The organism is Pseudomonas sp. PNPG3 (genome assembly GCF_023093815.1).
Taxonomy (GTDB): Bacteria; Pseudomonadota; Gammaproteobacteria; order Pseudomonadales; family Pseudomonadaceae; genus Aquipseudomonas; species Aquipseudomonas asiatica.
Genome location: NZ_JALLKV010000008.1, coordinates 57,286 through 111,662 on the forward strand (window position 1 = coordinate 57,286; position 54,377 = coordinate 111,662).

At 58.7% G+C, this 54,377-nt stretch carries 59 protein-coding genes, 1 tRNA gene and 3 pseudogenes (2 of these 63 only partly in view); 24 read left to right on the forward strand and 39 right to left on the reverse strand.

The window, feature by feature from the left end; all coding sequences use genetic code 11:
* From ruvC to MJ643_RS08100, 13 genes are all read left to right on the forward strand, one after another.
* A protein-coding gene (gene ruvC, locus MJ643_RS08040) for a crossover junction endodeoxyribonuclease RuvC (protein ID WP_004375291.1) crosses the window boundary here: on the forward strand, positions 1-228 show its 3' end. 297 nt of this gene lie to the left of the window's left edge; 228 of the gene's 525 nt are visible here — the last part of the coding sequence; its start codon lies off the left edge, out of view; the stop codon is at positions 226-228.
* A 109-nt stretch (positions 229-337) separates the two neighbouring features.
* The gene (ruvA, locus tag MJ643_RS08045) at positions 338-955 is read left to right on the forward strand and encodes a Holliday junction branch migration protein RuvA (protein WP_015271473.1); all 618 of its coding nucleotides are present in this window, start codon (positions 338-340) and stop codon (positions 953-955) included.
* Positions 952-1,998 (forward strand): Holliday junction branch migration DNA helicase RuvB, encoded by a 1,047-nt coding sequence (gene ruvB, locus MJ643_RS08050; protein ID WP_004375289.1) that lies wholly within the window; start codon positions 952-954, stop codon positions 1,996-1,998. The genes ruvA and ruvB overlap by 4 nt, the downstream gene beginning before the upstream one ends.
* A 125-nt stretch (positions 1,999-2,123) precedes the next feature.
* Positions 2,124-2,576, forward strand: a complete 453-nt coding sequence (ybgC, locus tag MJ643_RS08055; protein WP_023662944.1) for a tol-pal system-associated acyl-CoA thioesterase — start codon at positions 2,124-2,126, stop codon at positions 2,574-2,576.
* Positions 2,577-2,578: 2 nt separating this feature from the next.
* Positions 2,579-3,274, forward strand: coding sequence for a protein TolQ (gene tolQ / locus MJ643_RS08060; RefSeq protein WP_015271471.1), 696 nt, complete (start codon positions 2,579-2,581; stop codon positions 3,272-3,274).
* A gap of 14 nt (positions 3,275-3,288) precedes the next feature.
* Positions 3,289-3,741: a protein TolR gene (gene tolR, locus MJ643_RS08065; protein WP_003254760.1), complete on the forward strand. Its 453-nt coding sequence runs from the start codon at positions 3,289-3,291 to the stop codon at positions 3,739-3,741.
* On the forward strand, positions 3,741-4,847 hold the full coding sequence (tolA, locus tag MJ643_RS08070) for a cell envelope integrity protein TolA (RefSeq protein ID WP_013973804.1): 1,107 nt from the start codon (positions 3,741-3,743) through the stop codon (positions 4,845-4,847). The genes tolR and tolA overlap by 1 nt, the downstream gene beginning before the upstream one ends.
* Positions 4,848-4,873: 26 nt before the next feature.
* Positions 4,874-6,145: a Tol-Pal system beta propeller repeat protein TolB gene (gene tolB / locus MJ643_RS08075; protein ID WP_038408273.1), complete on the forward strand. Its 1,272-nt coding sequence runs from the start codon at positions 4,874-4,876 to the stop codon at positions 6,143-6,145.
* A gap of 53 nt (positions 6,146-6,198) precedes the next feature.
* Complete coding sequence (gene pal / locus MJ643_RS08080; RefSeq protein ID WP_003254755.1) at positions 6,199-6,699, forward strand: peptidoglycan-associated lipoprotein Pal; 501 nt, start codon at positions 6,199-6,201, stop codon at positions 6,697-6,699.
* 6 nt (positions 6,700-6,705) lie between these two features.
* Entirely contained in the window at positions 6,706-7,509 is an 804-nt protein-coding gene (gene ybgF / locus MJ643_RS08085) for a tol-pal system protein YbgF (protein WP_038410104.1), read from the forward strand.
* Between the two features lie 160 nt (positions 7,510-7,669).
* Positions 7,670-8,317: a 7-carboxy-7-deazaguanine synthase QueE gene (gene queE / locus MJ643_RS08090; protein WP_015271468.1), complete on the forward strand. Its 648-nt coding sequence runs from the start codon at positions 7,670-7,672 to the stop codon at positions 8,315-8,317.
* Between the two features lie 17 nt (positions 8,318-8,334).
* Positions 8,335-9,009 (forward strand): 7-cyano-7-deazaguanine synthase QueC, encoded by a 675-nt coding sequence (gene queC, locus MJ643_RS08095; protein WP_013973801.1) that lies wholly within the window; start codon positions 8,335-8,337, stop codon positions 9,007-9,009.
* Positions 9,010-9,069: 60 nt separating this feature from the next.
* Positions 9,070-9,145, forward strand: a tRNA-Lys gene (locus MJ643_RS08100).
* Between the two features lie 338 nt (positions 9,146-9,483).
* Here MJ643_RS08100 and MJ643_RS08105 read toward each other — a convergent pair.
* The 5 genes from MJ643_RS08105 to MJ643_RS08125 form a co-directional block, all read right to left on the reverse strand.
* The gene (locus MJ643_RS08105) at positions 9,484-10,737 is read right to left on the reverse strand and encodes a site-specific integrase (RefSeq protein WP_023628688.1); all 1,254 of its coding nucleotides are present in this window, start codon (positions 10,735-10,737) and stop codon (positions 9,484-9,486) included.
* Positions 10,734-12,629 (reverse strand): MobH family relaxase, encoded by a 1,896-nt coding sequence (gene mobH, locus MJ643_RS08110; protein ID WP_028690576.1) that lies wholly within the window; start codon positions 12,627-12,629, stop codon positions 10,734-10,736. The genes MJ643_RS08105 and mobH overlap by 4 nt, the downstream gene beginning before the upstream one ends.
* 94 nt (positions 12,630-12,723) lie before the next feature.
* Positions 12,724-13,671 (reverse strand): hypothetical protein, encoded by a 948-nt coding sequence (locus MJ643_RS08115; RefSeq protein ID WP_023628686.1) that lies wholly within the window; start codon positions 13,669-13,671, stop codon positions 12,724-12,726.
* Between the two features lie 113 nt (positions 13,672-13,784).
* Positions 13,785-14,216: a type II toxin-antitoxin system RelE/ParE family toxin gene (locus tag MJ643_RS08120; RefSeq protein ID WP_306277862.1), complete on the reverse strand. Its 432-nt coding sequence runs from the start codon at positions 14,214-14,216 to the stop codon at positions 13,785-13,787.
* Positions 14,143-14,424 (reverse strand): type II toxin-antitoxin system ParD family antitoxin, encoded by a 282-nt coding sequence (locus MJ643_RS08125; protein WP_070086529.1) that lies wholly within the window; start codon positions 14,422-14,424, stop codon positions 14,143-14,145. The genes MJ643_RS08120 and MJ643_RS08125 overlap by 74 nt, the downstream gene beginning before the upstream one ends.
* Before the next feature lie 113 nt (positions 14,425-14,537).
* Here MJ643_RS08125 and MJ643_RS08130 point away from each other — a divergent pair, with 113 nt between their 5' ends.
* Positions 14,538-14,888 (forward strand): hypothetical protein, encoded by a 351-nt coding sequence (locus tag MJ643_RS08130; RefSeq protein WP_023628683.1) that lies wholly within the window; start codon positions 14,538-14,540, stop codon positions 14,886-14,888.
* 39 nt (positions 14,889-14,927) lie between these two features.
* Here the strand turns inward: MJ643_RS08130 and MJ643_RS08135 are convergent, their stop codons facing one another.
* From MJ643_RS08135 to MJ643_RS08155, 5 genes are read right to left on the reverse strand one after another with little or no spacing between them, the layout of a single operon-like run.
* Positions 14,928-16,457, reverse strand: a complete 1,530-nt coding sequence (locus tag MJ643_RS08135; RefSeq protein ID WP_023628682.1) for a conjugal transfer protein TraG N-terminal domain-containing protein — start codon at positions 16,455-16,457, stop codon at positions 14,928-14,930.
* Positions 16,454-16,810: a hypothetical protein gene (locus MJ643_RS08140; protein ID WP_023628681.1), complete on the reverse strand. Its 357-nt coding sequence runs from the start codon at positions 16,808-16,810 to the stop codon at positions 16,454-16,456. The genes MJ643_RS08135 and MJ643_RS08140 overlap by 4 nt, the downstream gene beginning before the upstream one ends.
* Positions 16,811-16,812: 2 nt before the next feature.
* Positions 16,813-18,135 carry an integrating conjugative element protein gene (locus MJ643_RS08145; RefSeq protein WP_247726739.1) on the reverse strand — a complete coding sequence of 441 codons (1,323 nt, stop codon included), beginning with the start codon at positions 18,133-18,135 and terminating at the stop codon, positions 16,813-16,815.
* 59 nt (positions 18,136-18,194) lie between these two features.
* Positions 18,195-19,130 (reverse strand): TIGR03756 family integrating conjugative element protein, encoded by a 936-nt coding sequence (locus tag MJ643_RS08150; protein ID WP_038707443.1) that lies wholly within the window; start codon positions 19,128-19,130, stop codon positions 18,195-18,197.
* Positions 19,130-19,549: a TIGR03757 family integrating conjugative element protein gene (locus tag MJ643_RS08155; RefSeq protein WP_023628678.1), complete on the reverse strand. Its 420-nt coding sequence runs from the start codon at positions 19,547-19,549 to the stop codon at positions 19,130-19,132. The genes MJ643_RS08150 and MJ643_RS08155 overlap by 1 nt, the downstream gene beginning before the upstream one ends.
* 192 nt (positions 19,550-19,741) lie before the next feature.
* On the opposite strand from MJ643_RS08155, the gene MJ643_RS08160 reads away from it, so the two are divergent.
* On the forward strand, positions 19,742-20,023 hold the full coding sequence (locus tag MJ643_RS08160) for a hypothetical protein (RefSeq protein ID WP_023628677.1): 282 nt from the start codon (positions 19,742-19,744) through the stop codon (positions 20,021-20,023).
* A gap of 67 nt (positions 20,024-20,090) precedes the next feature.
* Complete coding sequence (locus tag MJ643_RS08165) at positions 20,091-20,315, forward strand: hypothetical protein (RefSeq protein WP_038705586.1); 225 nt, start codon at positions 20,091-20,093, stop codon at positions 20,313-20,315.
* Positions 20,316-20,631: 316 nt separating this feature from the next.
* Here the strand turns inward: MJ643_RS08165 and MJ643_RS08170 are convergent, their stop codons facing one another.
* From MJ643_RS08170 to MJ643_RS08280, 23 genes and pseudogenes are all read right to left on the reverse strand, one after another.
* A complete protein-coding gene (locus tag MJ643_RS08170) occupies positions 20,632-20,955 on the reverse strand; it encodes a hypothetical protein (protein ID WP_023628675.1) in 324 nt (107 codons plus the stop codon).
* An 8-nt stretch (positions 20,956-20,963) separates the two neighbouring features.
* The gene (locus tag MJ643_RS08175) at positions 20,964-21,608 is read right to left on the reverse strand and encodes a thioredoxin domain-containing protein (RefSeq protein ID WP_052062247.1); all 645 of its coding nucleotides are present in this window, start codon (positions 21,606-21,608) and stop codon (positions 20,964-20,966) included.
* Positions 21,601-21,906 (reverse strand): hypothetical protein, encoded by a 306-nt coding sequence (locus tag MJ643_RS08180; RefSeq protein ID WP_023628673.1) that lies wholly within the window; start codon positions 21,904-21,906, stop codon positions 21,601-21,603. The genes MJ643_RS08175 and MJ643_RS08180 overlap by 8 nt, the downstream gene beginning before the upstream one ends.
* The gene (locus MJ643_RS08185) at positions 21,903-24,719 is read right to left on the reverse strand and encodes a conjugative transfer ATPase (protein WP_081011205.1); all 2,817 of its coding nucleotides are present in this window, start codon (positions 24,717-24,719) and stop codon (positions 21,903-21,905) included. The genes MJ643_RS08180 and MJ643_RS08185 overlap by 4 nt, the downstream gene beginning before the upstream one ends.
* A 176-nt stretch (positions 24,720-24,895) precedes the next feature.
* On the reverse strand, positions 24,896-25,345 hold the full coding sequence (locus MJ643_RS08190; RefSeq protein WP_023628672.1) for a TIGR03751 family conjugal transfer lipoprotein: 450 nt from the start codon (positions 25,343-25,345) through the stop codon (positions 24,896-24,898).
* On the reverse strand, positions 25,323-26,822 hold the full coding sequence (locus MJ643_RS08195) for a TIGR03752 family integrating conjugative element protein (protein WP_023628671.1): 1,500 nt from the start codon (positions 26,820-26,822) through the stop codon (positions 25,323-25,325). The genes MJ643_RS08190 and MJ643_RS08195 overlap by 23 nt, the downstream gene beginning before the upstream one ends.
* Entirely contained in the window at positions 26,803-27,699 is an 897-nt protein-coding gene (locus MJ643_RS08200) for a TIGR03749 family integrating conjugative element protein (protein ID WP_247726718.1), read from the reverse strand. Before MJ643_RS08200 ends, MJ643_RS08195 begins: the two co-directional genes overlap by 20 nt.
* The gene (locus MJ643_RS08205) at positions 27,696-28,346 is read right to left on the reverse strand and encodes a PFL_4703 family integrating conjugative element protein (RefSeq protein WP_023628669.1); all 651 of its coding nucleotides are present in this window, start codon (positions 28,344-28,346) and stop codon (positions 27,696-27,698) included. Before MJ643_RS08205 ends, MJ643_RS08200 begins: the two co-directional genes overlap by 4 nt.
* An 8-nt stretch (positions 28,347-28,354) precedes the next feature.
* Entirely contained in the window at positions 28,355-28,738 is a 384-nt protein-coding gene (locus MJ643_RS08210; protein ID WP_023628668.1) for a TIGR03750 family conjugal transfer protein, read from the reverse strand.
* A 13-nt stretch (positions 28,739-28,751) separates the two neighbouring features.
* The gene (locus MJ643_RS08215; RefSeq protein ID WP_230852930.1) at positions 28,752-29,051 is read right to left on the reverse strand and encodes a TIGR03745 family integrating conjugative element membrane protein; all 300 of its coding nucleotides are present in this window, start codon (positions 29,049-29,051) and stop codon (positions 28,752-28,754) included.
* 66 nt (positions 29,052-29,117) lie between these two features.
* Positions 29,118-29,357, reverse strand: coding sequence for a TIGR03758 family integrating conjugative element protein (locus MJ643_RS08220; RefSeq protein WP_023628666.1), 240 nt, complete (start codon positions 29,355-29,357; stop codon positions 29,118-29,120).
* Positions 29,354-29,671, reverse strand: a complete 318-nt coding sequence (locus MJ643_RS08225; RefSeq protein ID WP_028690570.1) for an RAQPRD family integrative conjugative element protein — start codon at positions 29,669-29,671, stop codon at positions 29,354-29,356. Before MJ643_RS08225 ends, MJ643_RS08220 begins: the two co-directional genes overlap by 4 nt.
* A 503-nt stretch (positions 29,672-30,174) precedes the next feature.
* Positions 30,175-30,483 carry a hypothetical protein gene (locus tag MJ643_RS08230; protein ID WP_023628663.1) on the reverse strand — a complete coding sequence of 103 codons (309 nt, stop codon included), beginning with the start codon at positions 30,481-30,483 and terminating at the stop codon, positions 30,175-30,177.
* A gap of 18 nt (positions 30,484-30,501) precedes the next feature.
* The gene (locus MJ643_RS08235) at positions 30,502-31,971 is read right to left on the reverse strand and encodes a UvrD-helicase domain-containing protein (RefSeq protein WP_023628662.1); all 1,470 of its coding nucleotides are present in this window, start codon (positions 31,969-31,971) and stop codon (positions 30,502-30,504) included.
* A gap of 11 nt (positions 31,972-31,982) precedes the next feature.
* Complete coding sequence (locus MJ643_RS08240) at positions 31,983-32,732, reverse strand: TIGR03747 family integrating conjugative element membrane protein (protein ID WP_023628661.1); 750 nt, start codon at positions 32,730-32,732, stop codon at positions 31,983-31,985.
* A gap of 10 nt (positions 32,733-32,742) precedes the next feature.
* Complete coding sequence (traD, locus tag MJ643_RS08245) at positions 32,743-34,959, reverse strand: type IV conjugative transfer system coupling protein TraD (protein WP_028690567.1); 2,217 nt, start codon at positions 34,957-34,959, stop codon at positions 32,743-32,745.
* Position 34,960: 1 nt separating this feature from the next.
* On the reverse strand, positions 34,961-35,131 hold the full coding sequence (locus tag MJ643_RS08250) for a hypothetical protein (RefSeq protein ID WP_152955717.1): 171 nt from the start codon (positions 35,129-35,131) through the stop codon (positions 34,961-34,963).
* Positions 35,132-35,214: 83 nt separating this feature from the next.
* Positions 35,215-35,745, reverse strand: a complete 531-nt coding sequence (locus tag MJ643_RS08255) for an integrating conjugative element protein (protein WP_051555665.1) — start codon at positions 35,743-35,745, stop codon at positions 35,215-35,217.
* Positions 35,742-36,302, reverse strand: a complete 561-nt coding sequence (locus tag MJ643_RS08260) for a hypothetical protein (protein WP_023628658.1) — start codon at positions 36,300-36,302, stop codon at positions 35,742-35,744. Before MJ643_RS08260 ends, MJ643_RS08255 begins: the two co-directional genes overlap by 4 nt.
* Positions 36,287-37,045, reverse strand: a complete 759-nt coding sequence (locus MJ643_RS08265) for a TIGR03759 family integrating conjugative element protein (protein ID WP_023628657.1) — start codon at positions 37,043-37,045, stop codon at positions 36,287-36,289. Before MJ643_RS08265 ends, MJ643_RS08260 begins: the two co-directional genes overlap by 16 nt.
* 10 nt (positions 37,046-37,055) lie before the next feature.
* Positions 37,056-37,751, reverse strand: a complete 696-nt coding sequence (locus MJ643_RS08270; RefSeq protein WP_028690565.1) for a hypothetical protein — start codon at positions 37,749-37,751, stop codon at positions 37,056-37,058.
* Positions 37,752-38,014: 263 nt separating this feature from the next.
* Entirely contained in the window at positions 38,015-39,121 is a 1,107-nt protein-coding gene (locus MJ643_RS08275) for an SEC-C domain-containing protein (protein ID WP_023628656.1), read from the reverse strand.
* Between the two features lie 133 nt (positions 39,122-39,254).
* Positions 39,255-40,350 (reverse strand): annotated as a pseudogene (locus MJ643_RS08280) (DUF4113 domain-containing protein).
* A gap of 449 nt (positions 40,351-40,799) precedes the next feature.
* On the opposite strand from MJ643_RS08280, the gene MJ643_RS08285 reads away from it, so the two are divergent.
* From MJ643_RS08285 to MJ643_RS08300, 4 genes are all read left to right on the forward strand, one after another.
* The gene (locus tag MJ643_RS08285) at positions 40,800-41,162 is read left to right on the forward strand and encodes a cupin domain-containing protein (protein WP_071534424.1); all 363 of its coding nucleotides are present in this window, start codon (positions 40,800-40,802) and stop codon (positions 41,160-41,162) included.
* Positions 41,163-41,245: 83 nt separating this feature from the next.
* Positions 41,246-41,749, forward strand: a complete 504-nt coding sequence (locus tag MJ643_RS08290; protein WP_011914408.1) for a chlorite dismutase family protein — start codon at positions 41,246-41,248, stop codon at positions 41,747-41,749.
* Positions 41,750-41,981: 232 nt separating this feature from the next.
* The gene (locus tag MJ643_RS08295) at positions 41,982-43,493 is read left to right on the forward strand and encodes an MFS transporter (protein WP_003830786.1); all 1,512 of its coding nucleotides are present in this window, start codon (positions 41,982-41,984) and stop codon (positions 43,491-43,493) included.
* A 10-nt stretch (positions 43,494-43,503) separates the two neighbouring features.
* On the forward strand, positions 43,504-44,070 hold the full coding sequence (locus MJ643_RS08300) for a TetR/AcrR family transcriptional regulator (RefSeq protein ID WP_008786762.1): 567 nt from the start codon (positions 43,504-43,506) through the stop codon (positions 44,068-44,070).
* Positions 44,071-44,089: 19 nt separating this feature from the next.
* Here the strand turns inward: MJ643_RS08300 and MJ643_RS08305 are convergent, their stop codons facing one another.
* The 4 genes and pseudogenes from MJ643_RS08305 to MJ643_RS08320 all read right to left on the reverse strand — a co-directional run.
* Complete coding sequence (locus tag MJ643_RS08305) at positions 44,090-44,371, reverse strand: DUF6118 family protein (protein ID WP_271017756.1); 282 nt, start codon at positions 44,369-44,371, stop codon at positions 44,090-44,092.
* Between the two features lie 33 nt (positions 44,372-44,404).
* Positions 44,405-46,570 carry a tyrosine-type recombinase/integrase gene (locus MJ643_RS08310; RefSeq protein WP_011914409.1) on the reverse strand — a complete coding sequence of 722 codons (2,166 nt, stop codon included), beginning with the start codon at positions 46,568-46,570 and terminating at the stop codon, positions 44,405-44,407.
* Entirely contained in the window at positions 46,567-47,586 is a 1,020-nt protein-coding gene (locus MJ643_RS08315) for a site-specific integrase (RefSeq protein WP_011914410.1), read from the reverse strand. The genes MJ643_RS08310 and MJ643_RS08315 overlap by 4 nt, the downstream gene beginning before the upstream one ends.
* Positions 47,587-47,644: 58 nt before the next feature.
* Positions 47,645-47,776, reverse strand: a pseudogene (locus MJ643_RS08320) (DNA polymerase V subunit UmuC); the annotation flags it as partial.
* 448 nt (positions 47,777-48,224) lie between these two features.
* Here MJ643_RS08320 and MJ643_RS08325 point away from each other — a divergent pair.
* The 4 genes from MJ643_RS08325 to MJ643_RS08340 are packed head-to-tail and all read left to right on the forward strand — an operon-like array spanning position 48,225 to position 51,945.
* Positions 48,225-49,712 carry a SulP family inorganic anion transporter gene (locus MJ643_RS08325; protein WP_028692951.1) on the forward strand — a complete coding sequence of 496 codons (1,488 nt, stop codon included), beginning with the start codon at positions 48,225-48,227 and terminating at the stop codon, positions 49,710-49,712.
* A gap of 14 nt (positions 49,713-49,726) precedes the next feature.
* Positions 49,727-50,578 (forward strand): universal stress protein, encoded by an 852-nt coding sequence (locus MJ643_RS08330; RefSeq protein ID WP_028692952.1) that lies wholly within the window; start codon positions 49,727-49,729, stop codon positions 50,576-50,578.
* Between the two features lie 5 nt (positions 50,579-50,583).
* Positions 50,584-50,937, forward strand: coding sequence for a TraR/DksA C4-type zinc finger protein (locus MJ643_RS08335; protein WP_028692953.1), 354 nt, complete (start codon positions 50,584-50,586; stop codon positions 50,935-50,937).
* 45 nt (positions 50,938-50,982) lie between these two features.
* Positions 50,983-51,945 (forward strand): SdiA-regulated domain-containing protein, encoded by a 963-nt coding sequence (locus MJ643_RS08340; RefSeq protein WP_028692954.1) that lies wholly within the window; start codon positions 50,983-50,985, stop codon positions 51,943-51,945.
* Between the two features lie 89 nt (positions 51,946-52,034).
* On the opposite strand, the pseudogene MJ643_RS08345 reads toward MJ643_RS08340, so the two are convergent.
* Together MJ643_RS08345 and MJ643_RS08350 are read right to left on the reverse strand one after the other, a co-directional pair.
* Positions 52,035-52,202 (reverse strand): annotated as a pseudogene (locus MJ643_RS08345) (TetR family transcriptional regulator); the annotation flags it as partial.
* Positions 52,203-52,234: 32 nt separating this feature from the next.
* Positions 52,235-54,377, reverse strand: partial view of a Tn3 family transposase gene (locus MJ643_RS08350; RefSeq protein ID WP_010465834.1) — the 3' portion only. The gene runs 887 nt beyond the window's last position; only the last 2,143 of its 3,030 coding nucleotides appear in the window; the start codon falls outside the window, past its right edge; it ends in the stop codon at positions 52,235-52,237.

A 54,377-nucleotide genomic window follows, 5' to 3' on the forward strand; every position in this document is an offset into this window, starting at 1 on the left:
GCCGAATACAGCGCCACCCAGGTCAAGCAGGCGGTAGCCGGTACCGGTGGGGCGAACAAGGAGCAGGTGATGATGATGGTCATGCACCTGCTGAAACTGACGCAGAAGCCGCAGATCGACGCCTCCGACGCCCTGGCCATCGCCCTGTGCCACGCCCACACCCGTTCCAGCCTGGTGCCGCATGGCCTGGCCACGGCACGGCGGCGCGGTGGGCGCTTGCGTCTGTAGGCGCTTCATGCGCTGATACATATTTTGTTCGGGTGATGCGTTCACCCGCTGCATTTGCTGATAGGGTTGAGCGGTCTTTGACCGGCTCCCCGAGAGGAAGGATCGGAACGTGATTGGACGTTTGCGCGGCACCCTGGCGGAAAAACAGCCGCCGCACCTGATTATCGACGTCAACGGCGTAGGTTACGAACTGGAAGTTCCCATGACCACGCTGTACCGTCTGCCCAAGGTGGGCGAACCCGTAACCGTGCACACCCACCTGGTGGTGCGCGAGGATGCTCACCTGCTCTACGGTTTTGCCGAAAAGCGTGAGCGCGAGCTGTTCCGCGAACTCATCCGTTTGAATGGGGTAGGGCCGAAGCTGGCCCTGGCGCTGATGTCCGGGCTGGAAGTGGACGAGCTGGTGCGCTGCGTGCAGGCTCAGGACACCTCGGCCCTGGTGCGCGTGCCCGGTGTTGGCAAGAAAACCGCCGAACGCCTGCTGGTCGAGCTCAAGGACCGTTTCAAGGCTTGGGAAACGTCCCCGGCCATGTTCACCCTGGTCTCCGACGGGCCGCTGCCGGTCGCCAGCGCATCCACGGCCGAAGCCGATGCCGTCAGCGCCCTGGTTTCCCTGGGCTACAAGCCGCAGGAAGCCAGCAAGGCGATTGCCGCGATCAAGGACAAGGCCGGCCTGAGCAGTGAGGAGCTGATCCGCCGCAGCCTGAAAGGGATGATTACCAAGTGATCGAAGCCGACCGCCTGATCGCCGCCAGTGGCCGCGACCGTGAAGAAGTCCAGGACCGTGCGATCCGCCCGCTGCGGCTGGACGAGTACATCGGCCAGCCGGTGGTGCGCGAGCAGATGGCGCTGTTCATCCAGGCCGCCCGTGGCCGCAGCGAGTCGCTCGACCATACGCTGATCTTCGGTCCGCCCGGCCTGGGCAAGACCACCTTGGCCAACATCATTGCCCAGGAAATGGGCGTGTCGGTCAAGAGTACCTCGGGGCCTATCCTCGAGCGCCCGGGCGACCTCGCGGCCATGCTGACCAACCTCGAACCGCACGACGTGCTGTTCATCGACGAGATCCACCGGTTGTCACCGGTCGTCGAAGAGGTGCTGTACCCGGCGATGGAGGACTTCCAGCTCGACATCATGATCGGCGAAGGGCCTGCGGCCCGTTCGATCAAGCTTGACCTGCCGCCGTTCACCCTGGTCGGTGCCACCACCCGTGCCGGCATGCTCACCAACCCGCTGCGGGACCGTTTCGGTATCGTCCAGCGTCTGGAGTTCTACAGCGACAAGGACCTGGCCACCATCGTCAGCCGTTCCGCCGGCATCCTCGGCCTGGCCATCGAAGACCAGGGTGCCTACGAGATCGCCCGTCGCGCCCGCGGCACGCCACGTATCGCCAACCGCCTGCTGCGCCGCGTGCGCGACTACGCCGAAGTGCGCGGCAAGGGCCAGATCACCAAGGCCGTGGCCGACATGGCGCTGAACCTGCTGGACGTCGACGAGCGCGGTTTTGACCACTCCGACCGCCGCCTGCTGCTGACCATGATCGAGAAGTTCGACGGTGGCCCGGTCGGCGTGGACAACCTGGCGGCAGCCATCAGTGAAGAGCGCCACACCATCGAGGACGTGCTCGAGCCGTACCTGATCCAGCAAGGCTACATCATGCGCACGCCGCGCGGCCGCGTGGTCACCCGACATGCCTACCTGCACTTCGGCCTGAACGTGCCCGGGCGCCTGGGGGAGGGTGGGGATTTTTCCGAAACGGGCGATGAGTGACAGATCGAAAACGGCTTTTCGTGGTCCTACCGCTGGCATGCCGAGGGTGCGCTGGCAATAAGACATTAATGAAGAAAAAACAGTTGCCACAGCGGATTGGCAAGCTGAGGAGTAAGCACTAGAGTATGCGCGCGCAAAATGGCCTGGAACCGTTCGCACACCGTTGTCGAGTCTATTACGAAGATACCGATGCCGGTGGCGTGGTGTATTACGTCAATTACCTGAAATTCATGGAGCGCGCGCGTACCGAGCGGCTGCGGCACCTGGGCTTTTCCCAGGCGCAGTTGGCCAAAGACAACCTGCTGTTCGTGGTCCACTCCAGCGAAGCGCGCTATCACGCGCCGGCGCGCCTGGACGACGAGCTGCGGGTGACCGCGCAAGTACTTGAACTCAATCGCGCCAGCCTGCGCTTCGTGCAGCAGGTCTGGCGGGAAAAGGATGAAACGCTGCTCTGCGAAGGGCAGTTCCTGGTGGCCGCCGTGCGCGCCGACACTTTCAAACCCCGAGCCATACCCCCGGAGCTGCGTGACGCCTTTGTGGCGGACGGCTCGGGTACTCAATCGAATGCAGGAGAATAAGCGTGGAAGCTAACGTCGTCGACCATACCTCCATGTGGAGTCTGGTCAGCAATGCCAGTGTGCTGGTACAGCTGGTAATGCTGACCCTGGTGGCCGCCTCGGTCACCTCATGGGTCATGATCTTCCAGCGCAGCACCATGCTGCGCGCCGGTCGTCGTGCGCTGGATGCCTTCGAGGAGCGCTTCTGGTCGGGCATCGACCTGTCCAAGCTGTACCGTCAGGCAGGCAGCAACCCAGACCCGGATTCCGGTGTCGAGCAGGTCTTCCGTGCCGGCTTCAAGGAATTCTCGCGCCTGCGCCAGCAGCCGGGCGTTGACCCGGACGCGGTCATGGAGGGCGTTGCCCGTGCCATGCGCGTAGCCATCTCGCGCGAGGAAGAAAAACTCGAGCAGAGCCTGCCGTTCCTGGCCACCGTCGGTTCTACCAGCCCGTACATCGGCCTGTTCGGTACCGTATGGGGCATCATGAACTCCTTCCGCGGCCTGGCCAGTGCCCAGCAGGCCACCCTGGCCACGGTTGCCCCGGGTATCGCCGAAGCGCTGATCGCCACCGCCATCGGCCTGTTCGCGGCAATTCCGGCGGTCATCGCCTATAACCGCTTCTCGGCGCGCAGCGAAGTGCTGATCGGCCGTTACTACACCTTCGCCGACGAGTTCCAGGCGATCCTGCACCGCAAAGTGCACACCAGCGAAGAGTAATCAGGTAGAAGCCCATGGCCCGAGTTCGCCACAAACGCAAGCCCGTCGCCGAGATGAACGTGGTGCCCTACATCGACGTGATGCTGGTACTGCTGGTCATCTTCATGGTGACGGCGCCCATGCTCAACCAGGGCGTCAAGGTAGACCTGCCCAAGGTTTCCAGTGAAGCCTTGCCGCAGGACAACAACGTCCAGATCCTCACCATCTCCATCAAGGCCGACAAGACCTACTACTGGAACCTCGGCAGCGAAGTCGATACCGACAAGCAGATGGACAAGGCCATGACCTTGCCAGCCATGACCGACGCGGTGACCAAGATCATTGCCGCCGGCCGTGACCAGGGCAAGCAGACCCAGGTGTTCATTCGTGGCGACAAGGCTGTCGACTATGGCGCGGTCATGGGTGCCATGGGCGGGTTGCAGAAGGCCGGTGTCGGTAACGTTGGCCTGATTACCGAGGCGCCCTGATGCAACAGCGAGAGCCATCCGCCTCGGAAAGCTACTTCTGGCCCAGTATCTGGGCCATCGGCCTGCATGTGCTGGTGTTCGCCCTGCTGTTCGTCAGTTTTGCCATGACGCCTGAGCTGCCGCCATCCAAGCCGATCGTCCAGGCTACCCTGTACCAGCTCAAGTCCAAGAGCCAGGCGACCACCCAGACCAATCAGAAGATTGCCGGGGAAGCGAAGAAAACCGCTTCGCGCCAGACCGAAGTCGAGCAGCTGGAACAGAAGAAGGTCGAGCAGGAGGCCGTGAAGGCCGCGGAACAAAAGAAAGCCGACGCTGCTCAAAAGGCCGAGGAGGCCCGCGAGGCCGCCGAAGCCAAGAAAGCCGAGGCAGCTGCCGAGGCCGCCAAGGCCGCCGAGGCCAAGAAAGCCGCCGAAGCCAAGAAGGCCGAAGAGGCGAAGAAGGCTGCCGAGAAGCAGCAGGCCGACATCGCCAAGAAGAAGGCCGAGGAAGAAAAGAAAAAAGCCGAAGAAGAGGCCAAGAAAGAGGCCGCTGAAGAGGCGAAGAAACAAGCCGCCGAGGACGCCAAGAAAAAGGCGGCCGAAGAGGCCAAGAAGAAAGCAGCCGAGGACGCCAAGAAGAAAGCGGTAGCCGAGGAAGCGAAGAAGAAGGCAGCTGAAGAGGCCAAGAAAAAGGCCGCTGCAGATGCCCAGAAGAAAAAGGCACAGGAAGCGGCCCGCAAGGCGGCGGAAGACAAGAAAGCCCAGGCCCTGGCCGAGCTGTTGTCCGACACCACCGAACGGCAGCAGGCGCTGGCCGACGAGCAGGGTGACCAGGTGGCCGGCGACTTCGACGACCTGATCCGCATGCGCGCGGCCGAGGGCTGGGCTCGTCCGCCTTCCGCGCGCAAGGGCATGACGGTGGTCCTGCAGATCAACATGTTGCCGGACGGTACCATCACCAGCGTCAGCGTGGCCCGGTCCAGTGGTGACGGCCCGTACGACAGCTCGGCGGTGGCAGCAGTGAAGAACATCGGTCGTCTGACCGAGATGCAGGGTATGAAGCCGAGCGATTTCAACCAATATCGTTCGTTCAAGATGACATTTACACCTGAGGATCTAGCGTTGTGATTAAACGTCTGAGAGGACTGCTGGTCATGCTGTGCTGCGTGGCAGGCATGGCCGTGGCAGAGGAAAAGAACATCCTGGTCACCAGCGGCAGCGACCGGGCCACGCCCATCGCGGTAGTGCCGTTCGGTCTGCAGGGCGGCAGCGTGCTGCCGGAAGACATGGCCGACATCATCGGCAACGACCTGCGCAACTCCGGCTACTACTCGCCGATTCCGCGGCAGAACATGATCAGCCAGCCGTCGCAGGCCAGCGAAGTGATCTTCCGTGACTGGAAAGCGCTGGGTGCGCAGTACGTGATGGTTGGCAGCATCGTGCCGTCGGGCGGTCGCCTGCAGGTGCAGTACGCGCTGTTCAACGTCGCCACCGAGCAGCAAGTGCTGACCGGTAGCGTGGCGGGCAGCGTCGACCAGCTGCGCGACATGGCCCACTACATTGCCGACCAGTCGTTCGAGAAGCTCACCGGCATCAAGGGTGCTTTCTCCACCCGCATGCTGTACGTGACGGCCGAGCGCTTCTCCACCAACAACACCCGCTATACCCTGCAGCGTTCGGACTACGACGGTGCACGCGCGGTCACCCTGCTGCAATCGCGCGAGCCGATCCTGTCGCCACGCTTTGCACCGGATGGCAAGCGCATCGCCTATGTCTCGTTCGAGCAGAAGCGTCCGCGCATCTTCGTCCAGCACATCGATACCGGTCGCCGCGAGCAGGTCACCAACTTCGAAGGCCTGAACGGTGCGCCAGCCTGGTCGCCGGATGGCACGCGCCTGGCGTTCGTGCTGTCGAAGGACGGCAACCCGGACATCTACGTGATGAACGTGGCTTCGCGCCAGATCAGCCGTGTCACCGCTGGCCCGGGCATCAACACCGAGCCGTTCTGGGGCAAGGATGGCAACACCCTGTACTTCACCTCCGACCGTGGCGGCAAGCCGCAGATCTACAAGCAGTCGGTCGGTGGCGGTGGTGCCGAGCGTGTAACTTTCGTGGGTAACTACAACGCCAACCCGAAACTGTCGGCGGACGAAAAGACCCTGGTGATGATCCATCGCCAGCAGGGCTTCACCAACTTCAAAGTTGCGGCCCAGGATTTGCAACGCGGAAGTGTAAAGATTCTCTCTGAAACGAGTCTTGATGAGTCTCCCACTGTTGCGCCAAACGGCACCATGCTAATCTACGCCACCCGCCAGCAGGGCCGGGGAGTCTTGATGCTCGTGTCGCTTAATGGCCGCGTGAGGCTCCCACTTCCTACCGCTCAAGGCGAAGTCAGAGAACCGTCCTGGTCCCCTTACCTGAACTGATTGCGGCGTAATACTTTTGCTTAACACACTGGGGTTTCATTAGGAGTTTCACGATGGAAATGCTGAAGTTTGGTAAATTTGCTGCGCTGGCTCTGGCCATGGCCGTAGCTGTAGGTTGCTCCTCGAAGGGCGGTGACAACGCAGGCGAAGGCGCTGCTGTAGATCCGAACGCTGGCTACGGTGCCAACACTGGCGCTGTTGACGGCTCCCTGAGCGAAGAAGCTGCCCTGCGCGCAATCACCACCTTCTACTTCGAATACGACAGCTCGGACCTGAAGCCAGAAGCCATGCGCGCCCTGGACGTTCACGCCAAGGACCTGAAAGCCAACGGCAACCGCGTTGTCCTGGAAGGCAACACCGACGAGCGCGGCACCCGCGAGTACAACATGGCTCTGGGTGAGCGTCGTGCCAAGGCCGTTCAGCGTTACCTGGTTCTGCAGGGCGTTTCCCCTGCTCAGCTGGAACTGGTCTCCTACGGTGAAGAGCGTCCGGTTGCCACTGGCAACGACGAGCAGTCCTGGGCTCAGAACCGTCGCGTAGAACTGCGTAAGTAAGTTCTTATGCGTATGGGCCGCCGTGTAGTAACCGTCCTCGCACTCAGCCTGCCGCTTGCGGCCTGGGCTGAGGTCCCTGTAGTTGATGACAACGCAGGCAGCTATCCGCCTGCGGGTTATGGCACGAGCGGCGCCTATGCCGGGTCAGGGGCTTCGGCCCCTGCCTCTGCACAGGGCCAGCTGTTCATGCAGCTGCAACAGATGCAGGATCAGCTTTCCCGCCAGCAAGGCATCATCGAAGAGCTGCAGAACGATGTGTCGCGCATGAAGCAGGAAAACCTGGAGCGTTACCAGGACCTGGACCGTCGCATCAACAGTGGCGCCGCGCCTGCCGCGACCCCTGACAATTCCTCCGGTGGTGGTGCATCCAATGCCGCCCCCGATGCAGCAGGTGCTGCTGCGCAACAACCGGCCGCCAGTAGCGAGCCCGGTGATCCGGCGAAAGAAAAGCTCTACTACGATGCCGCTTTCGACCTGATCAAGCAGAAAGACTTCAACAAGGCCAGCCAGGCGTTCAACGCCTTCCTGCGCAAGTACCCCAACAGCCAGTACGCCGGCAATGCCCAGTACTGGCTGGGTGAAGTGAACCTGGCCAAGGGCGACCTGCCGGCTGCCAGCCAGGCCTTCGCCCAGGTCAGCCAGAAGTATCCGAAGCACAGCAAGGTGCCGGATTCGCTGTACAAGCTGGCCGACGTCGAGCGCCGCATGGGCCACACCGACAAGGTCAAGGGTATCCTGCAGCAGGTCATCACCCAGTACCCCGGCACCTCGGCCGCGCAACTGGCCCAGCGTGACCTGCAGAAGCTCTAAACAGTACCGCTTGAAAGAAACCCGCGCTTGTCGCGGGTTTTTTCGTTAGAATCAATGCCCTTTTTTCGTAAACACGCTGCTGCGGATAACGCTATGTCGAGTCCGCGACAGTGCCTGACGGAGGCGGGCAGCCTGTTTAGCTGTCACGCCCGTGGCGAGCATGCAAGACACATTACGCATCACCGAAGTCTTTTACTCTTTGCAGGGTGAAACGCGAACGGCTGGGTTGCCCACGGTATTCGTGCGCCTCACCGGTTGCCCCCTGCGCTGCCAGTACTGTGACAGTGCCTATGCCTTCAGTGGCGGCACCGTTCGCACCCTCGATTCGATCCTTGAGCAGGTCGCCGGCTTCAAGCCGCGCTACGTTTGCGTCACCGGCGGCGAGCCATTGGCCCAGCCCAACGCCTTGCCGCTGTTGCAGCGCCTGTGTGACGCCGGTTACGAGGTGTCGCTGGAAACCAGCGGCGCGCTGGATATTGCCGGCACCGACACCCGCGTCAGCCGCGTGGTCGACCTGAAGACCCCAGGCTCCGAAGAGTCGCACCGTAACCGCTACGAGAACATCGAGCAGCTGACCCGCAACGACCAGGTCAAGTTCGTCATCTGTTCCCGTGAGGACTATGACTGGGCGGTCTCCAAGCTGATCCAGTACAACCTGGCCGAGCGTGCCGGCGAGGTGTTGTTCTCGCCCAGCCACCACCAGGTGAACGCCAGCGAGCTGGCGGACTGGATCGTCGCCGACAACCTGCCCGTACGCTTCCAGCTGCAGCTGCACAAGCTGCTGTGGAACGACGAACCCGGACGTTGATTGAGGAGCAAGCACACATGACCGACAAACGCGCAGTAATCCTGTTGTCCGGCGGCCTGGACTCGGCCACCGTGGTCGCCATGGCCAAGGCCGAAGGCTACAGCTGCTACACCATGAGTTTCGACTACGGCCAGCGCCACCGCGCCGAACTGAACGCCGCCGCCCGCGTTGCCCGCGACCTGGGCGTGGTCGAGCACAAGGTTATTGGCCTGAACCTGGATGGCATCGGTGGCTCGGCATTGACCGACAGCAGCATCGACGTGCCGGAAACCCCGGGTGAAGGCATCCCGGTCACCTACGTGCCAGCGCGCAACACCGTGTTCCTGTCCCTGGCCCTGGGCTGGGCAGAGGTGCTGGAAGCCCGTGACATCTTCATTGGTGTGAATGCCGTGGATTACTCCGGCTACCCCGATTGCCGCCCCGAGTTCGTCGAAGCCTTCGAGCGCATGGCCAACCTGGCGACCAAGGCTGGCGTCGAAGGGCAGGGCTTCCGCATTCAGGCGCCGCTGCAGAACATGAGCAAGGCGCAGATCGTGCAGGCCGGTATGGCCCGCGGCGTGGACTACAGCCTGACCGTTTCCTGCTACCAGGCCGACGATGACGGCCGTGCCTGCGGCAAATGCGACAGCTGCCGCCTGCGTGCCGACGGCTTCAAGGCAGCTGGTGTCGAAGACCCGACGCGGTACTTTTGAAAAAAGTTTGATGGGGTGTTGATTTCCCGTTAGAAATCAGTATTATACGCGCCATCCAACGGGTCGTTAGCTCAGTTGGTAGAGCAGTTGGCTTTTAACCAATTGGTCGTAGGTTCGAATCCTACACGACCCACCATTATTCACAGCGGTTCGTGAGTGCTAGAGAGGGGGGCTTGCCACAGCCATGTCTAGTCTTGCAGCCGTCTGGAGCGAACCTTAGGCTCGCTTCGGCGTGATGTCAATATGGAATAGCCCGCCACTTATGGCGGGCTTTTTCGTTCCTGGGCCAAAAAACTCAATGACTTAGGGGATTTGCGGGCTGCTCACCTCCGCGAAACCTCGCTTCGCGACGTCTCCAAAACACGCGCAGCCAAAGGCATGGCGCCAGTTTCCTAGCACCAGTGACCTGGAACAGTTATGTGCTAGCTGCCCTGCTTCAGCTAACCATGTAGTGGCTCATTGCCATTCGTCGGTTCAGAACTTCGGGGAGGCACGGGCGTTGTACACAGTGCCTGCGACAGCAGAATGAGATCGAGCAAAAGGTGTAGACCCTGTTGTCGATGCCATCAGGCTGAACAGAAGGCTTGGTTGAAAGAGATCTTCGGGCGGTAGCAAAGCACTGGCACAGCTCTGCCTGAACTCAATCAGCAGACGTTCTGGTGCCGAGCAGCCACCTCCTTGATCATCTTCTTCGATCGTTATTCGTCGACCAGGCTCTGTGCGGGTACCGCTTTCACCAGGACGCGAATTTGGTGCACTACATTCATCCACCCGACGTACAAGCCTCAATGCCCCCTGCTGCATGCTGCGCTCGTGCAGTACGTCTCGCATGTGGTCATAGTCGGCTTCGATGTAGCTCATAGTGGTTGCGATGTTCGAATGGTTCAGCAGGTTCTTGGTCAGGTGGATGTTTCTTTCCGGCTGCTTCATCAGATCGGTTGCAAGCGTGTGCCTGAACCGGTGCGGAGTCATCCGCACCCCGAGCCTGATGATCAGCTTCTTGTACATCGCCTCGACCTGGTCCGAGTTCATTTCATGCCGCTTGTAATGGCGGGAGAAACGATTGACGTTGAACAGCTGGTCATCGGCGGCAAAGCCCGCTCGACGAGCTTCATCGACGAGGCGCTGAATGTGCGGCGCTAGCCCATCCATGATGGGAATGCGAAACTCGCGGTGTGTTTTTTCGGTTTCGCCGCGGACGAGAACCAGCCGTCGATCCCAGTCCACATCCTTGAGCCGGATGCATAGCAGTGCATTCAGCCGTATGCCGGTGTAGTAGAACATCTCGAAAGTTGCCAGCCAGAACCACGCTGGTGTGATTCTGGCCCGGTCCCCAGTCGACTCCTCCTGGTCAGCAAGACTTCTGAGCCACCGCCTTGCACGGACGATCGCTTCGCCGGCAATGATTTTGCTCTGTCGCTTCGGTGCAATTACCGTCGTCTTCTTGAATGGGTTCACATCGGTGTTGGGAAGAATCCCGTACTCGATGCCGTACCCCCATATTGTTCGGAGGTGATTGGAGTAAGTGTTCCAGCTGCGCTTCGACAGACCTCCTTCAATCAGCTTGTTCCTTAAGGCAAGGACGTCCCGTCGATCGATGGTCTCCACATCAACAGCGTTACCGAAGTTCTTTTCCAGCTTCTTCATTGCCGCGCCGTAGATTTTCGCGCTGGCAGGCCGGAGGTCGTGATCGACGAGGTATTCCCGGAGCAATTTCTGGGGCGTCATTCAGCGGCCCCTTCCGTCACTCGTCGCAAGCTTGGGTTGTTCAGGGGCTGCTCAGCAAAGATCAGCTTCGGATCAAGAAGCAAGTAGCCCCTCAGCTGCGTGGTCTTCCGTGGGCCTACTACATCGTAGGTCCAGATGTTCAGCTGCTTGCTGGTTTTCTGGTGGCTCTTCTCTTTCTCAAATGCGCGTTGTACATGCTGCCAGGCCGCTGTCCCCGGTTTACCGACGATCCTCTCAAGCTCCGGGTGCTCAAGCACATATCGCTTGAAGATCCCAGGGGTAACGAGCATTGCTGTGTCGTCGACGGTGTGAATCAGGGCCTTGGTATCGTTGATGATCAATTTGTGGGAGGCGACCCCGGCTTTGAGCCAGGCGATGAAAGCTCCTCCCAGCGAACTACTCGTAGGCATGGTGGTGACATCTTTTATTGCAGCATTCCTTGCTGTGGCTGCTAGAGAATCGTCAGCCGGCTCTACCTCTTCGAGTCCTTGCTGAGGAGGGGAGGCGGCTGCTGAGCCTGGGCTAGCACTTAGCTCTTCTGATGGCGCAGTGATATTACTATACAGTGACAGTAATTCTTCGCGCTCAGATGATCGGATCCCTTCGGTTGGAGTTGGCTGGACTAGGGCTCGAGGTCGTGCCGGCGGTTGAGTTGCATCGCCCGAGGGGGCGACTGGCTCATCCGGTACCGCACAGACGGTTTCCGCACTGGTGCCCGCCTGCGCGACTGTCTCCGGTTCCTGGTCCAGGGTGAGGCTGCCACCGTATAGAGGGGGGCGTTCGTCCGGATTCGGCCAGACGAGTACCGGCGAGACCTTTAAGAAGGTGAAGCTGTTCTTCCAACCGCGGCCGTTATCGATGGTGGCTTTCCAGATCGCCTTATCCTGGGCATTGGTCTGGATGATTGCCTGGTCCTGCAGCATGTTGAAGAACGGAGCATTGGAGGTTGGCACTCCCTCAATACCCTGGGTCAGCAAGTATGCCCGGAGCTGGTCTGCTGCTGGCTTACTCACCAGCCAAAGCGCATCTTGCGTCAGCCAACCATCTGCCGGTCCATCTGGCTGATTGAGCTTGAGTTTTTCTCGCACCAGGAATCGCAGACCGTCGGCCAGTTGTCGCTGCAGCGATTGCTTTGGGGCCGCCAGCGCGCGTTCAGGATTGCCTCCCAGTTGCTGGGCAACGGAAGCTTTATCCGCCTGGATCACCATTTCGCCGAGGATGCCGGCGTGCTCGTACTGGCCGGCGAGAAGGTAGATCAGTTGCTTCCATAATTCAGGGAAACCGCTGAGCCAGTCCAGGATTCCGGTGTCCAGGACTTGCATGTACACAAGAGCTGAAGCAGCCCCGTGCAGTTGGTACTCCCTACCTTTCACATACTTGAACCGGTAGGGGCGGTTGATCGGGCCGTGCCATGGGTGCCATGCGCGGCCATCTTCGAGCTCGACGCGGAGGTCAACAGCGATCTTCCCCAAGTCGTGTAGCAACGCGCCGTAGGCGGCCGCTGCAGTCCAGGCTTCTGCTTGAGCGGATTGGGACTCCGGTGGAGCGCCTATTGGCAGAAGGTGCGTCTGCCGGATCTTTAGGGCATAGGCCACGATCTCCAGGCCGTGGTCCAGGAGTCCGCCAAGGTGGGCATGGTGATGGTTTTCAGAGGCAGGGAGCAGCTGCACCAGCTCAGCGTAGCGCTCGAGCGGTTTAAGGTAGAGGGTATTGAACTGAGCTCGTGAGAGCGAAGCCCGGCGCCAGATGTTCTCCAGGAGCTGCTGACGGAGTGGGCTCTGCAGGAGAGCAGTAGCCTTCGCCGGCAGATGGAAGCCCTGTGGTGAGGCTTCTGGTGTTGGTTTAGCCGGTTTGCGGCTCAACCAGGAGAGGAGTTGCATAGGGTGCTCCATGGGGTGTGCATGGAGCGGGCTTTTCTCTTAATGCCAAGATGGCATCAACGGTAAAGCGAATTCCGAGGGGAACGGATTTCTTGGCAGATGGCCATCATTCGGGAGGGTAGAGGGTCACGTTGTCCCCCTCTACGACGATGGTGTGCCCGGAGCTACCCAGCCCAAATTCGTTTCTTGAGCCATTAAACGTTCCAGATGGTGTGTTAAAAGTGAAATTTTCAAATATTACGTATTGATAGACGTTGAAGCCCGAACCGTAAAGGCCATCCTTTCCTCTTGGATACTCTTTGAATTGAACATTGTTGTACTCGGGTTTCAGTAGGCTAACAAATGCTTTTTCGGCATCTGCTATAGTGCGCGAGCTATTAATATCCAAAACCATGTCATCCATTTCATCCTCAGGCGCCCATGTCTGAATAATAAGTGGATCAATGTCGAAGAAGAATAATACGATTTCGTCTGAAACTCGATTCGATGGGGTTGGGTAGCGAATCTGTTCTTCTGTAAGGATCTCAACACGACCTTGATGAGCTTTATTTAGCAGTCGCTCGAAACTATCCTGCTTGTTTGCTATCCCAACATAAAGTAGGTCGTAGTTGCAAACAATGGCGTGATTGTTGAATCCTTGTAAGTTTGGGTTCCCCCTAGATTTTTCCCAGTATACTGAATCGGGGGTATACCAGGTGTGTGAGTGCATCTTCTCACCAGGACCTGGACGGTTGTGTCCGATCTGAATTATTTGGTCGTCCCAGGCCGCATGTACCGCTCCCCCAAGGGGTACATTTGCTTGCAGATTAATATAGCCCCAGTCAACTGTCTCTCCTGCTAACTTAATTTCTATCCGGGCAATGTCATTTACTGTGTCGACGATTCGTACATCGCCAAACTCTGTCCGTGGCCTAGCCCCGATCATGTATAACTTGCTACGTTTAAGCTTTGCGGCGAAAGCTGCATTTGCTTCGTCTCTAAAGTCCTTGCTCATGCTGTTTATGAACGGGGGGTGTACCGTCGCAAGGCGGACCATTTTCCCTAAGAAACTCATCGACTAACTCCTTGACGCCCTTTCAGTTTTTGGGCCCTTTCAGGTAAGGCTTTTACCCTTGTGATCCATTCCATTATCCATTCAAGCCCATTTTCTGTTGAGCCATTTACCCTTTACTGCTGATGCAGGTGTTTCAAATTCTGTGCGACCTCCATAGCATCGTGGAGGACTCGTAGTATCTCAACGATTTGATCTGTCCCAGCTCGGTAGAACACGATATGTCGAGGTCTAATCACGCGGCCGTCAGTCATCTGCAGCACGTTGAATGACAGATGCAGGCTACGAAGGCCCGGGGAAAGCTCATCACGCATTTTGCTGTCTACCGGCGTCGGCTGTTCAGCTAGGGCGAGGAACGTCTGCTGTAGCAGGTCTTGATACCGACTCCTGACGGACTGACCGAGCCTCACCTCAGTGAAGCGAAGCGTATCGGCGATGTCGATGCATGCCTGGGGGGACATGCGAACCATGGCCCTACTCATGCTTTTCGCCCGCCAGTCTTCCAAGATTATTGAGGTAGGCTGCCAGATTGGCCGGATCGATTTCATCGTATTGGCCTGCTTCGACCTGCATGATGCCCACTGATGTTGCGTTGCGCAGCGCTTCGAGTCTGGCTGCCTCAGCTGCTTCATGCTCAAGCAGCATCCGGATGCCTGCACGCACGACCTCGCTGAAGTTCTGGTAACGACCCGTGCTGACTAGGTCATCAATGGACTGCTCCATTGGCTGTGGAACGACGACATTGTGGGTGGCCATGGATGTGAACCTGATGAGTGGTGATGGCGTTTTATGCCATACCCCTTGCGAAAATGCCAAAGCTGTCGTATATCTGATGGCAAGATGCTCTCATAGGGCAAGGAGATTGAATCATGACTGCAGCCGCCAAACACTCGATTGCCTTCCGCTTAGGCCGGGCCCTGGGAGGTGTGGCGCGCTTCTGCATGCATGACTTGAATCCGACAGTCCGTTGGGTTAAGCGGGTAGTCCTCGCCATGGTAATTGCGCTCATTTTAGCCAACTCGATAAGCTGGCTTATGTCGGTGCTGCTGACGGTCATTTCACTTGCTCTCGGCCTGTACGCACTTTCCAAAGCTGACCTGGATAAGGTTGATATGTTCTCCGAGGATAAAGAAGCCCCCTATGGTCGGGACGGAGTTATGGGCTGCCCTCTCAATATGTGGGGCGAGCGTACTGACGGTCTTGATCGGGATCTTCCTTGAAAAGCTTGGTCTCAGTAAAGGACCAAGCTTTTATCAACGCTACTGCCCACCGATTGACTTCACTGCCTTCTGAGCCATTTGTCCCCCTTCGCTGCCAGCTTTTCCTACAGCGTCGGTTCCTTTGGTTAGACCGTTAAGGATCGTCCCTGTTTGCACTCCAGCCCAGCCGAGAGCAACTATCCAGAAGGTCGGGAGGATGATGAACATCGAACCCATGACGAAGTTCAGAATCGCGTCTTGAGTGGTGGTGTTCAAGCCCATCACTGGATCAAAGGATAGGTGTGGTGAGCCCGAACCATACAAAACGTCGATGATTGTGCTGTCGACCCATCTTGCCAGTTGGAACCAAAAGTCTACAAATATTAACGCGAACATTGTTACTGACATGGTCATGGCAACTTTCAGTTGATACGCACCGATTATCAGCACCAGTGGAATGCTGATGACCATGGCCATCTTGAGGAAGGCCACTACCATCGGTAAGGCTTGGCGCACCATGTCCATCGCCGGGAAGAAGGCCAGCGACCCGACGGCGACCCCCAATGTTCCGCCTGCACGTGCAAGGCCGTTCCAGACGGTTCCATCGACCTGTCCACCATAATCGGTGTAGACGTCGCCGTTGACCTGGCTAGAAGGCGACACGAGCTGGCGAATCATCGAGTCGGTGACTTCCTCCTGGGACAGCCACTTTGCCCACCCGAGGAACTGGTTCAGCAAACTAGGATCGACTTGGGCTTTCAGTCGGTCCCGCAGGCCGATGTTCCCGTCAGACCACCACTGTTTGCAAGTGGGATACCCACCACCACCGGTAACCTGGGGCATGCCATCATCTCGTTTCGTGTCATACGGCCAGGATGTACGGGGTGTTCTGGAGTAATCCGTGTCGTAGTAACCAGCCGTGTTCAGCAGGTAGTGGGACCCGATCCAGTTCAGGTCCTGTAGGGCCTTCTGGTCTTTGGCGATCGACCCAATGTCGGGCTGACGCATGAACAGGCGCGCGCGGGAAGGGCCGAAGCAATCATGGGTGAAGTCTGCCACCTCCTGCGCGAGCAGAGGATTGCCGATCCTCATCGCGTCGACCTCCATGCGCATTTGCCTGAGATCTGTACCGCAGGGGATTGCTGCAACAGCGCCGCTATTCAACCCCTTGGACAGCGCGTGTACGAGCGCCCACCACACCGGCACCTTCGCGCTCTTGCCGGCCAACGAGCTGAAGGTGGTGTTCCAGCCTGTCTCCGAGGGCGCCGGCGTCAGTACCTGGCACTGCTTCCCTCGCGCCTGGTCGAACTGCAGAGTGTCAAATCCCACGGAGATGGCTGGCACAGCACACAGTGAAACAACCACATACCCAACGTACAGCTGGGTTTCAATGCGAGCCAGGGACAGCACCCCCTTGTTGCCCTCGTCAGCGCCTTCTCCTCGGACTTTGATCCACTCACGGGCCACGATGATGATAAAGGGCAGGGCGAAAAGGCCCGTGTCCGAAATCATGTCCCAGATCCCGTTGTTGATGATCCACCCTACCAGGGTGAGGTAATACTCGAGGTAGTCGTTCGTATAGAGCGTCATAGGACCTCCGACCAGGTGATTGGCGCCTTCGAGATCTCGATGATCACGAACAACAGGAGTACCAGGAACTCGATCCGCTGAACCCCCTTGGACGACTGATCTTCGTCGCTCCCAGGCAGACGCGCCTTGAGCTTCACCCACGCGAAGACGATGCTGCCATAGAGGGCGAGTCGCCATAGCAACAGTGGCAGGTAATTGCCCTCACGCCACTTCAACCAGGTGTCGAACACGCCCAGATGATTGACCGCGATGACGCCGAGCAACACGCTCAGCAACAGCATCACCACGCTCAATAACACGCCTCCCAGGAGGACTTTGAGGGGGTGGGCTTTTTTCTCGACATCTTCCGCCATGGTCACTCCTTGCCGGCAGGCTTCTGCAGCTGAATCAGGCGATCCTGTTCAGGCGCCGCTTCGTAGATCGAGCGGGAACTTTCGGCGCGCGACTTGCTGCGCTCGATGATCTTCATCGGAGAGTTGTTGGCGAGCTGCTGCCGCATGTCGAGCTCGGTCTTGAGGTTGGTGATGAGTTGCTGAAGCGTGTCGACCTGGCCGAGTGTGGCCTCAACGGCGAGCTTGTTCGCATTCACGTTGGGTTCCTTGCTGCCTGTAATCAGCATGCGCTGCAGCAGCAGACCTTTCTCCAGGACATCAGCCAAGGCGACCTCGGATGCCAGGCGGGAGGCCAACACCGCCTGATCCCGCTCGTCACGAAGGGCAGTAACTACGCCGCGGGTAATGGGGAGGGAGTCACTGCTTGCTTCACGCAGCTTCTCGGAGGTGATCTGGGTCCCGGGCTTCAAGAGCTCCTGCAGGGCCGCGAGCTTCTTGTCGTATGTTTCCTGGATCAGCGGGGTCAAGCCCACACCCGGAGTCGATGTAGTCGTGCATCCTTCACAGGTCTGTAGCTGCTGTTCACCCAGGACCCGGTTTGCGAACTGGGCGGCTTCGGCCGGAGACTCCCAACTGCCGCACACCAACCCGTTGGAGCAGTTGGCTGCTGGGATGCTCGAGGTTGCCTCGGGCGCACGATTATTGAGCAGGTTGTATCCCGCCTTCGCCACATCACCCACGACTTTTATGGGTTGCTGGCCACTGCCGCCCGCCTGTTTACCACCAACCCAGGCGACACCGTTGGCTCCTGGGGCAGTCTCGACCTGGTCGACCACGGCCACGGCATCGTTGCTCGATGCCAGGGCTTGCCCCATCTTCTGACCTTCGGCAACCTTGCCCCACCCCATCTGGCCGCCGGCAATGTCGGCCATCCGTTCGGCCATCGCCCTGCAGGTTCCCTTCGATCGGTCGTAGTCGAGGCGCGCCTGCAGGATCCCGTTGGTCAGCAGGTTGTAGAGGGCGGGATTTGCCCGCTGCAGGATCAGTGCCGGCAACGACGTGACAGCGCCGGTCGCGTTCTGGATGACGCTGCCCATGATCTGTTGGAAGCCCTGTGTTGCGCCGTTCAGCTGGTTCTGCAGGGTGTTGCTGAGGTCCATGTTTCCGCAGACCAGGTTGTTCTGCCAGCCGGCGCCGACGGTGATGCTTTCCATCTGGCCAGCGCTGCCCATCTGGACAGCGCTGCCGCCGCCGATACTGTAGAGCACGTCGTCCCCGATCACGCTGCCCTGGGACTCCACCTTGATTGGGTCGGCGGCCTCAGCCATACACCAGGTACTGCCCATGCCAGTAGCGAGAATGATGGCGATGGTAAATTTGTTCATATAGCTCTCCAGGTCTTATCTCATTGGAAGTCAGTGCTTCCCAGGAAGGTCTGGCCTTTGCGCTGGCAGCATGAATAGGGCCGCCACAGGGCCCAGGCATAGGCTTCGTCGACTGCATCGGCATTCGGGCCAGGGGAGGGGAACACGGCGCAGGTAGGGCTGATGGTTGGCGTCAGCTCCTGCCACTTGCCTGTGCTGGCATCACCTTCTTTCAGTTCCCCGGCAGGCCAGTAGCCAGGCTCCGGCAGGGAGCGCATAGGCAGGTATACGTGGGGTTGTCCTACCCGCGTCGTGATGTCACCGGCACGCTGGGCGATGACTGCACCGGCCTTGAAGTCGTCGACCTGGTGGATGAACCCGCTCCGTGGGTAGACGCTCCCCCACATGTCGGCCGAGAGAAGTCCACCGACCTCCCGCATGCCGGGGATCAGGGCCTCTGGATAGACGGATTCGGGAACCCCGTACCGCCATGCGAGGGTGTCCAGGGTGCTGAGCATGTAGGGCACGTAGGGGGTCGTCGCGCCGTGGCAGGAATAGCCAAAAGAGCTTACAAATCGGCTGAATACCGCAGCTCCAGGGTGGCCGATGACGTCAGCCTCCTTGAACTTGGTGATGTTGTTCTCGGCGTTGTGGTTGGTAGTCCCATCATTACCGGCTTGCGCCGTCGCATTCGGCGCCCCCATGGGGCTTACCTCTGTCCACGGATTCCCCCCTGTGTTGGCATAGGCGGATACCACTGCGTCCGGAATGTAGTGCCGGACTTTGGTTGAGGTTTTGACCGTGCAGCCAACGGGTGTGCAGAGCAGCCAGTAGCAGATGCCGACTACTTTGTATTCCAAGCAGGTAGGCGAGGTGGTGGAGGCGAGAATCGCCGCTGAGCTGATGGCCGCGTAGGCTGAGAAAGGTAGCGCCGAGGTTAGAAGCCCAGCCAAGGTGAGTCGCGAGATTCGTCTCATCATCGTCCCCTTGCCTGGTTGATTGCCTGAATGGCAGCAGCCACGTCGGGTTGGCCGTAGATCACAAACCGGCGATCGACAACGACTGCCGGCACCTTCGAGACCCCAACACTCCAGGCATCGGCATTGCCCTGCTGAGCGGCAGCTAGCTGTTGCATAAGGGCAGCTCCGGCCGGCGTGCCCATTAGTTGCCTAGCGGCGAGCGCGGCTTGGTGCGGGTTGGGTGGTAGCTTCCTGGACAACTGCTCCTCGATGCGCTGTTGATCATCGAGCTTGATGACACGCACATCTGCCGGTACGGAGGTGAGTGGGTGCGCCGCGTCTGTGATGGCCCAGGTCTCGGCATGCGCGGTACCGGTGGCCAGCGCGGCGACGAACAACGGGATCACTCGCGATGAAGGCGGGGGGATATTGAACATGAGGCTGCACCTGAAGTGGGGACGGGTACAGGAAAACGGATCGGCCCGCCAGGCGCAGTAGGAAATAGATATCTGACGGTACTTGGATTTCTCGGTGAATCCCCACACGGGCGTAAGCGAGGCGTTTTCGGTCTGGCAGACTCGTTGAGGTGACTCCATACTGCCCGGATCAGCACTTACACTGGAACGGACATGCGCAAAAGAGGACAAGTATTCTGGGAGTGGGCGGATCCCGATCTGCACTTCAGGAACTTCGATGAGCGGATGGCCGACGGCTCCCTCATTAACATTCAGGTGCGGGTCTCTCGCGAGCACCTGACTCAGCTATTTCTCGGTATCTATGCTCTGGATGGAAAGCTTTTGCTCGAAGAGGGCCATATGGACTGCAAAGGGCAGACTATGACGGCTGCGATGACCTGGGCCCTTAAACGCGCTCATTCTTGGATTGAGAGCGATAAACTCGCCAACCGATAAGCGGTTGATGGCGCTCAGGTGGCACTGGAGTATTTTCTATACCGGTTTGACGCAAGGAGGCAGGCTGGTGAAGGACGCCATACCCACCAACCAAGAAGTGGCGGCCATTCTTGGGATTGATGAGGCATCGGTTGAGAAGTTTCGGCAGGAGACCCATCGCCTGCAGGATGGCGCGTGGCTGGTGCAGTTTGCCTATTGGATGCCTCAGGAACTGCGTCAGGGTCTCACCGGTAGTTTCACGCTGACCATCACACTTCCTCCAGATCCTCATGATCGTCGAGAGCGTGAGTGAGTTGTGGGTATCCGGTCGCTGATGCCCAAGTCACTGCGGCGGATGATCGGTTTCGAAGTATTACTGCCTCCATGACATCCCGCTGCAGTTCACAAATATCGTTGTTGAGTTGCGTCACGGAGGCCGACAAGCCGACGGCATCGTGTGAGTCGGATAGCTGCTGATAGAGCTTTTCAAGTTGAACACTCAAAAAGCTGTGTCTACTGGCGAAACCTTGTAGTTCCATCATCCCGTTCACCTCCACAATCACACCGACAGAGACTGGGCGAAGGGAAGTCCGTTCCCCTCGGATCTCAGGTCGTTACAAGAATGTGAACTAGTCGAACCATTCCTCGTCACCTGGATCAAGTTCTTCCAGGTTCATATCGAGCTGCAGCTCGATCACGGTCCCGGGCGCTGGGGCATACCAGTCGACTATTACGAACCGACCTTTGCCTGTGGTCGCGTCATAGTCCATGAGCACGCAGTCGTCGTTCCACTCCTGGAGAGCCCAGCTCAGCTCATCGTGTGAGGGGAATTCTTCCCCGGTCGACTCAAGCTGAAACCATCCATGGCCAGAGCCTGCGCTTGGGAAGAACCTGCTTGGTAGATTGCTTTCTTCGTCATTATTGTCGATGCGGGAGACCGTGATCTTGATCATTACCCTGGCTACTCCTTGCTCGCAGTGGCCTGGGCTGCGAGGTCATCCACGACCGACAGCAGTGTGGCGCTATCCACGGGACCTTCCAGGCGCATGCTGTGCCCCGTCAAACTGTCGGTGACCTCGATCGTAGGGGTAGCGGCAATGCCCCGGCCCTTGGCCACAGCCAATTGCTGTTCAATGGCTGCTCGGATATCCAGTCTTGTCCTCGCGCAAGTGGAAAGACCTTCTGCAGAGATGCCAGGTACCTCCAACTCATCAGCGAGCCCCTGGCCATTGCCACGTGTGCGCAGCAGGACCTGGTCGATCGCTTCCCAGAACGCCGAAGCCCCGCCCAATGAACCCGCGCATTGAACGAGCCTTGCCTCTGATACTGCTGCAGGGCCATGACTATCGAGAGGGAAGTGATGCCAAGCGAGCTTCACGTTCTCTTGCTCGCTCACCCATCGCTTCAGTTGTGGCGTGTATGCCCTGCAGTATGGGCATTCCAGATCGGCGTACTCCGTGATCACCCAGCGGGCACTGGACGGACCGAAATACCAGGTCTCATCGGCGGGGCGTGCGCTGTTGTTCTTTGCCAGCAGCCAGCCAGCGCCGAGGCCAGTGATCGCGATGATGCCGACCACGATGAGTTTGAGCCTGTTCTTACGCATGCTCATCCCCCCGAGCATGAGGGGGGACCTCAGGCTGGCCGAGCTTCTGCAGGGCGGCCTGTAGATCGTGAATGGCTCCGTCAGGCTGAGGGTGCTCCTTCAGCCACTCATCCAACACGGACTGAACCAGCGGAATGATGTCGCGACGATCGAGGGCGTTATTTTTGATCTGTTGCAGCTCGTCAATGAGCACTGGTGCGCAAACCGACAATGACTGGAGTGTGTCGTGCCCGGGCTCTTTGAGCAGCTGGGTCAGGCTATCAATGATGTTCTGGGTCAGGGTATTCATGACTCTCATGCCACGCGCTCCACGGCCTTCTTTGATTCGGGTAAGGTGATGGGATAGGGAGTGATACCGCGTTTGTGGTCCAGGTCCGCGGCCACCTGCAGTGCTGCGTGTAGCTCATCGCAGCCGAGCGCCTGCATGGTTTCGTAACGCTGCCGCTTTTCTTCTGGCTCGGTCATGGCCAGAGCAAGGCACAGGCTGGGTGGCACCACACGGAACAGCATCTCGATCCGCTTGGCCAGGACGATGCCCTCGGTGAACTTGCCGTTTTCCTTTCGTGCCGAGAGCATCATCGTCTTCTGCGCCGGCGTGAGCTCACGAAAACGCGCGATTTTCTCCACCTCGTCAGGCGGCATGTTCAAGCAGATCCACCACTCGATCATGTTCAGCAGGGCGGATGCTTCTGGAGGGATGTCGTCAACGTTCTGGGTTGCCATCCAGTACCAGGCACCTAGTTTTCGCCACATCTTGGTGATCTTCACCGAATACGGGGAGAGCAGTGGCACCTTCAATGGGATGTGGCCTTCGTCGGTGAAGGCAATGAGTGGTCGGCCTTTGAACTGGTCCCGCTCTGCGATGTTGTTGATGGTGTTCAGCAGGGAGATGTAGGCGATGGCCATCTGGGCTTGATAGCCCTCACGAGCGTAGGTGGCCAAGTCGACGATTGTGATGTCAGCTTCCGGCCAGGCGGTACCAGGACGGTTGAACATCTCAGCCTCGGTGCCCATGGTGAACATCCCCATGGCCTCGGCCATCTCCATGAACCGGTTGCGCCGGCTTTCAGGGAGCTTGTCGTCGCTGGCCATCGCCTGCAGCGCTGCGCTGATGTCTTCAGTCAACACCGGACGGTTTTTACTTACGCACAGCTCGGCGGCGTTGATGATGCACTGCCGGATGGCACTGCGGTCGGCCCGAGTGAGTCGCGCATCCTCCTTCGATTCGCCGCCAGTGATCATCAGGCGGGCTGTGATCTCCAGCTCGCCCAGGATGTCCCTCTGTTCGTCCTCCATCCCCGCCAGTGCGTCGGTCAGGTGCTGGTCCGATGCATCCACGTCCGAGGCATCCAAGACCTTGACCTGGTCCTTGTTTTTTACGAGCTGCACGGCGTCGACGAACGGGGCGAGGCTCACGCCGCTACCCGGAGCGAGCCGTACCCGGTTGACGGTCAGGCCAAGCCGCTTGGCGAAATCGCCCAGCAGGCCGAAGCTGTTGCCGGCCTCGATGATGAAGAGTCGAGGGCGGTAGAGCGCAATGGCCTGCATGATCAGGTAGTTGGCTGTGGCAGATTTACCCGCGCCGGTGGGGCCGAACAAGAACAAGTGCGCGTTCATTTGTCGGTCGAGCTTGTTCAGCGGATCGAAGGTCAGCGCTGCCCCCCCTCGATTGGAAAGGGTGAAGCCCGGGTTACCTGTGCCAGTGGAGCGCCCCCAGACTGGAGCCAGATTGGCGATGTGCTGGGTGAACATAAGCTGGGTGTACCAATCCAAGGCGCGGTTTTCATTCGGGTCGAAGTTGCATGGCAACCAGCGCAGGTAGCTGTTTAGAGGAGCTACCTCGTCCTGTGACTGGACTGGTTGCATGCCGGCGCCGAGGAGCACGTTGCACAAGCTAGTCGTGCGCTCCTCGAGCACGGCTTTATTCTGACCACGGAGGAAAAACGCGACACTTCCCCGGTAGAGCTTGTGCTTTCGTCCGAGAAGGGACCGCGCCGTTTCAACGTCATCCCGGGTGTGACTGGACGCCTGGGTATCCCCGATAGCCTTCCTGGATAGCTGTTCGAGATGCCCTTCCAGCAGATCCTGCGGGGTCGGCACCATGGTGATGCACAACACGGTATCCTCCGGCAGCCGGTCGAACAGCGAGTTCAATGAGTCGGCCTGCTTGGTCTCACCGGTCAGATGCCCAGTGAGGGGGGCATTTTTCAGGCGATCCAGCATCACAACCCGGTGCGGCATGCCGTCGAACGACCAGAGACCGCTGTCGATATCCGAGCGCGGTTCTCTGTAGAACAAGTTCTCCGAGAAGTCGGTGCCGCTCGCCACCGGCAGCTCACCCTCTTGCAACTCGCGGGCTGGCTGGCACACCTCTTCGTAGAAACGTCGGATATCGCGCTCAGTCGACCCCAGGTGATCTGGGTGTGGATTGAACCAGCCTACGAGCCAACGCTTGATCGCATGGCCATCCATGCGTTTGGTTGTCACGCCGGCGTTGGCCAGGGATCCTTTAAGACGGTCGCAGATCGCTTTGAGGTAGGCGGCAGGCTCCTGGCCGCGCACCACGACGTCCTGTTTCTTTACTCGGCGATACACCACCAGGCGGACTTTCCGTGTCTGACCACGCCACGGGAGGTTGCTGACTGCCGTGTCGACGAACAATCCACCTGGCTTGGAGATAGACTCGAGGTGGTGGCGGAACAGCGCGAGGTAGAGCTTGGTGAAATCCGTGTTCTCAGCCCGGGGCTGGACGTAGGCCTGGAGTTTTTGCAGGTAGTCGGTCCAGTCCGTTTCGTCCTGGGCATAAAGCTGCACTACCCAGTGAGAGCTCTCGAGTTCGTCGAAACTGTCCTGCAGGACACCTTGCAACGCATCGCGAGCTTGTTGAAGCCAGTCGTCGGAGCGTCCCTCGGTCCCGATCGGGATCAACTCGAAAAACGCCGCCCTGGAAATGCCATCCTCGAGGAGCATGGCCTCTTCCTCGGGCAGGTATTCTGCCCATGGCAGCATGTCCACGAACGACGGGTTGACCTCGTATATCCTCGCCACGTCAGTTTTTGTCGCCGGCCGACGTTTAGGGTTTTGCCAGTCGATGGGTGAAGGGATGCCCATGGACTCCAGGCGAGCTATGTACCGGTCATTCGCAGCCTGGCGGTCTTCTTCGTTGATGACAGTACTGGCTGTTGCGGGATAGTCGTCGACAAGGTCGGTATCGGTTGTCGGCTGGCCGAGCACGGGCTCGATAGGCGTTGCAGGGCCTTTGCCCAGCAATTTGCTTATGAACTGCATCAGTACTCCTCCGTCCGCTCGCCTGGCATGGCGTACTGCACGCGTTGATACATCGGGAACACCGTGGTGTACCCCGGGACTGGGACTGGATCCGTACCAGCCAGGTGTGGGAACACGTACATCACCAGATCAGGGTTCGGGAGGCGCTTGAACTGGCTGTAAATTTCGTTCTGGGGCGTGCGGTTGAAGGCGTCAGCACTTGCCTGTTGGCGGGCCACCTGAGCCTCATCGAGCGGTCGGCGCAGCTCTTGGCGCGCATCCAGCAACATTCTGCTGTTGGAACTGCCAGAGCTCCCGCCAGACGTGCCGTGTTGCCACACGTCCATCATGTTGGCTTCCCCGTGGGGGAGCAGCTCGTCTTTGTCAGTCGTGCATCCGCCTAGAATGAGGGCGAGCACGAGCCAGGCGCCGGCCTGCAGGCGGGGCTTAGTCAAGGTTTGCGGATACATGGTTGGCTCCGGCGTTGTAATCGACCTTGCGGCCTTTGATCTCGTAGTCGATGGCGAGCTGCTGGTCCAAGTGGACGGCGACCTTCGCCCCGGGCTGTACGTACACGGCGGCGAAAGCTTCGCCGTAGAGCTTGTTCATCCAGGAGCGGATGTCGCTGACCCCACCGGTCAGAATCGCGCCCATGGCGGAGTTCCCCGAGGAGCCCGTGGTCCCGAATGAAGTTCCTCCGCTGCTGAAGGTAGTGGAGCTATTTTGCTCATCAGCCTTCAACAGTTTGGCGATGCCGGCGCCCGCGGCCGTCACCAGGGACTGGTTGGTCAAGTACTCCTTGGCGTTGGATCGGCGCTCGCCGGAGATGCAAGGAATGCCGTAGGAGTCGCTGATCCAGCCGAGTCCGCCCTGGATCGCTGGCTGCCCGTTACCGTTGCTGCTGTTCTGGTTGTTGTTCTGGCTGCCGTTGGCCTCTTCTGCCGGGGCAGGGAACGATCGGACCGTGCCATCTGCGAAGACGAACGTCAGGCTCCGGACTTGCCCGCGCACGCAGGACAATGTCCAGTCGCCTGATGCGGTACCGCTGGCAACAGCACCGACGACGTCAGGTATCTCGATGCCGTTTGCGGTGAGGTTGTCCGGACCGATCAGGACCTTGAAAGGGAAGGGATCATTGACTGTTCCATCGATCGGTACGCGGCCAATGAGCGCCGACATGGCCACCGACCCCATCAAGGTCGAGTTCTGGGGCAAGGTATAGGCTTTGCGTACTTGCTTGCGGGCATCCTGGGGAGACAAATCAGCGCCGACGTTCTGGGCCGTCGCGCTGAGAACTGTTTGGCCTTTGTCCAGGGTGCTCCCAAAGCTGGTGGGAAAATTGAAGCTACTGGCCGTCTGGGCGGAGCCGGGCTGAAGGGGTTTACCGCTAGCGTCCAAGGCAGTGGCATCGGTGGGTTCAACCCATACGAGTCCATTGGACTTCGTCCCTTTGTCGAAACCCGCGCCGTCACCTGGCATCACTCCGAGCCCAATGGGGAGGTCCTGCCCAGCGGCATTTGGGTTCTGCGATAGGTTATCCAACTGACGCTGGAACTGGTCCAACAGGCCCACGCTTTGGTTCTTCACCTGCTCCTGCAGCTCGCCCTTCGCATCATTCAGCTTGTTGTCGACATTCTGATCTATGCGCGAAAGCCGGAGCTGGAGCTCTGCATTCTGGTCCTTCAGTTCCTTGTTGTCGGTCAGCACCTTCGCGATCTGGTCTTTCACCTCCCGACTTTCAGCGACCACCGTGCGGAGGGTGTCGGCCGGAGTATCACCGTCCACCCCTAGCTTGCGTGCGGTGTCGCCTCCGATGATGATCGGTTTATCTTCAGGAGCCTTCGGCTCCTCTTTTTTACTCCCCCCCTTGAACACGATGATGAGCGCGCCGATCAGCACGGGGATGAGCAGGTACTTGAGGAGTGGATTACTTTTCAGACTGCCCACGGCGCCCTCCTGCTTTCGGATCAATTTGGCTGACCGAAGACGGCAGCAGGGCCTCTTTCAGCCCCTTTCCTTGTGTGACCAGGTAAAGCGTGGTGGTATCGCTGGCATTTCCACGAGCTCCGAGGTACGGGTGCTGGAATGTCGCCGTGGAGAAGTTGCCCATCAGCTCTGTTGGGTTCATCGTCAGTTGCTGAGCGCTCAGGTTGCGGAGCTTGACGGCAGTTACATAGCTGTTGTCGAGGCGCCAAGCCCCCAGCACCGATGCTTCCACCGGTAATACCGGCAACAAGGTGCTGAGGTCCAGGGCTCGATCAACACGCACCTGGCTGATGCCGGCGACAGGCTCAACGGTCCGGAGTGGGGCGTACAGCATTTGCGCCGCATAGCGGGTCAGGGCCACCGGCGCAGGTGTCTCATGTCGCGGTGCCGGCGGAACATCCTCCTCCTCCTCCTCCGACGTCGCGGATCGCTTCGTCGGAGCTCGCGTCGAGGTGGTATCGCCGTAGTAGGTAGAAGGGGCCGCGCCGGCGACGATCTTCGCGGGTTCGAGCTTGGCTTGGCCCTCTGCCGCTGGTGTCGCGGCAATATCCACCAGCATGATCTCGCCAGTGGCCACATTCTGCAGTTGCAGCCTGGTCGGTGGAATTTCTTGGCTGGCCAGCAGGTAGACGGCGCCGCCAGTGCTCTGGACCCGCAGTTGGCCAACAAGCTGCGGAGGCATGCCTACCCGCACGTTCTGGTCGACGAACACAATGCGCTCTTGACCGACAATTAGCGGGATTGCCATGGGGATACGGTCCCACAGCAGCAGCTCTACCGCTTTCACATTGGCAACTGCAGAGAGGCCCAGAACAAGGAGGCACGCGCGCAGATTCATGGTTTCACCCCGGCTGCTTGCAGATCAACCTCGATGCGCTGCGGGTTGGACGCATAGCAGTTCCACATCAACCCGAAGGGGTTTTTCTCGGGATTGACGTCGGCCCGGACGATGGACAGTGGATAACGCGTCATTGCACGCTTGACCCGCTCGCCGTTCACCGACTCGTCAGCGAGTAGATCCAGATTGACTGTCCAATCGTTGATTCCGATTTCTTCCACGCGTAGCACGCCAGGGTCGGTCAACCCGTGGCCCGGGATTTCTGAGACATTCCGTTCACGGCGGCGCAGCTCACCGGCGTTACGGCGCATCTCGTAGTCTTTCTGCAGGTACTCCTTGCAGCCAGGGGTCACGTAGGACGCCAGACGCTCGATGTTGTCTTGGTAGTCGTCGTCCCCGTTCTTCTCCCAGCGCTGCATCTGCTGGAAGATATAGAACCCGAAGGCATACACGTTTTCTGGTGGCACCTCCCACCATTTGCGAGTACTGCCGGAGCGGAGGTCCGGCGGCACATGCACGGTCAGGTCTTCGGGGGCTTTGTGCCAGCCGTAAAACGCGAACAGGCTGACTGCGCCCAGCACAATTACCGCGATTCGCAAGCTGAGAATGTGTGCTTGCTGAGCATCCACTCGTTTTCGAAAACTCATGAAGATTCCTACTTTCCTGTACGACGGCATGTCCACGCTCCCTTCCGGATGACCAACTGGGGGCCACCGAGGAAGGGGAGGTGTTGAGCCTTGTAGAACTGGAGCTGGCGGTAAAACCATGTATCCGGGCGGCCGCGTTTCATCTTCCGGAGGATCCGGCTTGCCACGGTCAAGCCCAGAGCTCCACCTACAAGAGCGCAAGCGATGAAGAGAGCTGGGTTGCCGAACAAGAACGACACGGGGATGCCCAGAATCACGCCGGCCCCTCCACAAGCACCGACCGTTCCCCACATTTCATCCGCAGTGAGACCTCCCATGACGATGGGCTGCCTATTAAGGTTGTGGGGAAGGAAATCGAGCGTTCCATCCTTCAGGTAAGTGGTCTCAGCCATATCGCATCACCAGTTAGAGGACGCCAGTAGCTTTGGTGACCATGAAGATGCCGACGCCGATCAGGCAGATCCCGACCACAGCGGTGAGCCCCAGGTCTCGCCACTTTTTCTTGCCCTCATGGATATCGTGGTAAACGCCGTAGGCATGGGAGGCGACCCCCACCATCATGGCTCCGAGCAGGAAGAGACCGATCAGCATGAAACCGTCGTAACCGTAGTTCTGGATGGTTTGCAGCCAGCTGGTTCCCTCGCCGCGTGTTGGGGCTTGTGCTCCTGGTAATGCGGCAGCGGCAATGATTGGGTGCAGGCCCATAATCAATGCGGCGGCGCCGGTGAGTGACTTGGTGATGGTGCGGATAGACATCGGTTAGCTCCTTGGCTAGCTGAGAACGAGTGTGGCGAGGATCAGCAGCAGGACGATGACCTTGACGGTCGACGCGGCTGCAATGTTTCTGTCGATGTTCTGAGTCGCCCAGCCCCGGTAGATGCTGTACAGCGCCCAGGCACCCCACAGGGTCGACAGTGCGATGACGGTGCCTACGAACAGCACGGTGCTGGCCTGGGGGGTGACCCCGCTTGCAGCGTTGAAAGCTGCGACTTGAGTGCCGCTCATGCTCATGGCATCCGCCCGCCGGTGAGGGTGTATTTCCCAGCCAGCTCTGCCGGATCTCGCGGCTGTGCGCGACTTGGGGTCAGGTATTCTTGCAGGCCCTGGCGAACGCGCTGGATGTCGCCAGCCAGACGTTCATAGTCGAAGTAGTAGCGCTGGCCAGGTTCGCTGGCGATCGTGGCGCTGCGCCGCGCCGAGTCCTCCAGCGCGTTCAGCTGCCGGATCATCACCTCGATGTTGGCCTGTTCTGATGCACCGGCCGCCTGAGCGCTCGGTATTAGTGAAAAGCCGCCGCTGACGCTGATCAGCGCGCCAAGCAGGATTCGGCGAGGAGATACAAGGAGGAGGGATGGCTTGTTCACGGCTGGGCTCTGGGGCAACTGACTGTGGGCGTCAGAATGCCGAGACCAGGTGGAGGGGCGCCTCAAGAAATACTTATCTGAGGTCCGTAGAATTTTTTCTCTAAGCCGGTCACGCTTTGGTGAAGTGGATTGATCCACTTTGGTAGGGCGATTGAACGGCCCAGACCGATTACAATGAGCCGAAGTTAAGCCAAGGAGTAGGCATACGGGAAAAACTGATCTGTGGGGGAGTCTTATGCCGCGGAAAACCACCAACTCGCCGGTGTTTGAAGCTTGGGTATCGGACTTTCTGGGTGCCCGTTTCCGAGATGAAGGTTGCTACGACAAAGCGGTTTTGGCCGCCGAGATGCTTCAGCACCGACGAGAGGTGAGCTCAGTGGAGCTGGTCGAGATGGTCAGGAGGGCCAACGCCATGTTGGCCCTCCTTCCAGGGCATGATCATGAAGCCTAAAGCGCCTGATTGGTCAGGCTACTGACTCGCGCTTGAAAAAGAGCAGATATCCGACCGGCATTGGGAACCCGTAGGACCAGGCCTGGGCATTTTGATTGCCCACTTTGATCTCGCCCCGGCACACTGGCTGGGTGCTGACGAGTTCCCAGCCTTGGGCTCCGAGCTCGAGCATCTTCTTCTGCAGTTGCTCCTCTTCTGCCAAAAGAGACGCAACATCGGGCTCAAGCGTCTGTTCTGTGCTCTTAAATATCCAAGCGCCGCTAGTCGCGTTTTTGAATGGAATAGCGACATAGTCAGCGCGGTGTTCGAATTTCTTGCTCATAGTGACTCCTTTATTTAATCAGCCGCGCGCTTGACGCGCTCCTGGGGCGAGAGCGTCCACGTAGCGTTCCATGATGGACAGCACCAGACTGTTGATGGCGAGGATCTTCATCGCCCGGGTGACGGCAACGTACAGGAGGTTCAACTCATCATCTCGTCGACCTGGATCGATGTCAGGTGAGAGCGGGTCCGACGTGAAGTCGTCGAAGAGCCCGACGAAGTCCCACTCCAGGCCTTTCGACTTGTGGGCAGAGGTGAGGGTGATAGTTGCATCCAGCTCTTGGTCCACGGTGCATGAGCGCAGGGCCAAGATTCGCTGAGGCAGATCCGGATACATGTTGATGATCTTGATGGACCGGATCATCTCGCTGTCCTGGCTAACCTCGGCGATTTCCACGTACTGGCCATAGTCTCGGTAGTCACGGAGCAGCTTTTTGTTCTGGACCAGATCGCGCTGTTGGCGACTGAAATAGAACAGATCCTCGAGGTCGCGTACTGAATAGCTGTCAATGCCGCCAACCCAGTAGATTTTGGGCTTCTCGGTGACCAGGCACAGTGCGTTTTCAATCACCCCGATAACGGTCCGATGAATGTATGTCCTGTGCGGCAGCCCGGCCGGCAACGCCTTCTTCACCAATGTCTTCTCGCCCAGTCCCTGCAGCTTCCTGGTTTCTCCCTTGTAGGACAGGATGATGTTGGCGACATGGGCGACTGCAGGCCCAAATCTGAAGCTCTGGGTCAGGTAGTGCTTCTCCGCCCCGGCCATCCAGCTGGCATTTAGAGCGTCTTCCGCCCCTCGAAAGCGATAGATCTGCTGATGACGATCACCCACGGCCACCTTGCGAATACGCTGAATGCGCACAATGTCAGCGATGACGGGGTTTACGTCCTGTCCCTCATCGAGCAGGACACAGTCGAAGCGCTGGCTCAGGTCGGGTTTGCTCAACTGGTACAGCTTCAGGTATCCGTCATGCGTGATCTGCACCGCTGTGTCCTGCAGGTCAGTCATGCGCTTCCAGATGCTCATCGCTGCTACCAGCGCCTGGTTCAGGTAGCGCTCCTGGGCGGAGGTAAGCATCGGGCGGTCACGGAACCGTGGAAAGTGGCAGCGCTCGATCAGGTCGTCGGCGCTGGCCATATAGTTGTTGAGGGTGGTTAGCACGTCCCTGACCAGCTCCCAGTCCTGCGTATCAAGCGCTCGGGCGATATCGGTCAGTCGCAAGTTGTTGGTCTGCTTATGGCTGAACTGTGTGCCATAGACGGCGTAGGCCAGGCCGTGCGCAGTTTTGTTCACCACGTTGCGCGGAAATCGGCCACGCGCGGCGATCTCGACCGACTTGTTGTAACAGAGATAGAGAATCCGCAGACGGGTGTGGTGTTGCGCGTAGCCCACCAGCGTTGTGGTCTTGCCACTGCCAGCGCCGGCCTGGATAAGGAGTTTCGGGGCTTCCGACTGGATGATTGGCGACTGCTCGTGTGTCCATTGCATCGTTCTCTTCCTCACAAATACTTCTTGAAGCTCGCGGCCGTAATGCTCACGGACACCCCGAGTAAGGCAGCGCAGGGGAGTAGTACCAGCAGTGGGCTGATGCTGATCGGGAGCGCCAAGTAGAAAGTCCAGGGGAAAATGGCCAACGGCAACATCGTTGCCCGGGCCTTGTGGTACAGGTAGCTGGACTCTCGGCCGGCACCAAATTTACGGAGGTCTCGCCGCACCAGCCCGTCGACCAGGCCTGTGAGTGCAGCCATGGCAAAAAGCGGTACCGTCATCAGCAGCACGACCAGGCGGACGCAAAACACCAGGACGGTAAAGAGGGCAGCCAGGGCATAGTTCTGTACCGTTGTGACGCTCTGCGCGGCCCAATAGCGCATGTCCAGCTCGTTACGGGGACCGGCTTGAGCGATCGACTCCATGCTCTGGACCCAGCTAAGCATCCCGGTCTTCACGACCAGCCAGTCGTAAGCTTCAGTGACCAGCCAGGTCGCGGTGCGCCCGGGTTCTTGGACGACAGCGCTATGGACCAGCCCCTTGGACAACCAGCCGACCTCGCTGACCAGCATTTGCTGACCGTGCCGCCACCCGGCCTCTGGCCAGAAGAAGTACAGGCATACCCAGTCGACCACGATGGCGAGGAACAGCGAGCTGAACATTACGCCGATGAAGGTAATCGGGAACCAGAAGATCTTGCTGAACAGCGATTCCTGTCGCTCTTGCTGCTGTTCGGCCTTCTTTGATACGTCATCTGCCATTGGCTACACCTCAAGCTGCATCATCGGTGGCCACCTGGCGGAAATCTTCAACCAGGTCTTCGGGCAAAGCTGATTTCAGCTCTTGATAGCCAGGGGCTTCCCACCAATCGTTCGAGGACGCTGCCGATCGCCGCATGCCGGCGGCCAGCTCCTGCAGGTTGCCGGGCATGACCTCATCTGGGTCGTTCGCGGGGAGCGGCATGCGGATTTTCCACAGATTCCCACCTTCGATGAGCGCGAAGGCCTGTCCCTTCGGCAGTCCCACCACGTGGGCCGGCTCAATCATCGGCACACTCGCCAGCTGCACCTGGTCGTGCGAGCTTGAGGTGAACGCGGTTTTGCCGTTGACCGAGTCGTTCGCGCTGCTCGCCGGCGTGCTGTTGTAGATCTGCACTTTTGGTAGCTGGTTGGTCAGCAGCTCAGCGGTCGCGGTTTCTCGAACACGCAACATGAATAGGTTGTTGAAGTTACCGATCACCTGGCCGGCTTTCGCCTTCGAGCCGATCTTCGCTTCGATGTCACTCATCGTCTGGGTGTAGGCGGTGACCTGGATGCCGGCACCACCGGCCTTATTCACCATCGGGATGAATTCGTCCCCGATGAGCTCGTTGAACTCGTCAGCGTGGAGGTTGATGCGTACCTTGCCCCCAGCCATATGCCCCGGCAGGCCGTCGTCGATGCCGTGCTTGTAAATGTGGCCTGCAACAGAGACCAAGTCACTGAACATCGAGTTGCCCACGGCCGCACTGACTTCGGTGTCGGATAGTGCATCGAGGCCAACATATACCACGGCGCGTTTTCGGATCACTTGCATCCAGTCGAAGATGGGACGCTCATCGGCGAGGTCCAGGTAGTCGGGGGCAAGCAGTTCAGCGATACGCCCAGTGGTGAGCTTTTCCAGGAGTGGCAGCAACGATGCGACGATCTTGTCGAAATAGGTCTTGTCGTAGCGGACAGCGCTGCGCAGGCCATCCATAACCGAATCGTTGATGCGCTTCTGGGTCAGGTACATGTCGATGGCCACCACGCGCAGCGGGCGGTCTTTCATGGCGAAAGACAGGTTCTTGCGATCGATCTTGCCTTCAAGCTCGACAATGGTTTGCCAGGCCTTCGGATCATGTTCAGCGAAGTACTTCTGTGCGTACTCAATGAACAGCTCGTCGATATTGATGACGTGCCGGCGGATCTGCTCGTAGTCAGGGCGACGGCCGAGCGCGACAAGCGACTGGGCGATGATATTGACGAACCGCCAAGCGAACTCCCGAAATGCTGCAGAGTTACCCTCGCCGGAGAGCTGACCAGCGATGCGAGTGGCCACCTCGCTGATTCGGCCGAAGCGGCCGATGGCGTTGTAGCGAGCGGAGATATCCGGCCATCCCAGATGAAACACGTAGAACTCGTCGAGGCGCCCGGCGCGCTTGCACTCGACGTACATGCGCTTGAGCAGGTCGGCATCGCCCTTCGGATCGAAAACGATCACGACCTCGTGGTCGGCCTGTTCCTCTACTCGCCGGCGCCGGCTCCATCGATGGGAGGTTTGGCTCCGTCGCCCCATGCGGACTCGCGGCCCGCGGCGATGCGTTCGGCGAATGTCCTGGGTGATGAACACTTCCGCCAGGCGAGTCTTGCCTACCCGTGTGGTGCCCAGGACCAGTGTGTGGCCCACGCGCTCACCCAGAGGGAGACTGACATTCTGCTCATCTGGTTCGATCCCGTGCAATCTGGGCAGGCCACCCACTGGTGGGAGAGGCCGAGCGGGGTTCCAGTTGGAATCCCAACCAGTGAGTTTTGTGATCAGTTTCAGTGGGAAGGGGGCGAACTCTAGGCGTTCCTCCAGCCAGCGCGCCCGTTCATAAAGGTTCGTCGGTTCGACGTATGCCGCGAACTGAGGGAGGTAGGTGTCGGCCAGGCGCTGTGTGTGCTTCTGAGTCCACCGGAACCCGCGTCCGATGAACAGGCGCTCGTTGCTGATCGGCATTTCAGCGCTGGTCATGGTGTAGTGGGGAAGTCGCCTGAGGTTCGCCTGATACCTTAGGACCCTCCGCGCCTGCAGCAGCCGAATGGTGCCCAGGTAGATAAAACCCAGCGCGGCGACAATTCCAAATAGTGGGGTCAGCGCAAAAGCCCAGGGCGCGCAAATGCAAAGCGAAGCTGCCACATAGCAGACCGCAGTAGTGAAAAGCTCTACCGGCGGCCGGAGCAGAGATTCAAGGGTGTATGTCGCCATCTCAGGTCCTCGCGGTGTATGTCATGGCGTCGACTTCCGCACGCGCTTGCTCAACCTGGTCCGGTGTCAGCCGTTCGGCCAGGCGCTGGGCGAATGCGTGTTCGTTGAGCTCGGAGATTCCTGTCAAGCGAGCACCGTACAGCTCGCTCACATGGCGAACCTGCTCAATCATTTGCTCCCGGCCGGGCCGGTGTAGGGGATGGCTGATGATCAGTGTGAACACTGGCGATAGTCGTGTTGGGCGCATCCCGGTTCTCACTGCTGAAGGGTTGTAGCTGTGATCAGCACCGGGTAGTGCTGCAGCCCCAGGCGACCAGCAATATCGCTGGCAGGTACAGGCATCACCTGCAACCCAGGTGCCCAGCGGCGGATCTCTTGCAGTCGTGCAGCGTTGCTGACATTCACAGCAAGGCCTACTGCCTGCAGGCCTTGAAGTGCCGACAGCTTCTGCTTGAGCCAGGCCTGCGACGTTGGATCATCCCCAACGATGAACATCGGCTGCAGACCTGCTGCGTTGATCACTCGTCCATGTACTGGGCCGGGGCTCAGTTCTGGAGTCGACACCGGAAATGCCCCGCCCGCCCGGACGCCAGTCACAACTGGGGTGGTGTGCGTAGGCTCGGGATCAATGTCTTGGTAGTAGGACAGTGCGGATGAGCCGCCACGGTCCTCCACCACGGTGAGCACCGCTTGCTGATCAGCATTGCAGGGCAGAGCCAGGCTGCTCACGATCGCGAGGGCCAGGGCCTGCACGGCGTGTGATCGCCGGGCGTGGGGATATGTCATGGGGTCACTACCTCGAATTTGATGCCGGTGACCCGGCTAAGATGTTTCGTGAAATAGCTACGGTACTTCGCGGCCGGCGCCCCCCCGGCAGGGCGGTGATACCGCCCCGCAGCATCGATCCAGGTTCCACCCTTAGCCTTTTGTTCAGCCAGGATCTGAGCGGTCACCGCCAAGTTCTTGTAGGGGTCCAGGCCTTCGCAGGGATAGCGGTAGCGATGCCCGTTGAAGCGAATATTTGTTTGTCCCAGCCCCACGTCGACTCGAGCGGGTCCAGCCTTAACAATCGCTATCATCAGAGCTTGGCAAGCGTCTGCTCGTGTGGCGAAGCGGTAGCCGGTTCCGGCAACATTCAACGTCCAGGGCCACGGCACAAGCTGCCCGCGCAATCGCGTCCCGCTTTCCTGCAGTGCCACCGAATAGAGCACAACGGGCGGGACCCCGTGTCTGATGCCGATCGCCTTGTAAGCTGCTGGCGGATCTTCTACACCCCATGCGTTGCCGGCGAGCAGAACCACCGACAGAACGTAGAGCCGCCACCCGCTCACTGACGACGCCATGATCCATTCACCTGTGTTACGGCGGCTGGCAGCGAGCCACCGAGCCCGAGGCGAACCCAGCGGCCCTGGTCATGATTCAGTGTGATCAGACGGCTTTTAACGCTGGACGGGTCAATACCCGCGAGAATTGCCCAGCGGCGGATCCTTTCATCGTCTTGCTGGCTGCCGACGAAATACAGATCAAACGGCGTCTGTGACGCCTGCAGCCGTTTGACCTGGTTGATACAGGGTAGGCAGTCGTCTTTGACGAAGAGTGCCATGCGCCCGTTGCCCTCCAGAGCTGGGCCGCTCCCGGATCCGGCCTGGCCCGAAGGGGTGGTCGAAATCTCAATGGCTTTGATGCCTGGGAACATGCGCTGGTACGCCTCGTCGTAGGCTCGCTGGTAGGCGAGCTCCCGATCGACTCGTTGGCGCTCTGCTTGGACCTGCAGCTCGGCGAACCGGCGTCGTTCGCTCTCTGATCGGGCCTCGATTCCCAGCGCGGTGAGAGGGTCAAGCCCTGGCGAATACACCCCCCGGGGTCCCTGCATTACCTCTTGATATCGTTCGTACTCCTTGGGGGTCAGTCCCCACTCCTGCGCGGCTCTATCATCGAGCTTGTTCTGGGACAGGGTGCTTTCGCTGGTGAGCTGTTGAACACTGGAGGCGGCCCCTCCAGCGGCGGAAGGAAGCGGCGCGGCCTCAATGCCAATTGCGGTAAACGCGCAGGCGCAGGCGATGGCTCGAACGATCGGTAGATTCATGGTGCTTTACTCATGGCTGGATGCTCAGGGTTCGGGTTGTTCCGCCGGCGTCGAAGGTTGCGGTCCGTTCATCTACAGCCCTGAGGCGCCAGTTGCTGCCGCTGACCACTTCGCCAGGCCGAATCAGGTAGATCTGGCTCAGCCGCGTGCTACCAGTGGGGGCAACAGACAGGAAACGCTCTCCGCCTCGGTATTCGAGGCCGACCATCTGAAAGGGCGGAGGATCTTGCGGGATTGGTGGGGCTTTAACCGGTGCGGGCTTCGCCTTCGGTTTGGAGGAGGTTTTGGGGGCTGGTGCAGTCGCCTGAGCCTGAGGCTTGCTCATTTTCTGCAGTTTGCCGTCGAGCGACTCAAGGTCGGCTTTCAGTACTAGGAGATCGCCCGCAGTCGCGGAAGAGCGAGTGGCTTCAGCTGCAGCCTCGTGGGCCTGCGATGCTGTGGCCTGCACAGCATCGATCCGGCTCGAGAGCGCTTGCTGGCTTATACGGAAGTCTTCCATCGTGACCAGGGGTTTGCCTGACACATTGTCGAGCCGATCGTCGATCGCGCTCACCCTGTTCTGGAGTGCATCGATCGAGACTTTTTCTGCTGCTCCATTCACGGCGCGAGACAGAGTCGACAGCTGGTACTGCTGGAACGCGATGATGGCGCCCAGGATGAGCAGGCCCATAGCAAGGGGCAGGTGTTTTCGGATCGGCAGTTTCATGGGTGTCCTCTCGAAGCCGAGTACACCCTCGCGCAACCATGATCCTGATTCAGCAGAAAATACTTAGCCCGCCGGCGTGGAATTTCTCGATCGATGTCGAAGGGCAAACCCTCTGTTGGCGAGCGCCGGGACTGAAAAGCCCCTCGTACAGTCCAGCGCCCTCTGCCGCCCTCGTGCGCTCACAATGAGCATCATGGAATACGCCGATCCTTCAAAGTCCTGGCAGCCGCGGGTTCCATCTGCTCAGTTTATGATGGCTGGATCTAAAGCGTGGGGTTCATTGATACATTTATTATTGCAGGGAAGTGCAGTGGGCGGTCGATGTTTATCGAGTTGCCATCGGTGTGGGTTTCTACACCTTGCGAGTACATATTTTTTATCAGGGCTTGTGTGCCGTTATCCAGTGATTCCCACCAGCTTGGTGAAATGTAGAAGTTCTCTATTAGTAACACCATAAAGGCCGCCAGGCTGTCGGCTGTTAGTTTCTTGTCCAAGAATTGTCTTATCAGTTTGTTGCAGGTCAAAGAGTGTTCTGAAAGCCAGGATAAAACAATGAAGCCTTTGCCGTCACTAGCGAATGAATTAATGGTCATGTAGTCCGGCATGTCGCCAGGAATGCTTGTTATCTTCTGGGCTTCATATCCATCAAAGTCGAATGTCGGGCCAACTATAGCACTTCCCATTATCGGTGGTGGGGATTCAAGTGTGAATACGGCGTAGTTTAAGTCGCTGTAGTCGCCCGTGACTAACATAGTGTCTAGCTTTGATTTTATGTGTTTTAGGTCGCTTGTTGTTAAGGAGTTATTATTCCCGAGTAAGGCTGATGCATTCTGGATTACGACCTGTTCAGCCAGGCTCTTTCCCCTGTCTAGGATCCTCATGAAATCAAAGGTTTTTGAGGCGTACTCTTTGCTGAAGATCTCTCTGGAAATGCCTCTGTACATAATCAGGAAGCAGTGTGATGGTACAGGCTTGAACGGTTGGTCTTCGATTGTTGAGAATAATTTTTTATCATGGCTGGCACAGAAGCCTGTAAAAGTCGAGGCGCTATTTATACCCACCTCGCTCAATTTTATTTTTGGCGGGATATTAACTTTTAGTTCTATCGATATTTTTAATACGTGCCCGTTTCTAGCTATCGCCTTCAGAGATGAGCTTTTTGAGACGGTGTGGGCATTTATTATCCCGCCTGAGCACTCGTGCTGCAATGATTGCGGTACGCTACATTTTTTATTTTTCTTGAAAGAGCCAAGGGTTTGCAAGACAGTGTGTGCTGCTACAGGTGGTTGGCGATCAATGTCTAGGTGGCAGTGTTTAAACTTCTTCCCAGATTTGCACCAGCAACGTTCATTTCGCCCTGGAAGTTTCATGGAATTCCTTATTGATCTAGTATGCCGTGTTGGTGATGAATTTTTTGAGAGCATATACACTGGATGCTAATTTATCCAGTTGGCAATGCCAATTAAGTATGCGCGTGTGCTCTCCCAGACCTTAACTAGTTATTCACTTACAGTAAACCCGCCACAGCTCATCCAACCTTGTTGTGAACGACTGGCTCAAGAGCTCTCGACGCATACCCCACTCTGGGCTTCGGGGGACGTTGGCAGACCTCAGTGTGCCTTTGCCGTACCGAAGGTTTATGCCATCCATAACCGACATCAGGCGATCGCAGGCAACTGGCTGCGTTGACGCGAACAGATCGTCAGTGAATTCACCTGGTTGCCGTAGATCGAGCAGCAGCACCTCGGCTTTGCTGTAGCGGTACCCGTCCTGGTAGACCTTCTCCACAGCCTCAGTCGCTGCCCGCGTGAGCAATAGAGTGTCGCTCGTGGGGTAAGGCAGTTCAACCAGCGCCCCTTTCGCCAAATGCAGTTCGTTGGGATTGAACATGCCTGTGCGGATCGACACTCGCATGCGCTTGCACACCGATCCCTGGGCGCGCAGCTTTTCGGCTGCTCGCGCTGCATAGGTCGCTACCGCCTGCTTGATTGGTGTCAGTTCGGTCATTTTCTTACCGAACATCCGGCTGCAGCAGATCTCCTTCTTCGGCGGATCAGCCTCATCCAGTTCGAGGCACGGCGTGCCGGCGAGCTCGCGCGCTGTCTTTTCCACCACCACGCTGAACTTGTCACGCAGCATCCGCGGATCTGCCTTCGCTAGGTCCATGGCCCTGCAGATGCCCATCGCCTCGAGGTGTGCCGTCATCCGCCGGCCAATGCCCCAGACCTCTTTCACCTCAGTGTTGCGCAGTACCCAGTCGCGCTTGAAATCATCAGTGATGTCGACCACCCCACCCGTATGCGCCTGCAGCCGCTTCGCGGTGTGGTTGGCGAGCTTCGCCAGAGTCTTGGTTCGGGCGATCCCCACACCGACAGGGATGCCAGTGCAGCGCAGCACCTTGGCGCGTACCTCCCGGCCGAATTGGGTCAGACTCCCCTGCACGCCAGTGAGATCAGCGAAGCATTTTATCGATCGAGTAGACCTCGGCCGCAGGCACCATCGATTCGATCAGCGACATAACCCGCTCGCTCATGTCGCCATTTATGTGTAATAGAAAGTCAATAAGAACCGGGCCATGCTCGCCCTTGGAGCTTCTCATACCCAACCGGTATGGCTGTAGCTTCTGAGGAGATCGCCGTCGCTCACCGGATCATCCGGTCATCCTGTTAGTAACCGGTCAAAGCTGATCTGTTACATCGAAGGCGGACACCTGTCCATCGACAACACCCCTGCCGAGCGGTGAACCGCCCTCCCATGTACATATGACCAAAACGTCGCCGTTATCCTACCGTTCTGTCATGCCTACCCACGACGGAGTATTGACGGTCTCCGTCCTATAACATAGCTTTTCCGAAAGGCGCTCAAGTACATATCGTCATGTGCATACGAGCCTCGTGTCGTTAAAAGAAATGGTTGGTGCCGCATGAAAGTGCTCTTCATGATGCCGTTCGGCGTGTCGAGCTTCTCCGCCCCCATCAAGATCAAGGCTTCGTCTTGGTGTTAGTGCCAGATGCACGTCACCTTGCGGTGCAGGAATGGAGTGTGAACATGAAAGCAGAAACGGAATCGCGGATTTTTTCGGTGGACGAATATGTCCGTCCGTCTAACGGCGAACCGATCCGTTCAGTTGTTCTGGAGACCAACGATTCTGTCGTTGTAGTTTGGCACGCCTACCCTAGGCAGGAAATAGCTGCCCATGTCCATCCTCACGGCCAAGATACTTGGACGGTTATCTCAGGTGAGGCCAAGTATTATCAAGGCAACGGCGTAGAAATTCATCTTAAAGCTGGAGATATTGCCATTGCAAAACCTGGGCAAGTACATGGTGCCGTGAACTCTGGTCCAGGACCTTTCATATTTGTCTCCGTGGTTGCGCCGGGCAGTGCAGGTTTTGCGTTATCTGAGAAATAGGCGAAAGGCCTGAGAGGAACCTGATGAATACACGAGTATTTACGTTCGCTGGTGGAGAAACGGGGGTTTGGCGCGTTGTTGCGATGAATGCCGTGGCAGGAGCCCCTCTCCCTGGAATCCCACGGCTCAACGTAGCCGCTGGCTCTGTTTCGCCGCAGCCTCCGGGCACCAAATGGCTCCTTCGCGGGATAACGAGTAACGAGCGCTATGTCGTGCGTGAAGAGAAGGATCGTCTCGTGGCGAAGCAGCCAAGCTTGGGTCGAGCAGAGGCTACCTGCGCCGCCCTGATCCCTATCCGGAAAAACCCCTCATGGTGGGGACTGTCTCAAGACGAACGCCGGAAGATTTTTGAGGAACAGTCCCGTCACATTCACATCGGGCTCCAATATCTCCCTGCTGTGGCCCGCCGCCTCCACCATTGTCGGGACCTGGGCGAGAACGAACCCTTCGACTTCTTGACTTGGTTCGAATATTCCCCGTCTGATGAGACGGCCTTTAACAGGCTTCTGGCCGAACTCCGAGCCTCGGTGGAGTGGCAGTATGTCGACAGAGAAATCGACATCCGGCTAGTGCATGAGCCGGCCTAGCATCAGGTTTAACTTCGATCTACGTGCGGCACACTCCTGCGACACCCGCAGCCCAGCAAAACCCCGAAAAATCTAGTGTGTCGCATAACTTAGGAATTTCGCGACAAATTGATCGCGCCCCGGAATGCGAAGCCCCGCTGTCGGCCATTGTCTGAAGTTCCTCACGGGCAGGCGCTTGATACTTTACTAACTTGTCTGTAAAGTTTGGCTACTCTCACTGAATGGTGCTATCATGCCTGCCGCCCACTCGAACCGCTGGGTTCTTCTGGTGACCGTCGCCGCCGGTCTCCTGCTTATCGTTCTGGACAATTCGGTCCTCTACACGGCCCTGCCTACCCTGACGCGCGAGCTTGGCGCGACGGCAACGCAAGGGTTGTGGATCATCAACGCATACCCCCTCGTCATGGCCGGCCTGCTGCTCGGCACCGGGACGCTGGGTGACAGGATCGGTCACCGGCGCATGTTCCTCATCGGCCTCGTGCTGTTCGGTGTCGCGTCGATTGTGGCGGCCTATTCGCCTACAGCGGAAATCCTGATCGGGGCGCGGGCCTTTCTGGCGGTCGGCGCGGCGGCGATGATGCCCGCGACACTCGCCCTCATCCGCGTCACCTTCGAGGATGACCGGGAACGCAACATCGCCATTGCGATCTGGGGGTCGTTGTCGGTCGTCGGCGCTGCGCTCGGACCGATCATCGGCGGTTTTCTGCTCGGCCATTTCTGGTGGGGGTCGGTGTTCCTCATCAATGTGCCGGTAGTGGTCGCTGCCTTCATTTCGGCGCTGATCGTTGCGCCGAAGGTGGCCGGCGATGCGACCAAGCCTTGGGACGTGGTGTCGTCGTTTCAGGCATTGGTGGCGCTGTCGGCTTTTGTGATCGCGATCAAGGAATCTGCCCATGCCGGGCAGTCGTGGGCCGTCCCCGCTATTTCGCTGCTGGTTGCCATCCTCGCCGGAGCGCTGTTCGTCCGCCGGCAACTGCGCCTGCCGTTCCCGCTGCTCGACTTCTCGATCTTCCGCAATGCCGCGTTCACATCGGGCGTTCTAGCGGCCGCGTTCTCCCTGTTCGCCATCGGCGGTGTTGAGCTTGCTACGACGCAACGCTTCCAGCTCGTTGCGGGCTTCACGCCGCTGGAAGCCGGGATGCTGGTTTCGGCGGCGGCGCTCGGATCATTGCCGACTGCGCTGCTCGGTGGTGCATTCCTGCATCGTATTGGCCTACGTATCCTTATAGCTGGCGGGCTTGCGGCGGGATCGCTGGCGGTCCTGCTTGCGACATGGGGCATCACTCATGGCCTTGGCTGGCTGATCGCCGGTCTGGCGCTGACCGGTGCCGGCGTAGGTGCAACAATGTCGGTGGCATCAACGGCTATTGTGGGCAATGTGCCTGTGCATCGCGCCGGCATGGCGTCGTCGGTCGAGGAAGTGTCCTACGAGTTTGGCAGTCTGTTCGCTGTCACAATTCTCGGAAGTCTTTTGGCCTACCTCTATACGGTCAACGTCGTGTTCCCCGCCGGAACCTCGGAAGCGGCCCGCGACAGCATGGCGTCGGCGCTGGTCTTTGCCAACGAGGCGGGGGCCGATGGTGTTGTCGTGCGTCAAGCGGCAGGAATCGCATTCGACCACGCCTATACGGTCGTCATGTACGTGGCGGCGGGTGTTCTGGCCGTGGGTGCCCTGATCACCGGCATCCTGTTGCGGCGCTACGGTCCCGGCTCGCAATCGTCAGCCTATCCCACACAACACTAAGGAAGCCGACATGGCGAGAGCCAGCAAGCGCCTCGAAGTGCTTGAAGCCATTGTGAGCATCATCGAGCGTGACGGCCTCACCGCCGTCACCCTCGACGCCGTAGCGCTCGAAACCGGCATGACACGCGCCGGCCTTCTGTATCATTTCCCGTCGCGCGAAGCCCTGATCCTCGCCACCCATGAGCATCTGACTCGCTCATGGGAACAGGAGCTGGAAGCGAGCGCCGGCAACACCTCGGACAGGGCGACAGACGCCGAACGACACGCCGCCTACATCAACACCTGCGCAAGAGCTGCCCGGCGGGTCGAACTGCTGCTCATGCTGGAAAGCTCCGACAATCGGCAGCTTGGCGATCTGTGGCAACAGGTCATCGACCGCTGGGCACCTCCTGCGCCGATTGGAAACGACGCTGCCGAGTTGGACAGGTTCATTTCGCGCCTTGCCGCCGATGGGCTGTGGATTCACGAGGCGCTGTCGTCGCGCCCGCTCCCCGAGCAACTGCGCAAGCGTATCGCGGCGCGCCTCGTCGCGATGGCCGCCGGACCTGTTGAGGCGGAAGAAAACCTCCCGAAATAACTGGTGTCCCCCCACAACCCTACTGCGCCGGTGCTGCCGGCGCTTTCACGGTGATGGTGCATTGCTGATCTGAACCGGCCGTGCGCGCGGCCTCGGCGCATTGCCCGATCGCCTCGGCATTGTCGCGCACGAGCTGCGAGGAATCGGCCACGCCGCGCCAGCTTCGGGGATCGGCCACCCGCATCATGGTGACGCCGGCGTTCCATCGGTCCTGACCTATGACGGTCGCCGCAACATGGGTGTCGGCCGAGAAGGGCAGGAAACGCGGCAACAGCAAAATCAGGAGTAACGCGACAGGTATGTCTAGCGAGCCACTAGTCGCTTAAGAACTTTTCTACTTATAGCCTCCTCTTTCTCTCATCGATCTCCTCGGCATCCTGCCGTCTAGAGCCGGCACATTGTCCAGCTTTCGAATGAGGCTCTCCAGCTTTTCCAAGTCGCCCTCGGCAATGGCTCGCTCGTCGGGAGTTAAAGGCACGGCCTCCAAGTACCGTCCGATAGACGATTTGCTTTCCAATGCTTGGGCCCTTGCGCTGGCTTTCGGCAAGTTGAAGTCACACCCCGCACAGGCCATGCGATGTGGGCAGCTGCTCCAGAAGGGATTTGAACAATACGAGTCGCCCAAGTCATAGAAGGTGTAGGGGGCATCTGAATGGCGAACAATTACGTCATGATCGATCAAAACGGAGACCATATGGGCCATTTGATCGGCTTTAACGAAGGATGCTGCCAGCTTGGTAGGCCGAATTCGAATGTAATGCAAAGTCGAATTCGGCGAGCTATGTCCCGACCACTGCATTAGCTCGATCAGCGACATGCCCTGAGGGACGCTGGCGAGCGCCGTCACTGCGGAGGCACGTCCCCGGTGGCTGGTGATTCGCCCGCGACTGTCCTCCAGTGGCACACCCGCCTTGGCGCATAGCATTGGAATGATGGTGCCATTAATGACACTGGAGCCTATGCGCTTGCCTCGAAACTGAAATAGGTAGCTAACTTTTTCCCCGGTTCGCTCATCCAGCAAAGCGGCCTGGTTAGCAGGCCTGTCCTCCAGCCAGGCGTCAATGCGCTCCTTCACGACCACCGCTACAGGTTTGACGAAAGCTTTGAACGTCTTGCTGGCAGGAATATCGAGATAGCATAAAGTTTTTGCTGGAACGATGGTCCCATCCTCGTGTACCACATCATTGGTCTGAGGATGCGCGCATCTTTTATCCAAGCGCATGATTTCATTGCTGCGCAAACCAGCGTGCGTCCACACTACAGCAATGGCTTGAACCATCGACAGCGGATAGTGAATCTCCGAAAGCAGATCACTACGCTCAAGATTTAGACTCGCCCAAATCAGCTTGAGCCAGGTCGAGTCATCAATTACCCGCGGGTTGATACCCGAGTTGAATGTCACGGATCGCGGGGTGGCGAGGTGATGCCGGGGGCTGAACTTCAAACGACCCCATCCCCAGAGTTCAAAGTCTGTAAAAAATCGTCGCAAGGCATGTAGAAAGCCGCGCTTCGAGTTGGCAGCGATAGGCTGACCAAGCCCCTTTAGCTGTGTTCCCTTCGCTGACTCCAAAGCCCACTCACCGACCGTCATCCGGTCGACGGCAGCAATAAATGCAGCGCAAGTGGACATGCTCCAATCGGTAGGCGCCGCCATTCCTGATTGCTCGCGCGCTAGCCAGACACCGGTCCTCAAGATAAAACTGTAATTGCTTTCACGTGTGCGTGGACGCAAGGTGGAAGTGTCTCGCCATCGACGGCACCACATTGCCCAAGTCGGATCGATGCCTTCGATGCTTTTCGCCCGCCAACAGGTATAGCCTCGCATGCGTAAAGGTTTCGCCAAAATCCCCATGGCAGCGAGGCCGTGAGATACCTTTCCGACCGATCTCGCGACACCTTCGCTTCGATGCTGTTGGCCCTTCAGTAGCAGTTCCTCGGTGAATGTCTCCAACCGCGGATCGCCGTTTTCCAGCATCAAGGCACCCAGCACGTTGGAAAGGAACTGCTCAAGATGGCGAGCAGCGTAGCCCAGCGATCTCAACGCTTGGCTCAAGCGAACGTGCTCATGTCTGAACACGGCATGGCCGAAGATAAAAGAAGCATATATCGCCGGCTGCCGGAATTTGGCGATACGCTGCGGGGTTCGAAAATCGCCGAGATGGTAAGCAACGGAAGCGAGATATGGTCGTGATCCTGCTCGATTACTGAGCAAGGTCAACCACTGCGACTCAGACCAACACCAGTAGGGTTTACCGGTTTTGCTGACATTCCAGAGAATGACTGCCACTGATGAAATGGCTAATCGCTGAGAAACGCCGCTGTGCGCCGCTATATCAGCTAGCGGCCTCATGAGCTCAGGTATCTCTGATTGGAGGTAGCCCCAGTCTGAACGGTGAGAGCGATTCGAAAGTATGCTCAGCTCGATTTTCGATAGATCGCTCTGACGTACGTACTTGCTCGCGTCGAACGGAACATAAGGGGTGACTGAGGGGGTGCTCATAGCAATGCCTCAGACCCAAAGAGTTCACAGAACATCCGAGCATCGAGACTGCCGACGGAGTGCGCCATCTTTGCGGTTAAATCCGCGCCAGATAGGTGCAGGTAAATCAAAGTGGTTTTGGGGTCTCGATGTCCAGCATACGTGGTCAGTTCATGGAGCTTCCAGCCCGCACGGGCCAGATGGGTAAGCCGAAGGTGGCGAAAGGTATGAGTGCTCAGGTGCGATAGTTTCGCTTCCTTGGCCCACCCTTCAACCGTTTTACTCCACGCCCAACGGGACAGTGGCGAGCCTCGATTACGATCTGATGCTGATCGAAACAACGAACCTCGCATCCAGCCAGCGCCGCGAAGAGCATGTAGATGCTCTATCAAGACAGGTGCAATGTCTGGGCTGTAGCACACGACGCGGCTGCGTTTGCCTTTGGTCGTTTCCGCTCGCACCGAGATCAGTCGGTGTGCAACGTCTAAATCCTCAATACGCAAGGCCACCAACTCGGCACGGCGAAGAGCCCCGAAATACGCCAACGACAGCATTAGTCGATCACGGATAGACGACCTGGCCGCAATACTGAGAAAGTGTCGCCACTGCTCATCGGTGGGAATGTCTGGCAACTTAATCAGCCGTGGGAGCAAGCCCCTGACAAACCCTCCATGTCCAGGCACTTGGGCCAGCCGACCATGCTGTCCGCGGGGCACGGGGTTGTGCTCGCAAAGACCCTGAAAAACGAGGTGGTCGTACCACAACCGGATAGCAGTAAGCCGCTGGTGCAAGGTTGAATTCGCCACCGCGCTCTTTGCGCCAGGTAGCAGCTCACGGATGTAGAGCGTGACTTGTTCGAATGTCGCGGATTCGGGTTTCAGCCCACTCCCTTCGCAATGCAATAAGTAATGCGCAAGGGCACGGCCATAGGCGTCAAGGGTGGCCGGCGCACGCCCCAGATTACCCAAGAGCTCCAGCCAAGCTTGTACACTGGAATAACGACTTAACACTTGCTTGTGCAATGGGGTGGTGGTCATGGGCGCCCCCTGAGCGTCAACGGATTCAGCCTAGCTCAAAAGCATTCCACCTAACTTAATACAGCGCATAGTTGGACGAAAATGCCACGATGCCATGCCGCCGCAACTTCTCCTTGGCCTGGAAATAGGGCTCGCCCATCTTCACGTACGGCTTGGCGTCGTATGACCTGGCGATTACACAGCCGTCGTTATATCTGAATGACCCTAACAGTTAGTTGAGTGTAAGATATTGATTTATAAGCAAATTAACTCCCTAACATTTTTTTGATTATTTTCCTTCGTTCCTGATGGCGATACTCCTCGACTAAGCCTATTTCAGACGTGGCTTCGCAAAGCAGGGCGGCGGATCGCAATCGACGATAGCTTCACTGTATACTTTTGGCTCCGCATACCCCTTGAGCTACAGGAACACCAGCATGACTGTACTCCAAACGCTCTACTGGCAGCCTACGCCGCCTTAGCGCTACGCCCCCTCGCAACAACCTCGCCTCCGCCAGTTTCGCTGGCGGCTGCGTACTGCTGTATGCCCGGTTCTTACACCCAAAGCGCACAGCAAAATAATCCTCACAATTTGAATTCGTATCGACGCGCTCGCCATTTTCCTGGCATGCGTGCGGTGCATTGCTTTGGATATTCTGATGCTACAAACACTCAAACAAACGTGGTTTTCCAACGTCCGTGGCGACGTGCTCGCGGGGATCGTCGTCGCACTTGCGCTGATCCCTGAAGCCATCGCTTTCTCTATCATTGCGGGCGTCGACCCCAAAGTTGGTCTCTACGCCTCATTCTGTATCGCCGTGGTGATCGCCTTTGTCGGTGGCCGCCCAGGCATGATTTCAGCCGCGACAGGGGCCATGGCACTGCTGATGGTGACCCTGGTCAAGAACCATGGTCTTGAATATCTGCTGGCCGCCACGCTGCTGTGTGGCGTGTTGCAAATTGGTGCTGGCTACCTGAAGCTCGGCTCGCTGATGCGCTTCGTTTCGCGCTCGGTGGTGACCGGCTTCGTCAATGCACTGGCGATCCTGATTTTCATGGCTCAGCTGCCCGAGCTGACCAATGTCACCTGGCACGTCTACGCCATGACAGCCGCAGGCCTCGGCATCATCTACCTATTTCCCTATATCCCCAGGATCGGCAAGCTCATCCCATCGCCACTGGTGTGCATCATCGTGCTGACCGCAGTCGCCATGTCGGTTGGGCTGGATATCCGCACGGTCGGTGATATGGGGGAACTGCCGGATACGCTGCCAATCTTTCTCTGGCCTGACGTGCCGCTGACGTTCGAGACGTTGGCCATCATCTTCCCTTACTCGGCAGCGCTGGCCGTGGTCGGTCTGCTGGAGTCGATGATGACCGCGACTATTGTCGACGACCTGACCGACACCCCCAGCGACAAGAACCGCGAGTGCAAGGGCCAGGGCGTGGCCAACATTGCTTCGGGTCTGATCGGCGGTATGGCCGGCTGCGCGATGATTGGTCAGTCGATCATCAACGTGAAATCCGGCGGTCGTTCTCGTCTGTCCTCCCTGGCCGCAGGTGTATTCCTGCTGCTGATGGTGGTGTTCCTCGGCGACTGGCTGAAGCAGATCCCGATGGCTGCGCTGGTGGCAGTGATGATCATGGTGTCCATCGGCACCTTCAGTTGGGATTCGCTGCGCAACCTGAAGAAGCACCCGTTGTCGACCAACATTGTCATGGTCGTCACCGTTGTGGTCGTGGTGGCCACCCACAACCTTGCCTTCGGCGTGTTGGCCGGCGTGCTGCTGGCCGCGATGTTCTTCGCCAACAAGGTTGGCCATTACATGGCGATCAGTTCTTCGCTGGACGAATCCGGCGAGCATCGTAGCTATAACGTCACTGGCCAGGTGTTCTTCAGCTCGGCAGACAAGTTCGTCGCGGCCTTCGACTTCAAAGAAGCCCTGAACAAGGTAACCATCGACCTGAATCGCGCCCACTTCTGGGATATCACCGCAGTTGCTGCCCTGGACAAGGTGGTTATCAAGTTCCGCCGCGAAGGCACCGAAGTTGAAGTGTTAGGTCTCAACGAAGCGAGCGCCACTATCGTGGATCGATTCGGAGTTCACGATAAACCCGACGCCATTGATCAACTCATGGGCCACTGAGAAGGAGAACAACGATGACCCAAGTAATTGCCTGTATCGACGGTTCCACCTCGGCTCCAGCTGTGTGCGACTACGCAGCCTGGGCCAGTCTGAGCCTGGAAGCCCCGCTGACCTTCTTGCATGTGCTGGATCAGCGCCAGTACCCAGTTGCGGCCGACTTGAGTGGCAATATCGGCCTTGGCAGCCGCGAGCATCTGCTCGATGAGCTTGCTTCCCTGGATGAACAGCGCGGTAAGTTGGCCCTGGAGCAGGGGCGGATCATGTTAACGGCCGCGAAAGAGCGGGCCATGACGGATGGTGTGACCGCGCCGGAGTCCAAGCAACGTCATGGCGATCTGCTGGAAAACCTGCAAGAGCTGGAAAGCGAAACGCGCCTATTGGTCATCGGTCGCCAAGGCGAGTCTAGCGGCGGTCTGAGTCAGCATGTCGGAAGCCAGCTGGAGAGCGTGATTCGTATCATGCACCGGCCAATCCTGGTCACCCCGGCCAACTTCCAAAAGCCCGAGAGCGCGATGCTGGCCTTCGATGGCAGCGCTACTACCCGCAAGGGTGTGGAGATGCTGGCGGCCAGCCCCCTGCTGAAGGGGCTGCCGATCCACCTGGTGATGGTTGGGCCAGTGAACGACGAATCGTCCGCGCAGCTGGACTGGGCGCAGAAAGTGCTGCTCAACGTCGGATTCACTGTTCGCGCCGAGACCCTGAACGGCGAGATAGAGCCTACCTTGCACGCCTATCAGAAAGAGCACGGCATCGACCTGCTGGTGATGGGGGCCTACGGTCATTCGCGCATCCGTCAGTTTCTGGTCGGCAGCACCACGACCAGCATGCTGCGCACCACCACTGGCCCACTGTTGCTGCTGCGCTAACGGCCATGGACGACGCCCTCGATCTTGCCCATTTCAAGACCCTACTGGAACAGCGGGCTGCCGAGCTGGATCGGTTGCTGGAAGACGCTGAGTCTCGCTCGCAATCGGTGGAGTTGGATCAAAGCAAGGTAGGGCGTCTGTCGAGGATGGACGCACTCCAGCAGCAAGCGATGAACGATGCCATCCGCAGTCGGGCGCAGCATGAACGCGTCCGCCTCCAGCTGGCCCTCAAGCGTTGGCACGAGGGCGAGTATGGCTGGTGTAACCAATGCGGCGAGTTGATCGCCTCGGGCCGCCTGGAATTCGATCCGGCCACGCCGTTGTGCATCACCTGTGCGAGCCGCGCCGAGTCGGATTGAAACCATGACAGCTCGTGACGTCAGTCCCAATTAACGAGGCTTCTAATGTATTTGATGGCTAAAAACTGGTTGGGCCGAACACAGAAAACAAGTGCCTGGATGTGGGCACTGCTGTGCTTTGTATTGCTTACCGTATTCCAAGTCCGCACCCATCACCTTGATGATCGGTTGTACTTCTGGATCAAGACCCACTGGCACACCGACGATTGGCAGGAGCGCTCTGTGTGGCTGCCTGACTATCGGGTTGAGCTCGATGCTAAGCCGGTTCCCGGTGTGGACAACAACCTTTCGGGCCTGACCTTCGACCCTGACCTGAACCTGCTATGGGCGGTTACCAACGGCCCAAACGAACTATTGGCCCTCAGTCGTGACGGTGACGTGGAAAGGCGCTATAGCCTGGACGGTTTCCACGATGTGGAGGCGGTGTCCTATGCCGGCAACGGCCAACTGGTAATCGCCGAGGAGCGCCGGCAGAGCCTTGTTATCGTGGATGTCCCCCTCGCCGAAGGCAGTAAGCTTTCTCCCGGTCGCTCATTGAGCCGAGACCAGTATCCAGCTCTGACCTTGGCACTTGGCAAGGCGGACAACAAAGGCCTTGAAGGGCTCGCCTACGACCTGAAAGGTGATCGCTTGTTTGTGACCAAGGAGCGTGACCCTCGCCAATTGCTGGAAGTGGGCGGCCTTCGTGCCAGCCTGGCAGGAGGTTTTTCCCTGCACGTGCGCGACCTGTCCAACTTGGTAAAGGACAAGGTATTTGCCACTGACTTGTCTTCGGTCGTCTTCGATCAACAGAGTGGCCACCTGATATTGCTCAGCGACGAGTCGAAACTGCTGATTGAAATCACCGACGAGGGCAAGGTGGTGAGTTTCCGCTCCTTGGCGAGGGGGTTTGCTGGTTTGCTGAAAGGCATACCCCAAGCCGAAGGCGTAACCATCGACGATGAAGGGTATTTGTACGTGGTCAGCGAGCCGAACTTGTTCTATCGCTTTACCCGCGAGACAGACTGACCAGTCAACAAGCTACAGTCAGGCGTGGCCGGGACGCTTGAACTGTTAGCGTGCGATTTTTACGAATTCTGCGGGTTCCCCATCAGGGCCTAGTTGGGCCCTGGTTTCAGAGGGAGTGCGGTGACCTTACCGTTGGCAACCGCCTTCAGCTGAATCATCTCGAATATTAGTCGCTGGTTAACCGAAGCCAGCCGAGCTACCTCCGCTAAAAGCTGATCATTCTCTGCACGGAGCACCCTGTTCTTTTCTTTCTCGCTGGGGTTGTACGCCGGAATCCCAGAAATTTCCGTCAGCCCAGCTCCAGTCCCGCCACGAGCGCATCCAGGTCGATGAACTTGCCGTCAGTCTGGAAGGTGTAATGCCCGTTCAGCAGGATGTGCCGCCAGGCCGCTGGCGACATCTGCGTGATCAACGCCAGCGCCTTGGCATTGCCAGCTGCCTCGTACTTCGTCAGCAGCAGGGACAGGATCGCCGAGTTGTAGAAGATGATCGCGTTGCCGATCAGCCTGGCGCACTGGTTGCTGATCTCGATTTCGATGTCGGTGCGGCCGGTCAATTCCTTCTTCCCACCGACTTGGGCGATGGTCGAGCGTAGCTGGTGATAGGACTCAATGCGGTTCTGCGAGCGGTGAACATTACGCTCCAGTTGCGGGTCGCGCAGGTAGCGCAGTGTGTAGATACTGCGGATGAGCTTGTCGAACTCGAAGATTGCGCGCCGCGTCGGGTTCGGCGCCGTATAGGTGCACAGCTTGCGGATCAGCGTGCCCTGCGTCATTTCCTTCAGGCCCAGTGTGGCGACGATTCGGTCGATGTTCGCCTTCTCACCGACGATGAGTTGCCGGTCGATCTGGCCAGCCGGCCGGATCAGGCATTTCTCGTACAATGCCAGATCATCGGCGCAATACAGCTCCTGCAACTGGTCGTCGAGGTCGGTGAAGCGCGGCTCGAAACGAAGTCCGAACCAGTGCAGGATGGCGAAGTTGGCCTTGTTGATGCTGTGCATGTCGCCGGTGATCGCGCTCGGCACGATGTCCGACGTGTTGCGGTACCAGATGTCGAACACGTGGTGAGCCTCGTACTCGTGTGCGCCTATCAGGTAGCCGTTCAACGGCACGTGATTGCACAGCAGCGTGTAGGCGACGACGCCCTTGCCGCGGCCGAAATATTTGCGCGAGTAGCGCGCCTTCACAGTTGGTCGCTCGACGCCGAATTTCTGCCCATCAACGGCACCGTACAACGAATCGAGGTCGAACGAGTAATGCGGGAAGATCGGCAGTGCGGCGATGGCGTTGCTGATGCAATCGTTGGCCACATGTAGCGTCGCCTGGCGCAGGTACTGCTGGTAGGTACTCTCCAGGACGTGGTACGGGATGTCGCTGGTACGTGCCATAACCTGGTTGCCGTGGTTCATGGCTTGGGCAATGATCACCGCCATCAGACTGTCGGCGTCGGCTACCTTCTTCGCATAGCGTGGCTGCAATGGTGTCAGCGCCGACAGGAACTGGCACTGGCCGTTGACGAAGCGAAACACGTCGGCGACATCGCAGTATGGCAGTTGCTCGTAGAGAGCTTGCTCGCGCGCCTTCTGGTTCTCCCCCTTGGGCTTGCGCCAGGTCAGTCTCTGCGTGTCCTTGTCGTATTCCAGGTGCGTCAGCTTGCCCTGTTTCAGCTCGCGATTGAACGCCACCCATTGCGCACGCAACTCGGCCGCCAGTGCATCGAGCTGGGCACTGACCGGCTGCCGCAGGAAGGGGATGTCCATCTGCGCGAGCACGGCGGCTTTCTCGTCCATCGAAACCAACTCGTCGGACAAATGCCGGTGCTGCAAGCTGTCGTCAATGTAGAGCTCGCCCGCCTGGAAGCGTTTCCTGACCTGACGGTAAAGCCAGAATTCGTAACGATCGGCATGCAGGCCTGTCGGCGTGCCTTCGGCATCGAACATCAGCAGGTACGGACGCAAGCGTTTCGGCAGCGTTGCCGCCGGACATTCGTCGAGTGGCCGTTGTGATAGGCGCTGCTGCTTGGCGAACACGCTCTTGGCCCAAGTCAGCGCCGCGAGCCATGGGTTATCGGGGGCCGTGCCGGCGAAGTCGAGCGCGACGTACAGCGGCCGTAGATGGCGTCGAATGCGTTCGGCCAGGCCGTCCACCGCCTGCCAGTGCAGCGCCAGTTTGTTCAGTGGCTTGACGCTCATGCGCTGCGCCGTGTTTTGCAGCAATTCCCTGGACATGATTTTGTAGGCGCGTTGGCGCACCTCGCCGAACGGCGTCGGATCGGCCACGCTGTCGTCCACGTACAGCGACAGCAGGCGGCCAACCTGCGGCGTTTCCTGATGGCGTCGCAGCTGTTCGGCGACAAAGGACTGTTTCGCACCCGTGCGGCTCTCGTCCTCAAGTTTTTTCATGTGGAAGGCCATCGCGTCGACCAGGTTG

Coding starts and splice junctions, on each gene's coding strand:
- MJ643_RS08265 (WP_023628657.1), bottom strand. CDS start 37,045: ATGAATCTACCGATCGTTCGAGCCATCGCCTGCGCCTGCGCGTTTACC.
- MJ643_RS08140 (WP_023628681.1), bottom strand. CDS start 16,810: ATGGCGGAAGATGTCGAGAAAAAAGCCCACCCCCTCAAAGTCCTCCTG.
- MJ643_RS08315 (WP_011914410.1), bottom strand. CDS start 47,586: ATGACCACCACCCCATTGCACAAGCAAGTGTTAAGTCGTTATTCCAGT.
- MJ643_RS08175 (WP_052062247.1), bottom strand. CDS start 21,608: ATGCGTAAGAACAGGCTCAAACTCATCGTGGTCGGCATCATCGCGATC.
- MJ643_RS08125 (WP_070086529.1), bottom strand. CDS start 14,424: ATGGCCACCCACAATGTCGTCGTTCCACAGCCAATGGAGCAGTCCATT.
- tolR (WP_003254760.1), top strand. CDS start 3,289: ATGGCCCGAGTTCGCCACAAACGCAAGCCCGTCGCCGAGATGAACGTG.
- MJ643_RS08260 (WP_023628658.1), bottom strand. CDS start 36,302: ATGGCGTCGTCAGTGAGCGGGTGGCGGCTCTACGTTCTGTCGGTGGTT.
- MJ643_RS08255 (WP_051555665.1), bottom strand. CDS start 35,745: ATGACATATCCCCACGCCCGGCGATCACACGCCGTGCAGGCCCTGGCC.
- ybgC (WP_023662944.1), top strand. CDS start 2,124: ATGCGCGCGCAAAATGGCCTGGAACCGTTCGCACACCGTTGTCGAGTC.
- MJ643_RS08335 (WP_028692953.1), top strand. CDS start 50,584: ATGGACGACGCCCTCGATCTTGCCCATTTCAAGACCCTACTGGAACAG.
- MJ643_RS08235 (WP_023628662.1), bottom strand. CDS start 31,971: ATGCAATGGACACACGAGCAGTCGCCAATCATCCAGTCGGAAGCCCCG.
- tolA (WP_013973804.1), top strand. CDS start 3,741: ATGCAACAGCGAGAGCCATCCGCCTCGGAAAGCTACTTCTGGCCCAGT.
- MJ643_RS08130 (WP_023628683.1), top strand. CDS start 14,538: ATGACTGCAGCCGCCAAACACTCGATTGCCTTCCGCTTAGGCCGGGCC.
- queC (WP_013973801.1), top strand. CDS start 8,335: ATGACCGACAAACGCGCAGTAATCCTGTTGTCCGGCGGCCTGGACTCG.
- MJ643_RS08135 (WP_023628682.1), bottom strand. CDS start 16,457: ATGACGCTCTATACGAACGACTACCTCGAGTATTACCTCACCCTGGTA.
- MJ643_RS08270 (WP_028690565.1), bottom strand. CDS start 37,751: ATGAAACTGCCGATCCGAAAACACCTGCCCCTTGCTATGGGCCTGCTC.
- MJ643_RS08180 (WP_023628673.1), bottom strand. CDS start 21,906: ATGAGAGTCATGAATACCCTGACCCAGAACATCATTGATAGCCTGACC.
- MJ643_RS08190 (WP_023628672.1), bottom strand. CDS start 25,345: ATGTATCCGCAAACCTTGACTAAGCCCCGCCTGCAGGCCGGCGCCTGG.
- MJ643_RS08205 (WP_023628669.1), bottom strand. CDS start 28,346: ATGAGTTTTCGAAAACGAGTGGATGCTCAGCAAGCACACATTCTCAGC.
- MJ643_RS08275 (WP_023628656.1), bottom strand. CDS start 39,121: ATGAAACTTCCAGGGCGAAATGAACGTTGCTGGTGCAAATCTGGGAAG.
- MJ643_RS08340 (WP_028692954.1), top strand. CDS start 50,983: ATGTATTTGATGGCTAAAAACTGGTTGGGCCGAACACAGAAAACAAGT.
- MJ643_RS08300 (WP_008786762.1), top strand. CDS start 43,504: ATGGCGAGAGCCAGCAAGCGCCTCGAAGTGCTTGAAGCCATTGTGAGC.
- MJ643_RS08250 (WP_152955717.1), bottom strand. CDS start 35,131: ATGATTGAGCAGGTTCGCCATGTGAGCGAGCTGTACGGTGCTCGCTTG.
- MJ643_RS08115 (WP_023628686.1), bottom strand. CDS start 13,671: ATGAGTTTCTTAGGGAAAATGGTCCGCCTTGCGACGGTACACCCCCCG.
- MJ643_RS08150 (WP_038707443.1), bottom strand. CDS start 19,130: ATGAGACGAATCTCGCGACTCACCTTGGCTGGGCTTCTAACCTCGGCG.
- MJ643_RS08160 (WP_023628677.1), top strand. CDS start 19,742: ATGCGCAAAAGAGGACAAGTATTCTGGGAGTGGGCGGATCCCGATCTG.
- MJ643_RS08240 (WP_023628661.1), bottom strand. CDS start 32,732: ATGGCAGATGACGTATCAAAGAAGGCCGAACAGCAGCAAGAGCGACAG.
- MJ643_RS08215 (WP_230852930.1), bottom strand. CDS start 29,051: ATGGGCCTGCACCCAATCATTGCCGCTGCCGCATTACCAGGAGCACAA.
- queE (WP_015271468.1), top strand. CDS start 7,670: ATGCAAGACACATTACGCATCACCGAAGTCTTTTACTCTTTGCAGGGT.
- MJ643_RS08330 (WP_028692952.1), top strand. CDS start 49,727: ATGACCCAAGTAATTGCCTGTATCGACGGTTCCACCTCGGCTCCAGCT.
- MJ643_RS08285 (WP_071534424.1), top strand. CDS start 40,800: ATGAAAGCAGAAACGGAATCGCGGATTTTTTCGGTGGACGAATATGTC.
- MJ643_RS08230 (WP_023628663.1), bottom strand. CDS start 30,483: ATGAGCAAGAAATTCGAACACCGCGCTGACTATGTCGCTATTCCATTC.
- MJ643_RS08105 (WP_023628688.1), bottom strand. CDS start 10,737: ATGACGCCCCAGAAATTGCTCCGGGAATACCTCGTCGATCACGACCTC.
- MJ643_RS08170 (WP_023628675.1), bottom strand. CDS start 20,955: ATGATCAAGATCACGGTCTCCCGCATCGACAATAATGACGAAGAAAGC.
- mobH (WP_028690576.1), bottom strand. CDS start 12,629: ATGGAGCACCCTATGCAACTCCTCTCCTGGTTGAGCCGCAAACCGGCT.
- MJ643_RS08145 (WP_247726739.1), bottom strand. CDS start 18,135: ATGGGCAGTACCTGGTGTATGGCTGAGGCCGCCGACCCAATCAAGGTG.
- tolB (WP_038408273.1), top strand. CDS start 4,874: ATGCTGTGCTGCGTGGCAGGCATGGCCGTGGCAGAGGAAAAGAACATC.
- MJ643_RS08210 (WP_023628668.1), bottom strand. CDS start 28,738: ATGGCTGAGACCACTTACCTGAAGGATGGAACGCTCGATTTCCTTCCC.
- ybgF (WP_038410104.1), top strand. CDS start 6,706: ATGCGTATGGGCCGCCGTGTAGTAACCGTCCTCGCACTCAGCCTGCCG.
- MJ643_RS08155 (WP_023628678.1), bottom strand. CDS start 19,549: ATGTTCAATATCCCCCCGCCTTCATCGCGAGTGATCCCGTTGTTCGTC.
- MJ643_RS08200 (WP_247726718.1), bottom strand. CDS start 27,699: ATGAATCTGCGCGCGTGCCTCCTTGTTCTGGGCCTCTCTGCAGTTGCC.
- MJ643_RS08295 (WP_003830786.1), top strand. CDS start 41,982: ATGCCTGCCGCCCACTCGAACCGCTGGGTTCTTCTGGTGACCGTCGCC.
- MJ643_RS08310 (WP_011914409.1), bottom strand. CDS start 46,570: ATGAGCACCCCCTCAGTCACCCCTTATGTTCCGTTCGACGCGAGCAAG.
- MJ643_RS08120 (WP_306277862.1), bottom strand. CDS start 14,216: ATGAAATCGATCCGGCCAATCTGGCAGCCTACCTCAATAATCTTGGAA.
- MJ643_RS08220 (WP_023628666.1), bottom strand. CDS start 29,357: ATGAGCATGAGCGGCACTCAAGTCGCAGCTTTCAACGCTGCAAGCGGG.
- traD (WP_028690567.1), bottom strand. CDS start 34,959: ATGGCGACATACACCCTTGAATCTCTGCTCCGGCCGCCGGTAGAGCTT.
- MJ643_RS08290 (WP_011914408.1), top strand. CDS start 41,246: ATGAATGCCGTGGCAGGAGCCCCTCTCCCTGGAATCCCACGGCTCAAC.
- MJ643_RS08185 (WP_081011205.1), bottom strand. CDS start 24,719: ATGGGCATCCCTTCACCCATCGACTGGCAAAACCCTAAACGTCGGCCG.
- pal (WP_003254755.1), top strand. CDS start 6,199: ATGGAAATGCTGAAGTTTGGTAAATTTGCTGCGCTGGCTCTGGCCATG.
- MJ643_RS08325 (WP_028692951.1), top strand. CDS start 48,225: ATGCTACAAACACTCAAACAAACGTGGTTTTCCAACGTCCGTGGCGAC.